Origin of the sequence: aff. Roholtiella sp. LEGE 12411 (assembly GCF_015206995.1) — a bacterium.
GTDB lineage: Bacteria > Cyanobacteriota > Cyanobacteriia > Cyanobacteriales > Nostocaceae > Komarekiella.
Genome location: NZ_JADEXR010000036.1, coordinates 1 through 47,426 on the forward strand (window position 1 = coordinate 1; position 47,426 = coordinate 47,426).

46 protein-coding genes and 4 pseudogenes are annotated in these 47,426 nt (G+C 41.1%); 31 read left to right on the forward strand and 19 right to left on the reverse strand.

What is annotated here, in order from left to right:
* Positions 1-46 precede the first annotated feature (46 nt).
* Positions 47-2,935 carry an isoleucine--tRNA ligase gene (gene ileS / locus IQ246_RS10760; protein ID WP_339379244.1) on the reverse strand — a complete coding sequence of 963 codons (2,889 nt, stop codon included), beginning with the start codon at positions 2,933-2,935 and terminating at the stop codon, positions 47-49.
* Between the two features lie 111 nt (positions 2,936-3,046).
* On the opposite strand from ileS, the pseudogene IQ246_RS10765 reads away from it, so the two are divergent.
* Together IQ246_RS10765 and dusB are read left to right on the forward strand one after the other, a co-directional pair.
* Positions 3,047-3,169: pseudogene (locus IQ246_RS10765) on the forward strand (DUF2887 domain-containing protein); the annotation flags it as partial.
* A gap of 89 nt (positions 3,170-3,258) precedes the next feature.
* Positions 3,259-4,314: a tRNA dihydrouridine synthase DusB gene (gene dusB / locus IQ246_RS10770; RefSeq protein ID WP_194002804.1), complete on the forward strand. Its 1,056-nt coding sequence runs from the start codon at positions 3,259-3,261 to the stop codon at positions 4,312-4,314.
* Here the strand turns inward: dusB and IQ246_RS30830 are convergent.
* From IQ246_RS30830 to IQ246_RS10780, 3 genes are all read right to left on the reverse strand, one after another.
* On the reverse strand, positions 4,300-4,428 hold the full coding sequence (locus IQ246_RS30830; protein WP_255515520.1) for a hypothetical protein: 129 nt from the start codon (positions 4,426-4,428) through the stop codon (positions 4,300-4,302). The genes dusB and IQ246_RS30830 overlap by 15 nt on opposite strands.
* 254 nt (positions 4,429-4,682) lie before the next feature.
* Entirely contained in the window at positions 4,683-5,462 is a 780-nt protein-coding gene (locus tag IQ246_RS10775) for a hypothetical protein (protein WP_194002806.1), read from the reverse strand.
* Positions 5,463-5,693: 231 nt separating this feature from the next.
* Positions 5,694-6,098: a hypothetical protein gene (locus IQ246_RS10780; RefSeq protein WP_194002866.1), complete on the reverse strand. Its 405-nt coding sequence runs from the start codon at positions 6,096-6,098 to the stop codon at positions 5,694-5,696.
* A 67-nt stretch (positions 6,099-6,165) separates the two neighbouring features.
* Here IQ246_RS10780 and IQ246_RS10785 point away from each other — a divergent pair, with 67 nt between their 5' ends.
* A complete protein-coding gene (locus tag IQ246_RS10785; protein ID WP_194002808.1) occupies positions 6,166-6,831 on the forward strand; it encodes a class I SAM-dependent methyltransferase in 666 nt (221 codons plus the stop codon).
* 267 nt (positions 6,832-7,098) lie between these two features.
* Here IQ246_RS10785 and IQ246_RS10790 read toward each other — a convergent pair whose 3' ends face one another.
* Positions 7,099-8,802 carry a fasciclin domain-containing protein gene (locus IQ246_RS10790; RefSeq protein WP_194002810.1) on the reverse strand — a complete coding sequence of 568 codons (1,704 nt, stop codon included), beginning with the start codon at positions 8,800-8,802 and terminating at the stop codon, positions 7,099-7,101.
* A gap of 1,290 nt (positions 8,803-10,092) precedes the next feature.
* On the opposite strand from IQ246_RS10790, the gene IQ246_RS10795 reads away from it, so the two are divergent.
* Complete coding sequence (locus tag IQ246_RS10795) at positions 10,093-10,803, forward strand: hypothetical protein (RefSeq protein ID WP_194002812.1); 711 nt, start codon at positions 10,093-10,095, stop codon at positions 10,801-10,803.
* A 136-nt stretch (positions 10,804-10,939) separates the two neighbouring features.
* Here the strand turns inward: IQ246_RS10795 and IQ246_RS10800 are convergent, their stop codons facing one another.
* The gene (locus IQ246_RS10800) at positions 10,940-11,878 is read right to left on the reverse strand and encodes a DMT family transporter (protein WP_194002814.1); all 939 of its coding nucleotides are present in this window, start codon (positions 11,876-11,878) and stop codon (positions 10,940-10,942) included.
* Positions 11,879-12,097: 219 nt separating this feature from the next.
* Here IQ246_RS10800 and IQ246_RS10805 point away from each other — a divergent pair, with 219 nt between their 5' ends.
* Positions 12,098-12,448, forward strand: coding sequence for a hypothetical protein (locus IQ246_RS10805; RefSeq protein ID WP_194002816.1), 351 nt, complete (start codon positions 12,098-12,100; stop codon positions 12,446-12,448).
* A 182-nt stretch (positions 12,449-12,630) separates the two neighbouring features.
* On the opposite strand, the gene IQ246_RS10810 is transcribed toward IQ246_RS10805, so the two are convergent.
* Both IQ246_RS10810 and IQ246_RS10815 read right to left on the reverse strand, forming a co-directional pair.
* Positions 12,631-13,635, reverse strand: a complete 1,005-nt coding sequence (locus tag IQ246_RS10810; protein ID WP_194002868.1) for a cyanophycin synthetase — start codon at positions 13,633-13,635, stop codon at positions 12,631-12,633.
* Positions 13,636-13,891: 256 nt separating this feature from the next.
* Positions 13,892-14,317: a hypothetical protein gene (locus IQ246_RS10815; protein WP_194002818.1), complete on the reverse strand. Its 426-nt coding sequence runs from the start codon at positions 14,315-14,317 to the stop codon at positions 13,892-13,894.
* Between IQ246_RS10815 and IQ246_RS31270 the strand changes: the two genes are divergently transcribed.
* From IQ246_RS31270 to IQ246_RS10865, 11 genes are all read left to right on the forward strand, one after another.
* Positions 14,204-14,572 (forward strand): type I restriction-modification system subunit M N-terminal domain-containing protein, encoded by a 369-nt coding sequence (locus IQ246_RS31270; RefSeq protein WP_339379245.1) that lies wholly within the window; start codon positions 14,204-14,206, stop codon positions 14,570-14,572. The two genes, IQ246_RS10815 and IQ246_RS31270, sit on opposite strands and share 114 nt — an antisense overlap.
* Before the next feature lie 5 nt (positions 14,573-14,577).
* Positions 14,578-15,336 carry a hypothetical protein gene (locus tag IQ246_RS10820; RefSeq protein ID WP_244141985.1) on the forward strand — a complete coding sequence of 253 codons (759 nt, stop codon included), beginning with the start codon at positions 14,578-14,580 and terminating at the stop codon, positions 15,334-15,336.
* Positions 15,337-15,373: 37 nt separating this feature from the next.
* Positions 15,374-15,622 carry a UPF0175 family protein gene (locus IQ246_RS10825; protein WP_194002819.1) on the forward strand — a complete coding sequence of 83 codons (249 nt, stop codon included), beginning with the start codon at positions 15,374-15,376 and terminating at the stop codon, positions 15,620-15,622.
* Positions 15,619-15,831, forward strand: a complete 213-nt coding sequence (locus IQ246_RS30300) for a hypothetical protein (protein WP_244141986.1) — start codon at positions 15,619-15,621, stop codon at positions 15,829-15,831. Before IQ246_RS10825 ends, IQ246_RS30300 begins: the two co-directional genes overlap by 4 nt.
* Positions 15,819-16,124: a DUF3368 domain-containing protein gene (locus IQ246_RS30305; RefSeq protein ID WP_339379242.1), complete on the forward strand. Its 306-nt coding sequence runs from the start codon at positions 15,819-15,821 to the stop codon at positions 16,122-16,124. Before IQ246_RS30300 ends, IQ246_RS30305 begins: the two co-directional genes overlap by 13 nt.
* Positions 16,114-17,472, forward strand: a complete 1,359-nt coding sequence (locus tag IQ246_RS10835) for a restriction endonuclease subunit S (RefSeq protein ID WP_194002870.1) — start codon at positions 16,114-16,116, stop codon at positions 17,470-17,472. Before IQ246_RS30305 ends, IQ246_RS10835 begins: the two co-directional genes overlap by 11 nt.
* 161 nt (positions 17,473-17,633) lie before the next feature.
* A complete protein-coding gene (locus IQ246_RS10845) occupies positions 17,634-17,873 on the forward strand; it encodes an antitoxin (protein WP_194002821.1) in 240 nt (79 codons plus the stop codon).
* 1 nt (position 17,874) lies between these two features.
* Complete coding sequence (locus IQ246_RS10850; protein ID WP_194002823.1) at positions 17,875-18,285, forward strand: type II toxin-antitoxin system VapC family toxin; 411 nt, start codon at positions 17,875-17,877, stop codon at positions 18,283-18,285.
* Between the two features lie 2 nt (positions 18,286-18,287).
* Positions 18,288-19,247, forward strand: a complete 960-nt coding sequence (locus IQ246_RS10855) for a DUF4351 domain-containing protein (protein ID WP_194002825.1) — start codon at positions 18,288-18,290, stop codon at positions 19,245-19,247.
* 219 nt (positions 19,248-19,466) lie between these two features.
* Positions 19,467-22,283, forward strand: a complete 2,817-nt coding sequence (locus IQ246_RS10860; RefSeq protein ID WP_244141987.1) for a type I restriction endonuclease subunit R — start codon at positions 19,467-19,469, stop codon at positions 22,281-22,283.
* Positions 22,284-22,939: 656 nt separating this feature from the next.
* Positions 22,940-23,176, forward strand: coding sequence for a hypothetical protein (locus IQ246_RS10865; protein ID WP_194002827.1), 237 nt, complete (start codon positions 22,940-22,942; stop codon positions 23,174-23,176).
* 57 nt (positions 23,177-23,233) lie between these two features.
* Here IQ246_RS10865 and IQ246_RS10870 read toward each other — a convergent pair.
* Both IQ246_RS10870 and IQ246_RS10875 read right to left on the reverse strand, forming a co-directional pair.
* Positions 23,234-23,716, reverse strand: a pseudogene (locus IQ246_RS10870) (transposase); the annotation flags it as partial.
* Between the two features lie 210 nt (positions 23,717-23,926).
* Positions 23,927-24,382: pseudogene (locus tag IQ246_RS10875) on the reverse strand (transposase); the annotation flags it as partial.
* A gap of 81 nt (positions 24,383-24,463) precedes the next feature.
* Between IQ246_RS10875 and IQ246_RS10880 the strand changes: the two are divergent.
* From IQ246_RS10880 to IQ246_RS10910, 7 genes and pseudogenes are all read left to right on the forward strand, one after another.
* On the forward strand, positions 24,464-24,625 hold the full coding sequence (locus IQ246_RS10880) for a hypothetical protein (RefSeq protein ID WP_194002880.1): 162 nt from the start codon (positions 24,464-24,466) through the stop codon (positions 24,623-24,625).
* Between the two features lie 381 nt (positions 24,626-25,006).
* Entirely contained in the window at positions 25,007-25,234 is a 228-nt protein-coding gene (locus IQ246_RS10885; protein ID WP_194002829.1) for a hypothetical protein, read from the forward strand.
* Between the two features lie 184 nt (positions 25,235-25,418).
* Positions 25,419-26,699 (forward strand): acetyltransferase, encoded by a 1,281-nt coding sequence (locus IQ246_RS10890; RefSeq protein WP_194002831.1) that lies wholly within the window; start codon positions 25,419-25,421, stop codon positions 26,697-26,699.
* A gap of 18 nt (positions 26,700-26,717) precedes the next feature.
* Complete coding sequence (locus IQ246_RS10895) at positions 26,718-27,299, forward strand: hypothetical protein (RefSeq protein ID WP_244141988.1); 582 nt, start codon at positions 26,718-26,720, stop codon at positions 27,297-27,299.
* A gap of 675 nt (positions 27,300-27,974) precedes the next feature.
* Positions 27,975-28,193, forward strand: a pseudogene (locus IQ246_RS10900) (ISAzo13 family transposase); the annotation flags it as partial.
* Between the two features lie 1,024 nt (positions 28,194-29,217).
* Positions 29,218-29,457 carry a DUF6737 family protein gene (locus IQ246_RS10905; protein WP_194002833.1) on the forward strand — a complete coding sequence of 80 codons (240 nt, stop codon included), beginning with the start codon at positions 29,218-29,220 and terminating at the stop codon, positions 29,455-29,457.
* A gap of 721 nt (positions 29,458-30,178) precedes the next feature.
* Positions 30,179-31,969, forward strand: a complete 1,791-nt coding sequence (locus IQ246_RS10910) for a ShlB/FhaC/HecB family hemolysin secretion/activation protein (RefSeq protein WP_194002834.1) — start codon at positions 30,179-30,181, stop codon at positions 31,967-31,969.
* A 245-nt stretch (positions 31,970-32,214) separates the two neighbouring features.
* Here IQ246_RS10910 and IQ246_RS10915 read toward each other — a convergent pair whose 3' ends face one another.
* Positions 32,215-32,403: a hypothetical protein gene (locus IQ246_RS10915; protein WP_194002836.1), complete on the reverse strand. Its 189-nt coding sequence runs from the start codon at positions 32,401-32,403 to the stop codon at positions 32,215-32,217.
* 43 nt (positions 32,404-32,446) lie between these two features.
* Here IQ246_RS10915 and IQ246_RS10920 point away from each other — a divergent pair, with 43 nt between their 5' ends.
* Together IQ246_RS10920 and IQ246_RS10925 are read left to right on the forward strand one after the other, a co-directional pair.
* Entirely contained in the window at positions 32,447-33,145 is a 699-nt protein-coding gene (locus tag IQ246_RS10920) for a response regulator transcription factor (protein ID WP_194002838.1), read from the forward strand.
* A gap of 554 nt (positions 33,146-33,699) precedes the next feature.
* Positions 33,700-35,661 carry a cytochrome c peroxidase gene (locus IQ246_RS10925; protein ID WP_339379243.1) on the forward strand — a complete coding sequence of 654 codons (1,962 nt, stop codon included), beginning with the start codon at positions 33,700-33,702 and terminating at the stop codon, positions 35,659-35,661.
* A gap of 58 nt (positions 35,662-35,719) precedes the next feature.
* Here IQ246_RS10925 and IQ246_RS10930 read toward each other — a convergent pair whose 3' ends face one another.
* The 4 genes from IQ246_RS10930 to apcB form a co-directional block, all read right to left on the reverse strand.
* Positions 35,720-35,872: a hypothetical protein gene (locus tag IQ246_RS10930; protein ID WP_194002840.1), complete on the reverse strand. Its 153-nt coding sequence runs from the start codon at positions 35,870-35,872 to the stop codon at positions 35,720-35,722.
* A gap of 178 nt (positions 35,873-36,050) precedes the next feature.
* The gene (locus IQ246_RS10935) at positions 36,051-36,386 is read right to left on the reverse strand and encodes a XisI protein (protein WP_194002842.1); all 336 of its coding nucleotides are present in this window, start codon (positions 36,384-36,386) and stop codon (positions 36,051-36,053) included.
* Positions 36,374-36,793: a XisH family protein gene (locus tag IQ246_RS10940; protein ID WP_194002844.1), complete on the reverse strand. Its 420-nt coding sequence runs from the start codon at positions 36,791-36,793 to the stop codon at positions 36,374-36,376. Before IQ246_RS10940 ends, IQ246_RS10935 begins: the two co-directional genes overlap by 13 nt.
* Positions 36,794-36,991: 198 nt before the next feature.
* Positions 36,992-37,501, reverse strand: a complete 510-nt coding sequence (gene apcB / locus IQ246_RS10945) for an allophycocyanin subunit beta (protein ID WP_194002845.1) — start codon at positions 37,499-37,501, stop codon at positions 36,992-36,994.
* Between the two features lie 373 nt (positions 37,502-37,874).
* Between apcB and glnA the strand changes: the two genes are divergently transcribed.
* Complete coding sequence (gene glnA, locus IQ246_RS10950; protein ID WP_194002847.1) at positions 37,875-39,290, forward strand: type I glutamate--ammonia ligase; 1,416 nt, start codon at positions 37,875-37,877, stop codon at positions 39,288-39,290.
* 157 nt (positions 39,291-39,447) lie between these two features.
* Here glnA and IQ246_RS10955 read toward each other — a convergent pair whose 3' ends face one another.
* The gene (locus tag IQ246_RS10955; RefSeq protein WP_194002849.1) at positions 39,448-39,648 is read right to left on the reverse strand and encodes a hypothetical protein; all 201 of its coding nucleotides are present in this window, start codon (positions 39,646-39,648) and stop codon (positions 39,448-39,450) included.
* Between the two features lie 309 nt (positions 39,649-39,957).
* Here IQ246_RS10955 and IQ246_RS10960 point away from each other — a divergent pair, with 309 nt between their 5' ends.
* Entirely contained in the window at positions 39,958-41,016 is a 1,059-nt protein-coding gene (locus tag IQ246_RS10960) for a class I SAM-dependent methyltransferase (protein WP_194002851.1), read from the forward strand.
* Positions 41,017-41,628: 612 nt separating this feature from the next.
* Here the strand turns inward: IQ246_RS10960 and IQ246_RS10965 are convergent.
* The 3 genes from IQ246_RS10965 to IQ246_RS10975 form a co-directional block, all read right to left on the reverse strand.
* Positions 41,629-41,769, reverse strand: a complete 141-nt coding sequence (locus tag IQ246_RS10965) for a hypothetical protein (protein WP_194002853.1) — start codon at positions 41,767-41,769, stop codon at positions 41,629-41,631.
* A 63-nt stretch (positions 41,770-41,832) separates the two neighbouring features.
* Positions 41,833-42,054: a heterocyst-inhibiting protein PatX gene (patX, locus tag IQ246_RS10970; RefSeq protein ID WP_194002855.1), complete on the reverse strand. Its 222-nt coding sequence runs from the start codon at positions 42,052-42,054 to the stop codon at positions 41,833-41,835.
* Between the two features lie 107 nt (positions 42,055-42,161).
* A complete protein-coding gene (locus IQ246_RS10975; RefSeq protein WP_194002857.1) occupies positions 42,162-43,976 on the reverse strand; it encodes an FAD-dependent oxidoreductase in 1,815 nt (604 codons plus the stop codon).
* A gap of 182 nt (positions 43,977-44,158) precedes the next feature.
* On the opposite strand from IQ246_RS10975, the gene IQ246_RS10980 reads away from it, so the two are divergent.
* The 4 genes from IQ246_RS10980 to IQ246_RS10995 form a co-directional block, all read left to right on the forward strand.
* Positions 44,159-44,629 carry a helix-turn-helix domain-containing protein gene (locus IQ246_RS10980; protein WP_370588483.1) on the forward strand — a complete coding sequence of 157 codons (471 nt, stop codon included), beginning with the start codon at positions 44,159-44,161 and terminating at the stop codon, positions 44,627-44,629.
* A gap of 1 nt (position 44,630) precedes the next feature.
* Positions 44,631-45,467, forward strand: a complete 837-nt coding sequence (locus IQ246_RS10985) for a PIN domain-containing protein (RefSeq protein ID WP_194002859.1) — start codon at positions 44,631-44,633, stop codon at positions 45,465-45,467.
* 56 nt (positions 45,468-45,523) lie between these two features.
* The gene (locus IQ246_RS10990) at positions 45,524-46,573 is read left to right on the forward strand and encodes a zinc-dependent dehydrogenase (RefSeq protein ID WP_194002878.1); all 1,050 of its coding nucleotides are present in this window, start codon (positions 45,524-45,526) and stop codon (positions 46,571-46,573) included.
* 84 nt (positions 46,574-46,657) lie between these two features.
* Positions 46,658-47,426 (forward strand): inorganic phosphate transporter (locus IQ246_RS10995; RefSeq protein ID WP_194002861.1); only part of this gene is annotated, 769 nt, incomplete at its 3' end.

Sequence of the window (47,426 nt, forward strand, 5' to 3'; positions counted from 1 at the left end):
ATGCCCCATGCCCCATGCCCCATACCCAATGCCCCATACCCAATACCTAAAACTCTCCAGCCAAGGCTGCAACACAACGTTCGCAAATTAGGGGATGCTCTTCTGATTCTCCCACATGGGTGGAGTAGTTCCAGCAGCGATCGCATTTTTCCCCCTCTGCATTCACTACCCCAATTCCCCAGGTATCTGACTGCAAGTTGTATTTTACCCCTTGCAGTTTGTCAGGAGAATCTAATATTTCCACTTGGGAGGTGAGGAATAAATAACGGAGTTCATCGATACCGTCACCATTAGTTGGGTTTAGTGCTTTTACGGAGGAGCGTAACTGCTCGTCACCTATATAAAGCAATGCTTTTGCTTCTAGAGAAGAACCAATCAGTTTTTCTATCCTTGCTTGTTCTAGTACCTTGTTTACCTCAGTACGAATTTGCCGGATTTGTTGCCAAAATCCTGCAATTTCTGGATTACGCCATTTTTCTTCTAACTGTACCCAACCGGCTTCAAACACCGATTTGTAGGGGGTTTTGTAAGGGAGATATTGCCAGATATCTTCGGCGGTGTGGCATAGCACTGGGGCGATCGCTCGTGCTAAATTTTCTAAAGCTATCTTCAGCACTGTTTGACAACTGCGACGGCGAAAAGCGTTAGGAGCGCTGATGTACAGCCTATCCTTGGCAACATCTAAATAAAAGTTGGATAAATCCACCACGCAGAAATTCTGCACTGTTTGGAAGAAGCGGAAGAATTGGAAATTATCAAAAGCATCCGTTACTTCTTCAAACACCTCAGTGATGCGGTGCAGCATATAGCGGTCAAGTTCTGGCAATTCCTCGAAGGGGACTGCATCCTTTTCGGGGTCAAAATCGTGCAAGCTACCCAACAGAAACCGCGCTGTATTGCGAATCTTACCTCTGACATCGTTCAGCTGCTTGATGATGTTTTTACCAATGCGGACATCAGAGGAATAATCTACTGACGACACCCACAACCTCAATACATCTGCACCATAAGGTGGTTCTGCTTTTTGATTTTTCCCGCCTTCAATGATTGTATTTGGGTCAACCACATTTCCTTCTGACTTGCTCATCTTACGCCCTTGTTCATCTAAAACAAAGCCGTGAGTTATCACAGTTTTGTAAGGCGCAATACCATTAACCGCTACACTGGTAAGCAAACTTGACTGGAACCAACCGCGATGTTGGTCGGAACCTTCCAAATACAAATCAGCCGGGTAGCGTAACTCTGGACGCTGTTTAGTTACTGCTGCCCAAGATGAACCCGAATCAAACCACACATCCATTGTGTCAGTACCTCTGCGGTAAGACTTGCCATTTTGGCGATAGGATTCGGGTAATAACTCTGCTACCGACATTTCCCACCAAGCGTCAGAACCTTTTTCTGCGATAATTGCTTGGACGTAGTTTATGGTTTCGGCATTCAGCAGTGGTTCCCCAGTTTGCTCATCGTAGAAAACAGGAATGGGTACACCCCAAGCACGCTGACGGGAGATACACCAATCAGAACGTTCCGCCACCATTGGCGTAATGCGATTTTCACCTTGGGCTGGAATCCATTTTACCGTTGCGATCGCCTTTAATGCTTCCTCTCTAAATCCCTCTACCGAAGCAAACCATTGTTCGGTTGCTCGGAAAATCGTCGGCTTTTTCGTCCGCCAGTCGTAAGGATATTTGTGAGCATAAGCCTCCTCCTTCAACAACGAACCCGCAGCAGTTAACGCATCAATCACCGCCTGATTACCATCACCTAGCACATTCAACCCAGCAAATTCTCCCGCTTCCTGGGTAAAATTACCATTGTCATCAACTGGCGCGAGGATAGGCAAACCATAACGCTGACCAACGATATAATCTTCTTGACCATGACCAGGTGCAGTATGTACCAACCCAGTACCAGACTCGGTAGTGATGTAATCACCACCCACAACCACCGGACTTTCGCGGTCAAAAAGAGGATGACGGTAAGTAGTATGTTCTAAATCTTTCCCCTTAAACGTGGCTTTTACAGTTAACTCAACTCCCAACGTCGAAGATAAACTCTCCACCAAATCAGCAGCAACAATGAGATACTTAAATCCTCCATTACTCTGTGCCTCCACGTCTGTGCGTGACACCTCCACCACTGCGTAGTTTAAATCCGCATTCACAGCCACCGCCAAATTCCCTGGAATTGTCCAAGGCGTAGTTGTCCAGATAGCCACACCTAATTCCGACAAATATTCTCCCAACAGCGGTTTAACCGCCTCCGCTAAACCTGTAATTGGAAAAGCCGCATAGATACTGCGGGAAGTGTGACCCTCTGGGTATTCCAACTCAGCTTCAGCCAAAGCCGTTTTAGAACTAGGACTCCAGTGAACCGGCTTCAAACCACGATAGATGTATCCTTTTAAAAACATCTGACCGAAAACGCCAATTTGCGCCGCTTCGTATTCTGGCTGGAGAGTGAGATAAGGGTGTTCAAAATCACCCCACATTCCGAAACGCTTACAGGTTTTACTTTGATCTTCCACTGCTTCTAGAGCAAATGCTTTCGCTTTTTGCCGCAGTTGTAAAGGTGTTAAGTTTTGCCGCTCTGCTGGCTTCATATTCTGCAAAACTTTCAGCTCAATTGGCAAACCGTGACAGTCCCAACCGGGGACATAGCGAATCTTACGCCCTTTTAGCAGTTGGTAGCGATTAATAATATCTTTGAGAATTTGACCTAAAGCATGACCACTATGCAGAGAACCATTAGCATAAGGAGGCCCATCATGCAGTATAAATAATTCGCCTGGGTTTTCTTTGGAGAGGCGATCGTAAATTTTATTTTCTTCCCAAAATTGCTGAATTTCAGGCTCACGCTTGATGGCGTTTGCCCGCATATCAAAATTAGTCTTGGGTAAGTTTACAGTATCTTTGTAACTTCCAGTTTCGGTCACAGTCTCATGCCTAGGATTAGGTGTGCTGATTTGATCAATTATAGAATATGGCATGAAAACCCCCCAAGTCTGGGGGATTCTTTTAAAGTCGTCCTGTATTATTAGAGTGAACAACAACGGCAGTTATTAGAATTAATAGAGACAATTTTAGTTTACAATTTCCCAACTATGAGTCGAGAGGAGATTGCAGGTATGTTTGGGTTAAGCGATTTGAAGCAAACACGAGTTTTTGAACCTCACGCGACTTCAAGTCGTGTGAGGTTCAAAGAAAAGTATCTTGCTTAAGAAGAACCTTATCGTCATTAAAATTAATCATTGTTTATATGGTTTCCCTATCTCCTGATCTAAAAAATAAACTATCCCAACCCTTAAAGATTGGCTCATTTGAAGTAAAAAGCCGAGTTCTCCAGTCGCCTCTATCTGGGGTGACGGATATGGTGTTTCGTCGCCTTGTGCGTCGCTATGCACCAGATTCGATGATGTATACGGAAATGGTGAATGCTACGGGGTTGCATTATGTCAAGCAGTTACCCAAAATCATGGAGGTAGACCCCAACGAACGACCAATTAGTATTCAACTGTTTGATTGTCGTCCCGATTTTCTGGCTGAAGCAGCGATTAAAGCAGTTGCGGAAGGCGCTGATACTGTTGATATCAACATGGGATGTCCGGTAAATAAAATTACCAAAAATGGTGGTGGTTCTTCGTTGTTGCGACAACCACAAGTCGCTGAAGCAATTGTGCGGGAAGTGGTGAGAGCTGTTGATGTCCCAGTGACAGTGAAAACCCGTATTGGCTGGAACGATCAGGAAATCACGATTCTTGATTTTGCCAAGCGGATGGAAGATGCAGGAGCAAAAATGATCACGGTGCATGGACGCACCCGCGCCCAAGGGTACAATGGCAATGCTCGTTGGGAATGGATTGCTCGTGTGAAGGAAGTACTTGTTATCCCAGTGATTGGTAATGGAGATATATTCTCTGTTGAGGCGGCGGTGAAATGTTTAGAACAAACTGGCGCTGATGGCGTAATGTGTTCCCGTGGAACTTTGGGTTATCCGTTTTTGGTGGGAGAAATCGATCACTTCCTCAAAACTGGGGAAATGTTACCACCACCAACCCCAATACAGCGGTTGGAATGTGCTAGAGAACATTTGCAAGCTTTATGGGAATATAAAGGCGATCGCGGTGTACGTCAAGCCCGCAAGCACATGACATGGTATGCTAAAGGATTCGTTGGTGCTGCTGATTTGCGCGGGCAGCTAAGTTTAGTTGAAACGGTAGATCAGGGTTTACAGTTAATTGATCGGGCGATCGCACAACTGGCGAATGGTTATGAACCAGAGGAAGAGGTAGAATCTAATTTAGCTTTGGTGTAACAAGGATTTTAAAGTTTTCCGCATACGGCTGCCTGATTCATATTTTGATTCAGCAACGCCCTTAAAACTAGCGATCGCCACAAATAAACAAACTAATGTAGAGACGCTTGCCATAGCACATCTCTACATAGGGCTTGCTGAATAGAATTGTAATATAGACTAGATAAGGATTTTAAGCCTTTTTCCAACAAACAAGTGCAAGGTCATAACATCTAAAGTCTCAAAACCCTTGCACAATCGTTAGCGATCGCTGGGTAAATTCTGAAACTGAGCGATGAAACAAGTATTTTGTAAGCTGTGTGGCTTCTACATTTGCTTGAGAGACTTATTCAGCAAGCCCTACATAATTACGAATTACGAATTATGAATTAATCTGAGGCTGTTTTAAAAAATCGGATAATTTCGCGGACATGATCGAGAAATTGACCATCAGTTGAAAGTTGCGCGATCGCATTTCTAGCTTCTCTTGTCAAACGTTCATGCTCAGTTTGATTTGTCGCGCGTAATTCTTCTAAATTAGCAGCAATTCGCGCTAAGTCTCTGCGAGTTTCGTCGGCAAATCGTTGTTGAGTTGCTGGCAATGAATAGGGTTGTTCTGGGTTAAGTTGATCTTCTATCTGCCGAACTTTCTCTTCTAGAGAATTAAAGCGATCGCGTAGTTCAAAAATATCTTCGCGGGGATACTTCCATTCTTGGCGAATCATCGCTAACCGCGCATATAAATATTCGTAAGCGCGAATCGCTGGACGCAGAATGGTTAATAATAAAGCTGCACCAGAACTTATGTACCCCACCGTACTAATACCAGTGGCAGCGAGAGTATAAAGACCAACAGTTGAGAATAAGTGTAAAGCAATGGCAACCCAGAGCGATCGCTTTGCCAACAGTTTGACGTATTTTTCTTGTTTCTCATCGACTGGAATTCCTTTCTCAGCTGACTGTGCTGCTTCTGCTAAAACTTCTTTGGCTTGAAAATGCACATTCCACGGTACGGTAACAATTACTAACAACCACCAAAAACTTGCACCACCAATCACCCAATCAAGAAAGTTACCAGCTGGGATGTGCAACCATTGCAGTAGTCCAAAAGCCGCTAGCACCACAACCACAATTCCTGCAATGGAACTGATGAAAAAGTTAATATACATCTTGCTCTGTCTCCGGTGAAACTATCACCTCGATCATCACTGTACCCCAGCAGTTATACGTAAATCATTGTGATGGTTTTTTTAATAGCACATATCCCACTGTGCAGAATTCAAACTTCAAAAATTTTTGTGCTCAGAATCCTTGTGATAGTTTTTCTATTAGCACATATTCCAATGTACGTAATTCAAAATTTAAAAACCTTTAACCCTGTTCTGTCACTCTTGGAAAATTTACTCAACTAAATAACTACGCCAAAGTTGAGTATTTTTACTACCTTTTTCTGGAATCAGCAATCGCCAGGTTTTACCTTCTTGCTGAATTTGCAGGTAAACGTCAAAGGTTTTTTTTGGTTGCGTTAAGCGCCGTTTTGGTAGCTTAACAATCAAGTCGTAGCTTCCTTTAACGTGGAAAGCTGGTAAATTTTCAATCGTCAGGGGTTGTTCTTCGCTAATTGATAGCCGCTTGATTTCAAATCCTTGAAAATCTAGATCCAACTGTTGGCTAAGTTTTTGTTGAGTTTGCTCTAGCCCAAGTGCGATCGCTCTTTGTACTAAATCGCTAGTTGGTAGCAGTCCAATACTGCCACAAGCTGTGACTACCACTAACAATATTGCTGTCAAAACTAACCGCACCATGTTATATCTGAGATTCCACTTATCAGCGATAGTATAACTGTAGATTCTCTTAATTTTCTGAGCTACCATGCCAAAACAGTCTATAGGTCTTGATAACCAACTCTACAATTATCTTTTATCCGTTTCGCTGCGGGAACCAGAAATTCTTTGGAAGTTGCGCCAAGAAACCGCCAGCCATCCCCAGAGTGGAATGCAGATTTCACCAGAACAAGGGCAGTTTATGAGACTTCTGGTACAGTTAATTGGAGCAAAGAAAACCCTGGAAGTTGGAGTTTTTACAGGTTATAGCTCACTTTCTGTCGCTTTGGCACTACCGGCTGATGGGAAAATTATTGCTTGTGATGTGAGTGAAGAATTTACTGCGATCGCTCGGCGGTATTGGCAAGAAGCTGGGGTTGCTGATAAAATCGATCTACGATTAGCACCAGCTTTGAAAACTTTAGATCAGCTACTGGCAACTGGGCAAGCCGAGACATTTGATTTTGCCTTTATTGATGCCGATAAAGAAAATTATGATGGATATTATGAGCGATCTCTGCAATTGGTGCGTCCGGGTGGATTGATTGCTATTGATAATGTTTTATGGTCTGGACAAGTCGCTAACCCGCAAATTCAAGATGAAAGCACCCAATCTATCCGCGCCCTTAATGATAAGTTACACCATGACGAACGAGTAACTGTTTCGCTTGTCCCCATCGCAGATGGACTAACACTAGCACTCAAGCGACGTTAGTGCAGTGTAAAAATGTAAATCGCAAAAATTCCTTCATTATTATGGCTGTAGAACTCCCAACTGAAAAAGACTTTCCTACGACAAGCACTAGCATAAAGATAAGTCAAGAAGCAGAAATTGAAAAAATTTTATGTTCCCATTGTCAGCGCACCGCTATGAACGGTATTAAATGTAAAGGGATTTGTGTGACTGATAATGACTATTAAGGATAAAGATATCTCCTGTAGAGACGCGATTCATCGCGTCTCTACTCCTAACTACAGATGCTTAAAAGTTGAAACCAACTCCTAGTAGTAGGCCGACATCAGTTTCATCCAGAAAAGCTGCATTCACAGAACCAGTTGCCGTAAACCGTGAACCTAAAGGAATATCTACACCACCACTTAGCAGTAAACCAAACTCAGTGTCACCAGCAATTTCAACAGCTACACCAGCACCTATGTAAGGAGATATAGGGAAGGCTGGTACAGCCCCAGTATCTGCTGTCCGTGGAGCAAGATCTAAGGTCAGGGGAACAAGAAACAGTGTATCATCCCCAAACAACGCCGATGGTCGCACCGATATATTGCGTGTCAGACCGATTTTGCTGATTGCTGCAAAGTTACTTTCGCCCAAAGCTGAGCCACCGCTTAAACCAATATTGCCAGCAACCCCGACATAGCTAGGGCCACCAAGCGTAGTTCTACCTGGGGTAACTTCACCAGTGGTGGTTCCTCCTGGCTGCTGATTTAACTGACTGAGGTTAATATCAGGTGGTATAAGGACTTGGTTAATCGCATGGATTACACCATTGCTGGCTTGGATGTCCGGCTGGATAACTCTCGCATTGTTCACCGCAACTTGATTGCTAGCGCGATCAATTTGAATATTTACAGGTTTATCTTCAAAGGTTTTCAATTCCCCAGCCGAGAGTTGATTAGCCGTTACTGCACCAGGAACGACATGATATCTCAAAATCTTAATCAATGTTTCTCTGTTCTCTGGTCGCTGTAACTGCTCTAGTGTTGCAGCAGGTATAGCAGCAAATGCTTCATCAGTGGGAGCAAAAACTGTATAAGGGCCAGGTTGTTGTAGAATCTCCGCTAGACCTGCTGATTTTATTAAAGCAGTCAGGTTTGTAAAAGAACTACTGGATGCAGCAAGAGAAACAATGTCGCTACCGCTCTGAGTGCCGCCAGCAGTTCCTCCTACAATATACTGAGTAGCTGGAACGTTGCTAGCAATGGGTTGCACCCGTCCCTGCCTAACTAAAGCTTGATATAAAAATGCTGCTGCTTCGGCACGAGTCAGCGGCACTTGCGGATTGAGTTGTTTTACATCAGGATAGTTGACGACAATATTGGCTTGTGTTGCTGCCGCTACATTATTAACAGCGTAGTTCGGGATAGCTGAGGCATCGGTATAATAAGTATTTAGAACACCTGATGCATCGTTGCTACTGCTTAAACCTAAGCCATTTGTCAAAGCGACGATCGCTTGCACTTTAGGAATTTCTTGATTTGGCAAAAATAAGTTATTGGGATAGCCTGCCATAAATCCGGTTTCGTAGGCATTCTGAATTGCAGAAGCAGCCCAGTAGTTGGCAGGAACGTCTCTAAAACCACCTGCGCCCAATTGCCGAATTCGGTTTTGGCTACTGAAAGCTTTTTGAATCATGGCCGCGAATTCAGCGCGAGTCACAGATTGATTGGGCTTAAATGTACCATCAGGAAAGCCACTAATTACATTATTTGCAGCTAGAACTTGAATGAATGGAGTCGCCCAGTAATCTGGGGCCACATCAGACAAGTTAACCGTTGGAGTTGACGATGGTGCAACCGGAGTTGGAGTAGTGGGAGTAGTGGGAGTAGTTGGAACAGTCTCTTGAGACGAAGCTGGGGCAGAAATCAGGATGGGAGTTAGTGTAGCAGCTATTACTCCTAGAGTTAGCAAAGGGGCGCTTGCTGATGACCAACGAAAGAAACTAGACATGAAAATCTCCTCCAGAAAAAAGTAGTTCTCAAATTTATTGATTGACTATGGAAAAACACCACACGCAAGGTTAGGGAGGGGCACAAATATCAAGATGATTGTTTGGCTTGCCTCATCATCAAAATCAAGAATCCGAACTGTAACTATTGAAACTCCCAATGTTTGACATTCTAGTCATCTGCTCTTGCGTCTAATAACATCTCTCCAACTATTTACTACATATAGATATAGTAGTCCTAATTGAGTTGTGATAGTTTGGTTTTTTAAAGAACCCTAGGAAAATTAGTATAAGTGCATAACTTTACGAATTTTGGGTACTGGTCTGGTAGTAGGTCAATTAGGATTTTATTGCCGTCTCTCTGTAGTTGCTGATAAATGTTAATGCCCTCAAGCTTGATCTACATAAGATTTAGTAATATTGTCAGAGAGGAATATGTGTAATTCCAACACAGATAGTATTTTGAATCGCTTACTCCAATTACACAACTGGCTAATGACTATAGTTTTAGGAAAGTTTTTCACTCTTTAGATAGTTGACTGCAATGGTAAATTTAGAATTTATAAAGTGGAAATCAGCGATCGCACTTGAAAATTTAGAGCATGATTAATCAAATATTTTAGAAGTTATGCGCTGTCCGAATCAACATAACGTGAATTCTAAAATTTAGTTGTTTTAAGCTGGGAACATTTCATCCTTTCTTCAGTAAAATCACGCGAATGTCAGTTCTATGTGCGAACAACTCCGGTACGCTCATGACGGGCTAATAGTTTGACTGTGCTACCCAAGGGCGCACGTACCACCCATTCTACTTTTGTCCGATCCTTGGTGGAATCCCCTTGCCGTCTGACAGGAGCCGAGGGCTTATAGGCACGTCCTTCTAATTGACCTAACTTTTCAAGAAGCTTACTGTTGGCAAACTGGAAAATTCCGGTTCAAATCTAACCCTTCCTTAGAGGATGTTTGAAAAGTCTAATTTATTACTCGCCGGGCGACTAGAAGTCGCGGCTATACAAACAAAACCCACCTCCGTGGGTTAAAAACTTTGATTTTGTATTAGTCCACGCAGGTGGACTTAGTTTGTGTAGTAGCGAATTCTATTCGCCCAATACTTTTCAAACAACCTCTAAAGGACGTTGCATATTTGCGGCATAATTTCTCAACTCACACAACAACGTTGATGGATTCTGCGGTTTTCACTTATGATAAAATTTATCATTTAGTAGTATCGATTAGTAGAGAAGCGAATCATAAATAAAACAAGGGTAACGCCTCAAAGTAAATCAACTCCTATGGCGCTCGTACAAGGGTTCTCCAAAGCTTTGGCACAAAGTTTCAGTATTCTCTTTATCGTCACACTTGTCGGTCTTTGTTTCCCTATAATTGTTGCGTCAGAAGAAAAATCTAATCCTAACAATGAACCTCAACCCCTTCAAACTGAGATTACGCAGCAAGATATCAGAGTTATTGAGCGATTAGTAGCCATTGCTGAACGCAACTCAGCCCAAGTGCTAGAAGCAAAATCTGCAATGGGATTGAATACCTTTAGAGATATCGTAGCTCTTGAATTATCACCGTCTTTTGCCACTACCTCAACATCACCAGATTCCTCATCTGAGCGTGAAAACAGTTTTTCGTTCACCATCACAATTGATCCAATTAAACTCATTAGTACTTTTGAGCAACTACCTGTCTTGCAGGCTCGTTGGAATGAAGCCAAGCAGCAAAGACGAGTCGCTGTCGTACAATACTATGTTGCTTATGTTCAATCCCGTCAAGCCGCGAAAGTTGCTGCTTATCGGATGCAAAAGTTTACTGGGAGTTCCCACATTGCGAGCCTTCGTTCATCTGGGAACGTCAGTCATCTCGCTAATCCTGATTATGTTGTTGCTGCAACGGAAATGCTAAATACAAACACGCGTGAACGATTGGCACTGGAAGAATTAGCAGCTTGTGTAGGTTTGTCTTTGCAAGCAATGACTAACGTCATTAATGGGCAATAGATGTTTTTAAATTGGTGTAGCGGCTACCAGCGATAATTATTCTACATTTCGTACTTGTGATCAAATTGGATCATGATTTTAAGGAATGAAAAAAGTATAAGGAGGAAGCGCCAATGTTTCCCAGTTTGAATTAGCTTTACTTCAGGTAAAACAATAATCCAATTCCGGCGATCGCAATTATCACACCGATGATCGCTCTCCAACTCACTTTTTCACCCATACAGATAGCGATAGGGATGACAAATAGTGGACTAGTCTGCATTAAGGTTGAGGCAATTCCCGCAGCTGTGAATTTGATTGCTGTTTGTTGCAACCATATTCCTAAGAAGGTTCCACAAAAGGCAGCAAAGAAACTTGCGAAAATTACTCGCTGCGATCGCCAGTAGGGATACGATAATCTAACATCTCTGCGGTTAGGAATCCATGTCCATATTAAGATAACCAAGACACCTGCACTCAATCGTAACAAGGCAGCCCACAACGGGTTAATGCTTGCCGTTGCATACGCAACACGGGAAATCACAGTTCCGGTGGCATTTGTCATTGCTGCTAACAAACCAAAGCCGATTCCTTGCCATACTTGCGTTGAGGAAACATCACTTGTACCAGGAACTCGTTCAGTCACTACCCAAGCAACCCCTAAAATGGTGAGCAAAATACCGCACCAAGCATTGATATTTAACTGTTCCTGGAGAAGAATTGTAGCAGCGATCGCTGTCATTGGTGGGGAAAGGGTTCCCAAGAGTAAAACCCGACGCGCCCCCAAGTAATTTATAGCAGCCAGGAAAGCTGTATCGCCTAAGCCAATACCTATAGCGCCACTCAGAAACAGTAGAAATACAGGCAAAGGGGCCAGAGTTGGCAAAAAATCCCCAGTAAGCAAAATAGTCAACACAAGTAGAGCGATCGCAATTATCCCTTTAATCAAATTCAGTTGCAGTGGCGGAATACGTTGCCCCAAAAGTCCATACACCACTGATGCTATAGCCCAAAAACAGGCAGCAAATAAAGCTGCCACTTCGCCTTTCCAAGCTGCGAGCGAAGTAATTAAAGAATTATTAAAAATAATATCCACACCTGAATTAATGCCTGAAACTCTTTAATACTACATTAAACAATTGAATAAAAATTAGCACTCACCGCTAGCAAGTGCTAATTCGTGACTGAACTTTAATACTTTCGATATAGGTGAAAGTTATACTTTTTTCAGATGTCAGTTGGTTAATTTTCGAGGGATAATTTTTTGTAAAAAATAAGGGTTTTTGGCAACCAATTAACAAAGGTTAAGGCTAGAATGAAATATACTTTTGATATTGTCGGCGTATCTCAAGTTTTGTACTTTTTTAATCACCAACAGCAAAGTTGGCAAAAATCACCACAACAAGGCGTGGAATACCTGGGAACGCATACGTGTACTTTAGATGCGTTTCTAGAATCTGTGGAATCAGTTCCGGCAAAGTGGGGTTGGAATTTTGATCAAGTAATAGATACGGTGATTCAATTTTGGTTGAACAACTCAGAGAGTGTTAATTATTGGAAAACACGTTTAAGTGATGCTGGTAGAGATAATTTGCTAGTCGCTAGGGTTGCAGATATTACAGCTTTACAAGCTGAATTTGAATCTTTATTAGATAAAAATTTGTGATGTATTGCACCAGTCAAGGCAACTGCTAGAGGTTATAAATATATGCTTCATATATAGGATTCCTATTTGATTTTTGAAAAAACTGCGTACACCTCTAACTCCCTTTTTTCCTATTCCCCATTCCCTATCTCTACGAGTCAGTTCACGAATCAAATCGGATTACTATAGTGGTTGCTATCTTTTCACAATAGTTTGTTATTTTGCTCGTTTTCAAGTGCTTTCAAAACTTTGAGATATAAACTTTCTACTCTCTTGGTTTGAACCTCACCAGTGGAGGCATAGTGAGTTAAGCCAGGAGAAGCATTTACCTCGATAGTTGTATAATTTAACATTGGCAGTGTTATATCATTAGTAATAATATCCACACCTGCTAATCTCAAACCCATATCTTTGGTAATATTTACTGCTAATTTTTGAAAATTTGGGTGGATACTTTCGGTTAAATCTACTGCTTCACCTCCACTCGATAAATTTGCATTATCTAAGAGGTAGACAATACTATCTTTAGATATAACACTATCAAAATTTAGCTTTTGTCTTTGTAACTTTAGTTTAATTCTGTAATCTTCAAAATCTATAATTTTTTTTCTACCAAATTTAAGAAAGTTTTCTTGTTTTTGACGCATAAGTTCCAAAACACTCGATTTACCATCTCCCTTGATAAATAAGGGAATTCTTTGATACGCCGAAAGAACTTCGTCATCTAATACTACAATTCTATAGTCATTACCACTATAGAACCGCTCGACGATTAATCCTGAGCTATTTTTCAAAATTTTATTGGCTACTTGATAGTATTCTTGCTTGGTGTAAACCTTTGTCACGAATATTCCTTGGCTAAGGTTAATTGGTTTGACAATTACAGGAAATCCAATTTTTTTAGCATAATCAAATCCTGCATCAATATTTTTAGCATTAGATAATTTTTCACATGTTTTATAACTAAAAAATCTTTGGCCTTCAGTAACCTGATATCCAAATTGCTTGAGAAAAAAGTTGGAGACACCTTTATCTTTTGCTATTGCTGCTGAGCCAAAATAATTAATATCAAACGTAGCCGTATGAAAAAATGTTTTATTCCCATTTTTAAACGTAATATGTCCCACAAAGCCATATTCTGGATCAGTTACAATTACTGCCCCTATTTCTTCTGCTAGTTTTTTAATGATTGAGGTTGTAAATGGTATTCTCATTATCAAAAGTATAATTTGTACGAAAAAATTTTAACTAATTTACAGTAATTGGTCAATATATAGCAGTTTTATTTGATTTTGGAAAAAAGTCTTTAGTGAATAAACCGTCCTAGACGCAGCAAAAAGCCAAAGTAGAGTAAACTTATACCCAAATTTTTATAAAAAATAGCACGCAGAGTAGTAGAAGTCAGACTTTCATAATTGGATTATTATTGCTGTGGTAAAAGTTGCTAAATATAGTAATAAGCTATTATAAAAATATATTGAACCTATAGAAGAATTTGATTTTTAAAACTTCCAATAGCTGTAAATAAAGACTCTTGCAGCAGATTTTCATGAATAACTTTTTGTAGCTGACAAAACCGTTACTCTTAATCTCCGATACCAGGCGAAAGCAGATCAAGAACGCGACAAGATTGATGACAAAACCAAGAGAGCGATCGCAGATAATGACAATCATCATTTGACTGACTAGCGCCTCATCAGTGACTTCATCGAAGCGCTCAATAATCATGAGGATGACTGGCTGTGGAAGATTATCGACAATCAGAAGCCCGTTTGGATATTTGGAGAGGATTCTGAGGGACTTGCGGATAATCTCAGAGCTTATATTAACGCTTTTTCGCCTCTGGCACGGGATATTTTTGAGAAATTTGAGTTTGAGAATGAAATTCAAAAGTTAGATGAAGCTAACCGACTTTTTGAAGTCATGAAGGCGATCAATAGTCCTGAAATTAATTTATCTCCGGCGAAACTCTCTAATTTGCAAATGGGCTATCTGTTCGAGGAACTGGTGAGAAAGTTTAACGAGCAGGCGAACGAAGAGGCGGGAGATCACTTTACACCCCGTGAAGTAATTCGACTCATGGTGAATCTGAGCAGATTGCAGAATTGGTGCGATTGTATGGGGATTTTGAGCAGAATGGTTTAAGTGAGGTGAAATCAGACGGACAGATAGAAAAGCAGATTTGCTCAAAGATTTTTGATAATCGGGAGTTTGGATTTCTTAAAATTACAGTGGAGCGATCGCTAAGATTAAATTTTCAGGTGAGTGAGGATCGTTTGGCTCGGTTATCGGAGCAAAAGGCATTTCAAGATTTAGCAACGAGTAAGAAGCGTAAAGATGCTCAGGTGCAACAGTTAGAAATGGAGATGGGTGAAAGTCTGCAAAATCAGATTTTAGATGCTTTGCGGTGTCTGGATGGCGATCGCCTGTATATGTCACGTGCTGAGTTTATGCGGGATTTGGATAAAGTGCTAAAGGATGCGGGGCTAAAGTTAAAAGAGCCAGTGATCAAGGCGATTTTAGCGGCGTTGGGTGAGGCTGATCCAGAAGCGGAAATCTGTCGGGATAAGAAGGGGAATCCTGAACCGGATAGTAATTTGCGAGATACGGAAATTGTACCTTTACCGGATGATATTACATTGCCGATACCGTTGGGATATGACAAGGATGCGAGTGTAGATGAGTTAATTAAGTTAGTAAAGAAGCATTGTGAGGTATATTTTGAGGCGGAAGTATTACCCCATGTACCTGATGCTTGGATTGATTTTTCTAAAACCAAAGTGGGGTATGAGATTCCGTTAAATCGCCATTTTTATGTATATCAGCCGCCTCGTTCTTTGGATGAAATTGAAAATGATATTAAGACTTTGGAAGCGGACATTATGGCGATGTTAGGAGAAGTGGTTTAACGATAAAATAAAAATGTAGAGTTAGGAGATTTTAGCAATGGCTTTAACAATTTCAGATGAATTTTTAGACGCTTCGCAGTTAACACCAACAGAATTTTTGCAGGAGATTGCATTACATTTGTTTCAGTCGGGACGATTAACTTTAGGTTATGCAGCTAAAATGGCGGAAATGGATTGTGATGCGTTTCAAGATTTACTTAAAGCCCGTAAAATTCCTTTATATCATTATAATTTGGAGGATTTTGAGGTTGACTTAAAAAATTTGCGGGAGTTAGGGAGATTGTGATTATCAGTGATACTTCTGTTATTACTAATTTGATTAGTATTGAACATATTTGTTTGCTAAAAAAACTTTATAAAAGGGTGATTATTCCTCAAGCAGTTTATCGAGAGTTATTAAAGTTTCATCCTACAATATTAAGTCAATTACTAGCAGAAATGTCTCCTTTGTTGGAGGTTAAAACTGTGATTGATAAAATAGAGTGGCTCAGTTGAAACAACAAGCTAAATTAGATAATGGAGAGTCAGAGGCTATTATTTTAGCATTGGAATCAAAGACTGATTTATTATTAATTGATGAGCGTCGTGGAAGGGCTGAGGTACAACGTTTAGGAATTAGAATTACGGGATTATTAGGGGTTTTATTGGAAGGGAAGACAAGGGGCTTTGTTGTTGCTGTTAAACCTTTGATGGATAAGCTGATTGAAGACTCTACTTTTTGGATTTCTCCTCCTTTATATGACAGGATTTTAATTTTAGCAGGAGAAATAAAGGGGAATAATGGGTAAGTATCAAGGTTATGAAAAATACAATGATTCTGGGGTTGAGTGGTTGGGGAAGATTCCTGAATATTGGAAAGCTGTTCGACTAAAACATATAACCAATCAAATTATTGATGGCGCACATTTTACTCCAACTTATGTTAATGAAGGAATACCATTTTTAAGAGTTACTGATATTGTTGGGGCGAAAAATAATTCTATTAACATGAACAATATTAAATTTATTCCCGAAGGGGAACACAATATATTATCTATAAGATGCAAACCAGAGAAAGGAGATTTACTTTACTCTAAAAATGGAACAATAGGAGTTCCTAGAATTGTTGACTGGGCTTTTGATTTTAGTATTTTTGTTAGTCTATGTCTAATTAAGGTTAGAAAACAAAAACTAAACGTTGAATTTTTACAATATTATTTGTTAGGGAAACTTACAGAAACACAAATTAATATTGGTGCTAAATCGAATACTGTTAGTAATTTACACTTAGACAAAATTAAAGAGTTTTGGACTACTCTTCCGCCACTGGATGAGCAGGAGGCGATCGCCCGCTTTCTCGACTATAAAACCAAACAAATAGACGGCCTCATTAAAAAGAAAGAAACCCTCATTCAAAAACTCGACGAAAAACGCACCGCTCTCATCAGTCACGCTGTCACCAAAGGACTAGATCCAAACGTCCCGATGAAAGATTCTAGTATTGAGTGGTTAGGCGAAATTCCGAAGCATTGGGAAGTTATGCACCTTAAAAGAAAAGCTCAAGTAAGAGGTGGTGTAGCCAAAGGAAGGAAATTAGATAAGGAAAAAACTTTAGAGCTTCCTTATCTTAGAGTAGCTAATGTTCAAGATGGATACATTGATATATCACATATTTCTTACATTGAAGTTTTACATAATGAAATAGAACGTTACTCATTGCATGATGGTGATATTTTAATGAATGAGGGTGGAGATAATGACAAGTTAGGGCGTGGTGCTGTTTGGAAGGCTGAAATTAATCCTTGTTTACACCAAAATCATGTTTTTTCAGTCAGACCAAATGACAAAAGAATGTCTTCATGGATTGCTTTATTAACATCATCGTCTTATGCGAAATTTTATTTCTTTAGTAGGGCAAAGCAATCAACAAATTTAGCATCAATATCATCAACAAATATAAAACTTTTTCCTGCTATTTTTCCACCAAAATCAGAAAGACAAGAAATTATAAACCATATATCAAATATTACAGCCCAAATTGACCATCAAAAAACCAATATCAAAGAAGCCATAGAACTATTAAAAGAATATCGCATCGCCCTCATCACCAACGCCGTCACAGGTAAAATAGATGTGCGCCAAGTCCCCATCCCCTAACCCCAGAAACCACGTATGACACAAATTACCCTTGCAGAACTCCCCGAAACCGTTCAAAACCTAATTAACCAAGCACAAAAAACAGGTGAACCCCTCACCATCATGCAAAATAGTATTGCGATCGCCAAATGAACTGATAAATTACATTTAGGATAATTATAATGACTACCGAATATCGCGTTAAACTCATTCAACAAGGCAATATTCAAACCTTATCTATTCCCGAAGAGTTAACACTATCAACCTCAGAAGTTATCATCCGACAAGAAGACGGAAAACTTATCATAGAACCCTACAAGAAAAAATCACTCCTCGAAGTATTCGCCAACCTTGATGATATTGACGAAGATTTTCCCGACGTTGACGAAGGACTATTACCATTAGATGACATAGAACTTTAAAATGTATCACTCTTACTTACTCCATACCAATATACTATCGGACTTTATTAGGCATCCAAGAGGTAAAATTTTTTCTAAAATTCAAGAAGTTGGAGAAGAAAAAATTTGCACAAGTATCATTGTTGCTTGTGAACTCCAATTTGGCGCAGAAAAAAAGAACTCACTTAAATTGAAAGAGCGCATTTCTCTCACTTTCGATATGATTACTATATTATCATTAACACCCAATGTAGATTATCATTACGCAAAAATTCGTACTTATTTAGAAAGTCAAGGAACGCCCATAAGTAGTAATGATTTATTAATTGCCGCCCATGCACTAAATCTGAATTTAACTGTAGTTACAAATAATGTTCGTGAATTTTCTCGTATACCAAATTTAAAATTAGAAAACTGGCTCAAACTTGATTAAAAATGATAGATCACGATAGACTCTTTAAAGAATTAATCCAAACCTTCTTTTGGGAATTTATAGAGCTATTTTTACCAGAAGTATTAGACTATATAACAAAAGACAGCCTCATCTTTTTACCAGAGGAAATATTTACTGATGTCACATCTGGAGACAAAAGAAAAATAGATTTATTAGCCCAAGTAAAATGGAGAGGAGAAGACAGTTATTTTCTGATTCATCTAGAAAATCAGGCATATAATCAAAAAGAATTTGAACGGCGGATGTTTCATTACTTCGCTCGTTTAGATGCTAAATATTTAATGCCAATCTTTCCTATAGTTATCTTCTCCTACGACGAACCAAAAAGACCTGAAAAAAGCCAATATACCGTTAACTTTCCTAAAAGAAAAATTCTCGAATTTAATTACTTTGCTATTCAACTAAATAACCTCAACTGGCGCAACTTTTTAAATCAACCAAATCCCCTAGCAGCCGCATTAATGGCAAAAATGGACTTTCAACCAGAAGAAAGAGTCCGAGTGAAACTAGAATGCTTAAGAATGCTAGTCACCCTAAAATTAAATCCTGCTAAAATAGAATTAATTTCCGGTTTCATTGACATCTATCTCAGATTAAACGCCACGGAAGAACAAGAACTTGATACCGAACTAAAACAAGCCAACTTAGTTGAAGAGGAACAAATCATGGAAATTGTCACCAGTTTGATGGAAAAAGGAATTGAGCAAGGAATTGAGCAAGGAATTGAACAAGGAATTGAGCAAGGAATTGAACAAGGAATTGAACAAGGAGAACAAAAAATTATTAAAAGACAACTAAAACGGCGTTTCAATAATATTGATTCTGCCTGGGAAAATCGTGTTAATGGTTTATCTTCAGAACAATTAGAAAACCTAGCGGATGCGATTTTTGATTTTCAATCTTTAGAAGACTTCATCAAGTGGCTAGACCAACAAAACTGATCTAGATATTTAATATTGGTCAAGGTGAAATCGATGTCTAATAAGCTTCCATTCCCTAACTCAAATGAACTGATAAATTACATTTAGGATAATTACAATGACTACCGAATATCACGTTAAACTCATTCAACAAGGCAATATTCAAACGTTATCTATTCCCGAAGAATTAACACAGATTAATTAAGTTTTGTATTTAATCATGTTTATACTTAACACGTCATGCACACGGAAGACAAATTTGAGGTCATCATCGAACGGGAACTCCTGCAACTCAGTGGCTATCACCAAGGGAACGCAGCCCACTACGACTTAGATACAGCCCTTTTCCCCACGGAAATCATCAAATTTATCCAAACCACCCAACCCCAACAATGGCAACGCCTAGCCAACACCAGCGATGCCCAGAAAATCATTATAGATAGTCTCACCAAAGAACTCAAAAGCCGAGGAATGCTCGATGTCCTCCGCAATGGCTTCAAATGCTATGGTAAAACCCTGCGAGTCGCCTACTTCCAGCCGAATACAGGTATGAACCCTGAAACTTTGGCACTCTACGAGAAAAATCGCCTCACTATCACCCGCCAAGTCAGCATCAAAACTGGACGTATTCCCGATATTCTCCTCAGCATCAACGGTTTACCCATCGCTACTATCGAACTCAAAAACCCCCTCACCGGGCAAACATACCAAAACGCCATCCACCAATACAGACACGATAGAGATCCCAAAGATCCGCTATTTGCCTTTAAACAACGGTGCTTAGTACATTTCGCCGTAGACACCGAAGAAGTTTGGATGACTACCAAACTCGCTGGAGAAAATACCCATTTCCTACCCTTCAATAAAGGCAATCATCATGGTGCAGGCAACCCAGTGGGAGAAAATGAAGAATATCGCACCAGTTACTTTTGGCTAGAAGTATTACAAAAAGATAGCCTTTTGGATATCTTGACCCGTTTTCTCCACATCGAAATTAAAGAAAGCAAAATTCCCACCGCCACTGGCGTTAATTACCAGAAAAAAGAAACCCTGATTTTCCCCCGCTACCATCAACTTGATGTGATTCGTAAACTCATCGCCCACACCAAACAACACAAAGCCGGACATAATTATCTCATTCAACATTCGGCAGGATCGGGAAAATCAAACTCGATCGCCTGGTTAGCCCATCGCCTGGCTAACCTCCACGACAACCAAGACGAAAAAATTTTTCATACCGTTGTCGTCATCACCGATCGCACCGTACTAGATCAACAACTGCAAAACACCATCTATCAATTTGACCATAAAGCTGGAGTTGTTCAGAAAATTGACGAAAACACCCAACAACTGGTTACAGCCCTCAGCGACGGTGTACCGATCATCATTTCTACAATTCAGAAATTCCCCTTCATTACTAAAGCCATCGAGACTTTAGCCAAAAAAGGCAAAGCCATAGACATTATCACCAAAGATAAACGCTTTGCCGTCATCGTTGATGAAGCCCACGGCTCCCAAACCGGAGAAACCGCCGCCGAACTCCGCAAAATCCTGAATAAAGATGGTATTGAATCTGCGATCGCCGCCCAACTCCTGGAAGATGAACTAGAGGAAGATAACCTCAGTGACGAAGCCAAAAAACAACTACTAAAAGAACAACTCACCCGCACCAAACAACCAAACCTCAGCTATTTCGCCTTTACCGCCACCCCAAAACACAAAACCCAACTGGTATTCGATGAACCTGGAGAGAACGGCGAAGCCCCCTTTCATCTATACACCATGCGTCAAGCCATCGAAGAAGGCTACATTAAAGACGTTTTAGCCAATTACACCTGCTACGATCGCTATTACGAACTCGTCCGCACATCTGAAAATAATCCCGACTTACCCCGTCGCCAAGCAGCCAAGGCGATCGCTCAATTTCTCGAACTTCATCCCCACAACATCGCCCAAAAAGTAGAAATCATCGTCGAACATTTCCGCAATCATACCCGTCACAAAATTGGGGGTCAAGCCAAAGCAATGATTGTTACCTCTTCCCGTGAACACGCCATTAAATACAAACTCGCCTTCGATAAATATATTAAAGAAAAAAACTATAGCAATATTAAATCTCTTGTTGCTTTCTCCAGTTCTATTAACCTTGATGAGTTCCCCGAAGAAACATTTACTGAAGTCAACATGAATGGCGGGATCAAAACTTCAGAAATTCCTGATAAATTTGCCAGCGATGCCTATCAAGTATTGCTTGTCGCCAACAAATTTCAAACCGGATTTGATCAACCATTGCTCCATACTATGTTTGTTGATAAACGACTTGATGGAGTTCAAGCCGTTCAGACCCTATCCCGCCTCAACCGTACCACCATAGGTAAAGAAGATACTTTCGTTTTAGATTTTGTCAATAAACCCGAAGACATCTACCAAGCCTTTAAAACCTACTACGAAGAAACCCCCATTGGAGAAACCGCAGATCCGCAACAATTAAATGATCTGTCTTACCAGCTTTATAAATGGCAACTTTTTAGCCAAGACGATGTAAACCAGTGGTGTGAAATTTGGTTTCGTCCGAAAACTTCTCTAACTGGAGGCGAACACAAAAAATTAAATATATTACTAGACCTCGTTATTGAAAATTATAGAGCCTTGCAAGACACAGATAAAGAACTATTTAGAAGCCAAATTACCAGCTTTCGCAACCTTTACCTATTCCTTGCCCAGATTATTCCTTATCAAGATTCTGAACTCGAAAAACTTTATGCTTATGGACGTTTCTTACTAAAGAAATTACCCCGTAGTACCCAAGCTCCAAAAATTGATTTATCTGGGGATATAGAACTAAAATTTTATCGCCTGGAAAAAATTAGTGAAGGGAAAATTGATTTAACCGCAGGTAAAGCAGAACCATTAAAAGGTGCGATCGCAGTCGGAACACGCCAGTTAGATAAAGAAGTCCCCTTATCCCAGCTGATTGACTCCCTTAATGAACGTTTTGGTACTAGCTTCACTCCAGCCGACCAACTCTTTTTCGAGCAAATCACCGAAACTGCGTAGGCGCAGCCCGTCGTAGACATCGCTAATGACTCCATCAAACAAGCGGCTCAAGTTAATACGAAAGAAAACTTTGCTCCGGTTCTAGAAAAGCATCTGGAAAACCTATTTATCGAACGCATGGATGGTAATGAAAAAATCTTTATGCAAGTGATGAATAGTGAAGAATTTAAAGCAGTTGTGTTTGAAAAATTACTATCGAGTATTTATGAGAGTATCAACAGTAAAGAGTCAGATTAGCACTTGACACATTGGCAACGATCGCCGATATTTCCTTTAATCTCCCGCAGTGCTAAATTCATCTTGCACTGCTTCCAAGTTACTGTGAGAGATACGTATATTATTTGAGACTTAGTTGATTTTCTTCTCACGGAGACTAACTTTAATGATGTTTATTTATCCAAATGGCACAGACGAAATATTTGTCATCCCTCCAGATGTGTGCTTTTTTTCATTGTACCAGTTGCCAATTAAGGCTTTCAGGTTGATAGCTGACTGAGATTTCTAACTTAGTTAGTCTAAGAATTAGCCCTAAGTGTTGACAATTTATAAATAATCGAATAACAAGGTGGCAGCATCATTAAATAAAAAGCGTTAGTGCATTCCTACCTAGAAACTAATTAACGCCCTCTACTAAACTTCATACGGATAATATAATCATGCCAGAAAATACGGATAACAAAGCTTCCCAATCAGAAACTCAGGCGATCGCTTACAAAGAGCGTCTTAATTCTTGGGCGATCGCTCGTTTACTTCCTGACACACAACGGGAGATTGTCGCCCGGTTCCGCAGTCGTTCTGATGCAGATGGTTATATGCAGCACCTACGCCAAGAAAAACCAAATACTTCTTTCATGGTTGTTTTTGATTGTAAACGCGAAGAAGTTGTAGTTTAAATTTCAGGGAGAGGCGAGTCATGAGACATCGCCTCTGCGTATCTACACAGTTGGAGCGACAATATTTGGCATTTCTGACTTAATGTTAGCTAAAATATCTTTCCTTTTATGGAAACTAGCATTATCGAGAATAATTTGGATCTCATCCTCAATGCTACTTTTACACAAGTACTTCTGCGGTATGTTATGGTAGTCAACTTTATCACCGTATTTACGACGAGAACGACAACTGGGGTCAGGGGTTTGATAAGGTATATATAATGCCGAATCATGGCGGAGTTTGGAAATTATGTGCAAGTTTACTTGCCGAGCCATCTGTAAAGCATTCTTGTTTCCAAAGTGACTATCTAGTACTAAGTAGGTAAGGGGAATAAAATTACCTAGTAACTGGAAAAGCGAATTAATCATTTTCTGAATCCGAAGTAATTCAGATGTTAATGTTACCTCCGTTTTATTCTTGTTTTTACTTCCTTTTGGTCGTCCACGCTGACGTTTTTCTTGAGGTTTTATTTCTCGGTTTGGTGACGGGCTACCTTTTTCTACATCAGGGCAAACGCATCTAAAGTACTCTTGATCACGACCGATATTAAGAACCAACGAAAAAATCTTTCCTTTCGCGTTTGATTATTTTTAAAGCCCCAAAGCGATGTCTACGACGGGCTACGCCTACGCCTAAATTTTTCGCAATAAGCAAGAGCTAATGATATTATTTTTAAGTCTATTGAGAATAGACTTTGTTTATTGACATGATGCGGCCGCCCTGTTTTCTACATCGCTCTTGATTACCTGTTCTACCTGGATTGGAAACGAGTGCCTTTGTTCAACACTTACTAATGATAATGTAAAGAAAGATAGTCCTAATATAGGTCTACTTACTAGGCTGGAAAAGAATCTATCCAATCCATAAGTTTTTTTACCTGATTTACTCACTACAACTTCATCTCCTGCCAGCAAATACACCTCATTCGCACCGAACAAATGCTTGCGGAAAAATAGCCAAAACAACGTTGCCCAAGGTATTACTGTCTGGAAGAATCTCAATATCGTCCGATAACTACCACCAACCCCTGCCCATCGCGAGATTCCCAACATCGTGACTCGCCCGCTCATCGCTAACATCGCCAGGATTATTTGGTTAAATTGTCGCATCGTTGTCGCGTTGATCTGCGGTAGCAGGCATTGCAGGAGTGATAAGATATCAGGCATGGGCTGCTTGTAGTGTTTGAGTTGTCGTTGTGAGAGACAATAACTCTACTACGAAACGCTCTACCTCTTGATGCTCTTATTTTGGCAACGGTATTGATTCTTGTTAAGGGAATAGTTTATTTTCTGGAAGTCCCTTATATGTGCGATCGCATTTCTCATCTGGGAAATATTCCATCTTTGGGGTCTATTATTCGCGAAAAATCTGTTCTCAATCCTTTTGGTTGCTCATGGGTGACTGAATAACTTTTTTCCCGAAATATTGAGGAGATACCTTAATTTTTTACCTATACTGATTATCTTTTAGTAGCAGCAATTAATCTAATCTTATTCCTTAAGATAGATGAATTTTCTTAGTAAATTATTATCCTTTGAATACAGCTTTCCATTATAAATTTAATATCATTTGTATGATTTACATAAATTTTATCAATATCTAAAACTCTAGTATTAAGCAGTAAATAGGGTTACAATAAACTGTTAGTTGCTGGATGCAGCAATTAACAGTTCATGAAATTAAACTTGAAAGTTATTAGGTCAGGTAAACCGAAAAGTTTAAGCGTGTCCTGTAACTTTTTGGTTTACATTACCCAATAAACTTGGCCAACTATTAGGTAACAAGGAATAATGTTGAAACGTCGCGTAATACTAGCTGGTTTAAGTGTACTTAGCTTAACGTTAGCTGTGAGTACTAAAGTATATGGACAGTCCACAACTGGGCCAGATGCTTGGGAGACTGTCTACAATGATGCGGTTGCTGGAGCAACAACGACAATTTCAGTGCCGCTTTTAGGCTTTTTGTTATCAGTTGTCTTACAAATATTCTTCAAGTTGGCAGGTTTTTGGGGCGGTTAATTCTTGGTCTCATACCTAAAAGGAGTCTCAATAGAGGCTGTTACAGTGTAATTTTTGGTAATTTCTCAGCCTGCGTAGACGCTCTGCGTCTTGTTGCTAGACATCGCCTGAATAAATCTCTCATTCATTAACGCAGATTATCCCATAGTCAAATATTCCATAACCCGTGAGGACTTTTTTTCCTATGTTCAAACCTCGCACAATTTTTAGTGCTTTAACTGCAATTATCCTAGCGTTTGCCATCAGCACACAGATATATATACAACCCGCAGTAGCTGCTGGAGGAATCTGTAATCCAACTGTGGGAAACCTACCTGTATGCCCAAGTACCGCACCTTCCGAGTCAGCTAGTTTTATTGACCCAAAAGCAACAATCATCAATCCCACAAATATTACCTTGGGCAAAAAAGTCTACGTCGCTCCATTTGCTAAGTTAGATGCTACTAATGCTCCTATTAGTATTGCAGCAGATTCTAATGCTCAAGACCAAGTGAAAATCACAGCTTCAGGAACGGGAGTGCAGATTGGCGAGCGTGTCATTATGGCACACATGGCCGTTGTCAAAGGTGCAGCTAAAATTGGTACTCAAGGTTCCACAGGGCCTTTTACCGACACAGTTACCAATACTCAGTTTAGCAACACTGTTCCAGAGACTTTTCTCGCCTTCAATTGTGAAATAGACGGTGCAATTATACAAAGAAACACAGTAGTCAACTTTCTGGCGCGAGTTGGCCCTGGTGTTACCTTACCCGCTGGTAAAGTTGTCTTGCCTGGTAAAAACGTCACAACTAATCAACAAGCTACTAGCGGCAGTTTGGGGAAGGTGGCAAACTTGACACAAGCAGACGTTGCATTAATGGGAGGCATTATTGAAGTCAATGAAGCATTTGCCAAAGGTTACACAGATTTAGCCAGAGCAGACTTGACCAACGTAACAGGAATTAATTATGCTCCTGTCACCTTCTTTAACTCTGGAGGTCTGCCGCAGATAGGTGGAAGTCCAACTCGTGATCCGAACTATCGTAACCGCATTATCGGTAATCTTACTTTCCAAGATTCTTTAGCAACGCTCAACAACAAACTAGCTAATAGAATTTCGCTGCGTGCTGATGAGGGTGAACCTTTTAATGTTGGACGAATTGGCGGTATGGCAAACGATGTTGTGTTTCACGCATTAGAAACCACTAGTTTGACTCTTGGTAATGGTATTGGTTATGGGCCTCGCGCTCTAGTTCATGGCGGTAGGCAGGTTGTCAATGGTGTTGCTAATGGCCCTGAAACTAGCGTAGGTGATGCAGTAGGGTTAGGGCCGAACTCTGTTATATTCCGCGCCAGCATTGGCAACAGATCAGCAATTGGGCAAAGAAGCGCAGTCTTCAACTCTACAGTAGCTCCCAGAACGCATATCCGTTCTCGAACAATCTATGCAGACAACGGCAACCTGATTTTACCTGTGGAGTGGTAAGCAACTGAATTTTGCATCATGATGAATCGGAAAATATTGTCGGTGCAATTACAATGCCTACGATTGATTGTGCTGTTCACTTTGATATTCGGATTGATACTAGGTGTTGATGACAGTTCATCTATAGCTGCTGAAATCACCTCAAATCAGCCTCAAGTTGTACAGCCTTCAGTCACCGGACTTGTCTCTACATTGTCGGATGAAGTCGAGGAATTACCATCAGACTTAATTCGCTGGTCAACTTACTGGCAACTTTGCTGGCAAGCATATCCTGAAGCTAAAGCATACGAACTGCAAACGGTGCTTACCGAAGGCAAGTCTCCCAAGTTGAAACGACAAGGCGATCGCTGCTTTCGTATACAAGCTGCATCTAATGAAAACCAAAAATCACAAGGATTACTCAACCGTGATTTAATCTTGTTAATGCATAAAATTCAGCTTGGTTATCGAGTGCGAGCCGTCTTAGATAACAACCGCGTCAGTGAATGGTCTCGAGTAATGGCAGTCGGTGCAACTACTACCTCTCAATTGAATGGTACTAATAACACCTGTAATAGCGCTTGTGGCACCAACGATAGCACCGAGAGTGAGTTTTTCTAATGTTTGTGGTGCAATCCCAGCGTGAGGATACCCTAGTAAAGGTGCTTGCCCTTCATAAAGGATGATATACGTAGAGGGAGATTTTCTCTGATGAGAATAGCTTGTGCCATTCCAAAGCGCAATGGATCAATGAGATTTGCGACACTTTGGCGATCCATTCGGTTGAATAGTGGGGTTTTAGCTTTTAAACTCATCATGAAAAACGAGAAGATTGACAAGAGTCCCCTGACTTAGTTCGTCACACATACTGGTGTCGTTAGTGCACCATGAATGCTTAACTCAATATACAAATCTGAGGCAGTAATAGTCATGCTTCTCCTTGAACCATTGTTTTGTCCTTGTTGTACTCCAGCCATATTGCATTTACTAACTCAATCCGAGCTGACTCAGCACATACTCCAATTAAGAACGGGGTCAGTTTCTGCGGCTATCAGAAGGAATCAAAAACAGCAGCAGCGATCTCTATCCGTAGAACAAGAACCAAACCTCACTAGTTAGTAACACCCCAAGTCAAATCACAGACAAAGAAAGGGAAAGATTAATGGAACTTCCAGAAAATAAACTATTCCCTTAACAATAATGATAATTATTTTAAATGGGGATGAAGGGGCAGCCCTTTCATCCCCATTTTGTAGTAATTTGAATAATGACGCTTGTTTTTGAGTGTGGTAACTGATGGCTATAGTATTAACTGATTCTCTCAACAAGTTGTTGATTGAAACTGCATCTCAATTATTTGGTGCAGCAAAGCGTAAATTTATGGCTTCGACATTTCAGGGCTTAGGTTTAGGAGGGCAAAGGCTTGCAGAATCAGAATTAGGATGGAATCGAGATCCTATTAGGAAAGGGATAAGAGAATTAGAAAGCGGTATTACTTGTGTTGATAAGTTTTCCCTAATTTAGGTAATTGGTTTATTGATATTTGTTGTAGTAAAACAAACGTGATTTGATTTTAATAACAGCATTTATTTAGCTACAAGACAAACTAATTTTACACTGTTTAACTTCAAAGTAGACGACAAGTGTATAGACCAGGGCAAACGCATCTAAATTACTCTTGATCACAATGAAAGTTAAGAACCAACGAAAAAATCTTTCCTTTCGCGTTTGATTATTTTTTAAGCCCCAAAGCGATATCTACGACGGGCTACGCCTACGCCTAAATTTTTCGCAATAAACAAGAATTAATGACATTATTTTAAACTCTATTGAGAATATGTATTGCTTATTGACATGATGCGGCCGCCCTGCGGTTAACTTACGCCAAGCTGTACTAGTTTGTGCAACTGCTTTGAATAAGGGTGGCGGGAATTACCGTTATAATTTAGCGATCGCCAATTGGATTGATTTGTCCAACAAATTTCAACAAATCCGCGAGTCGTCTACAGATATTAGCTCCTTTGTATACAGTACGTATTGAACTAGGGAACTATGAGCAGCGTAGCATGAAAGACTAAGCATTGATCGTATTCATCAAGTTACTATCAGTGAACCAACATGCTAGACAAATAGCTCAGTACTTCTGTTAATGAAATCTGTATGCTATGACTAAAGCGCTTATTAGTAGTCATTTACTCATAATAAATAGACTATAATATAGTAGATATTGCTATTGAGTATGAATGTAAAAATGCTAATATTTATTGTTATTCAGTTTGTTAGAGATAAGTTAATAATTAACAGAATAAAAGTAAAAAAATGTGATGGACACGAACAACTTTATTGTTCACTTAATGAACAGGTCAGAAGTGGATTTGGTGATGATTTGGGCAGTAGCAGAAGGCTAAAATCCAGGGAAATACATGGATTACAAAATTTTATATCAACATTCAACATTTCTGCGTCTATGCATTCTACTGTTTTGTATTTATGCTAAAACTTGTTCAACAAAAATTTACAGCTTTTCCAAATAAAACCAATGTCTAAACAAAAGTCGGTAAGTCCTTGGAACTATAAACCTTGGTGGTGTCAGCCCTGGTCTATAATTCTTACAGGCGTCACGCTGATTATTGGTAGCTGGTTACTATTTAAAGTAATCTGGCTAACAACTCTTATCTCCATTCCTGTATTGGCTTGGATGGTATTTTTTGTGTTAGTTTGGCCAAAACTGATTGTTCGCAGTGGGATTTTAGATTTGTATCACAGTGACAATCCATAACATTAAATAGTAAAAGAAGTTAGGAGTAATTAGGTTTTATATAAACTGTATTAGTTTGTAACTCTTACTCCCTTAACTTCTTCTCTATAACTATATAGTGTAGGGTCATGTCAAGTTGTTCTAATCCGTCGAAGGAACTCAATATTAAGAGTTAGCTTCTCTCGGTATGAGTATAACCAATAGTTGCCATCAATAAAATTACCAAAGCTTTGAAGCGGCTTTTTTCTCAGTTTCTGTGGCAAGGTTTACAGAATCATTGAAGTTGCTTGCACTTTGGACTCATGATTATTTTTATGAGACAATTGGGAAAATTAGCTCTGCAATTATTCAAGCTTACATCAATCACCCTCATTACAGTTGAAAGGCTCAAAGAGCATAGTAGTTAAAACTTATTGCGCCGCCTTTGCTCTTCGTTATGAAAACGCGAAGCTCCCAATTGACCGCCTTATTTCGGTGGATTAACATTATTGATAACTTTGCTACCAATATTATCCTAGTCACTTGGTGCAAAATATAAAGTAAAATAACTTTCACTATTTGGTATTGTTTATTTGATATAACAAAAATCAAATTCTCATTAATATATGGCGAAGGTAGTAATTCTCAAACTAATTGGTGATCTGAAACACCAGGCATATTTGAGGGTACTGAGAAAATGCAGCGGCACGGTTAGAGTCTTGATTAGCACAGATAATATCCCTGCAACACCTAACTCAATATCATGATCGATAAACACCTGAAAAAGCTTGCAGTGTCCTGGTTGCAGCTGAGTATATTTATGTTGTTTAGCGGCATGAATTCTAGACCTCTAGAAGCGCAGGTTATTGATAACGCGCAACTACCGAATGATTCCATACCATCTCAACAACTCCCACCGCCACAGGATATTCAACCGCCTTCGCCTTCTCCACTTCCCTCGCCTCAACTACCACAGCCACTTCCTCCACCAGCAGAACTACTTCCACCCTCTGCTCCAACTCTCACACCTGACGAATCACTTCCTAGTAAAATTCCTCTAACTATTACTGTTGATCGGTTTGAAGTTTTTGGTAGTACAGTCTTTAGTCCAGAAGACTTAGCTAAAGCTACTGCTGAATTTACCAAACGACCGATATCACTGGCCCAACTGTATCAAGCCCGTTCTAAAATTACTGAACTATACATTAACAACGGTTACATTACTTCTGGTGCTTATATACCACCTCAAACAATTCAGTCCGGTGTCATCAAAATTCAGGTGGTCGAAGGTAAATTGGACGAAATCCAGGTAACTGGTAATCGGCGGCTAAATTCCAATTATGTCCGTAGCCGTATAGCAATAGCTACAAAACCACCTTTGAATCGACAGCGACTCTTAGAAACACTGCAACTTTTGCAACTCAATCCTCTGATTCAAAACTTGTCTGCTGAACTATCAGCAGGGTCACGTGTTGGTACAAGTGTGCTAGAAGTGAAGATTAAGGAAGCAGAAACCTTCAGTACCCAAATAGTACTTGATAATGGGCGATCGCCAGCCGTAGGAAGCTTCCGGCGGCGAATCCAACTGGGTGAAGCCAACTTACTCGGACTGGGAGATGGTCTGAATCTAACCTACGCTAATACCGATGGTAGCAACTCATTTGAAACCAGCTATACATTGCCTCTCAATCCCAACAACGGGACACTCATTTTCAACTATGGCACTATATCGAGCGATGTCATTGAACGTCCTTTCAATAAGCTCAATATCGAATCAGCTTCCCGCTACTACGAATTGACATTCCGTCAGCCAGTCATTCAAACTCCCACACAAGAATTAGTACTTGGTTTAACAGCCTCCCGACGGGAAAGTGAAATATCTTCTTTGCGGTTTCAAGGTAAATCTTCCCTTAATGAACTCTCGCCAGGAGCGGATGAAAAGGGACGTACCAGGGTATCTGCGTTGCGATTTTTTCAAGAATGGACGAGTCGCAACAGCCGTGAAGTTATTGCCCTCCGCTCTCAATTCAACTTGGGCATCGGTGCGTTAGATGCCACAATTAATTCAGATCGTCCCGATAGCCGTTTTTTGGCTTGGCAAGGTCAAGCGCAGTGGGCACGTCTTTTAGCCCCTGAAACCTTACTGTTACTCCGTTTAAATACGCAACTAGCATCCACATCGCTTCTGCCTTTAGAGCAATTTGGCTTAAGTGGTCAGGATAATGTTCGTGGCTATCGTCAAGATTTCTTGCTGACAGATAATGGCACTTTTGCTTCTGCTGAAGTGCAAATCCCGGTACTCCGCTTACCCCAAATAGATAGCACATTACAAGTCATCCCTTTTGCTGATTTCGGTGTCGCCTGGAATAGTTCGAGTAGAGACAATCCCAGTCCTAATACTTTAGCTTCCGTTGGTCTGGGGTTGCGCTGGAGACAAGGCGATCGCCTCACTGCTCGTCTTGACTGGGGCATTCCTTTAATATCTGTTGACTCGAATGGAGGAACATGGAAAGAGAACGGGCTATATTTTTATTTACTCTATAATCCTTTTTAAAGTCTAAGAGGTTGTTTGAAAAGTCTAATTTATTACTCACCGGGCGACTGGAAGTCGCGGCTACACAATCAAAACCCTTGATTTTCATAGTCCACGGAGGTGGACTTCTCTGCGAACGCTGTTCGCGTTCGTTTGTGTAGTAGCGAATTCTATTCGCCTAATACTTTTCAAACATCCTCTAAACTCGCCTAAATGTGTGCGATCGCACTCCGGCTGCGATCGTCACTAATTCTTATTGTGCTTGTTTATAGAACTCCCAATCGTGAACCGTGAAATAATTCCATTCGGAATTCGGAATTGGTAATTTGTAATTTGTAATTGATATATATAGTAATCCCATTTGATTCGTGAACTGACTCGTAGAGACACCGAATGGAGAATAGGTAATAGGGAACAGGAAAAAAGGGAGTTAGAGGTGTACGCAGTTTTTTCAAAAATCAAATAGGAATCCTAACGAATTTATATGAGGTAGCCCCGATGAAAAATGATGAATCTTCTCCAATTCGCCTATTAATCGTTGACGACCAGAGCCTCATTCGTCAGGGACTTAAAGCAATATTAGAACAGGAGCCTGATTTGCACGTGGTCGGTGATGCCGAGAATGGCAAGGTTGCTTTAGAGCTTGTGGCCGCACTCCAGCCTGATGTGGTGCTAATGGATATTCGGATGCCCGAAATGGATGGAAGAACCGCGACAAAACTGATTGTGCAAAACTTTCCCAATGTTAAAGTTCTCGTCTTGAGCACATTTGATGATGACTCTTATCTTACAGGAGCAATGCGGGCAGGCGCAAAAGGATATTTGCTCAAGGATATGCCCTCACGTGAGCTAGCAGATGCGATCCGCTTTGGGCATTATGGCTATACTCAGTTTGGGCCTGGGTTATTTGATAAATTGTTGGCTACCAAAGCTACATCAGCTACGACTAGCCAAGACTCCGCCTCATCAAAGCCATCGGAAATCACCGCACGAGAACAAGAAGTTTTACGTTTGATAGGCGTTGGCGCAACTAACCGCGAAATCGCCCAACAACTTTACATTACCGAAGGAACCGTAAAAACTCATGTAACCAGTATTCTCAGCCGTCTCAATCTCAAAAATCGATCGCAACTGGCCATTTATGCAAATTCTGTTTTCAATGAAGAAAACAAACCATCCGGGAAGCTTGGAAATTGAAAACTCCCCACTGCTAGAAGCCGAGATCTGGAACAGGGCTGACGCAAAAATTGCTCCCAAGGCTCAATTGATCGAACTGCTTTCTCTACTGGAGGCTCCGCCAACGCCTTGGTCTGGTAGAGAAGAATTCGTAGAGTGTGCGTAAGTTCTGTTGGGTAGTCCATAAATGAACTTTCAATCGATACCCAGTACATTTGTTTTGCTAACGTAATATCTCACTACGTCTGGCATCCTATTAAACAGACCCAGCATCAAAGCACTAGTTACGAAACAGAATGCGTATCTCTGTCAATATTTGCGTATTCAAGATTAAAAGTAGCAATAATCTGATGCTAAGTCCTGCTTGATATTTCTTCTAGCAGAACTTAACCTAAATTTGAATATTTTTTTTAGTATAAAAATCGACTATACAGTGTAATATTGCTATGTATTATTTTATTCCGTAAATGAAAATAGCAAATTTTGTCCCAGCAATTGTACTGATTGCGTTTTTGACAACTTTTTTGTGCATCAGATTCGGGCTAAGGCCAGTTCCAAAAAGATCTTCACGCTTTGTGGCAGTTTTTGTGATCGTTGCTATGGCGATCGCTAGTGGAGGTTTAGTATCTGCACAAGTAACACTGTCCCCGGCTCCTAATCCGGCTCCTCTAAACAACATCACAAGCCTTCCCGCACCTACGCCTGGAGACCCAACCCCAGCGCAGCCGCCACTGCTAGCTGCGGTGGCTCAACCAAGCAATCTCACAGACTTTGTTCAAAATGAAACAGCCCTACTCAAGCTGGGAAAATCCTTATTCTGGGATATGCAACTTGGTAGTGATGGCGTTCAATCCTGCGCTAGTTGTCACTTTCATGCGGGAGCAGATAATAGATCTAAGAATCAAATCAGTCCTGGTCTTCTGGCATCGTTGAAAGATATAACTTTCCAAGTAGGTGACAAAAAAGTAGTTAGTGCTCCTAACTATCAACTGACGGCGGCAGATTTTCCATTTCACAAACTGGCAGATCCTAACGATCGAAACAGTACAGTTCTTTTTGACACTAACGATGTTGCCTCATCCCAAGGTGTATTTAACAGTGTTTTGAATAACGTTGTTCCAGGTCAAGCAGTGGATAATGTGACATCCATAGCAGATCCAAACGGCTTTCAAGTCAATGGAATTAATGTGCGTCAAGTTCAGCCGCGTAATACTCCAACGGTAATTAATGCAATCTTCAACAAACTCCAGTTTTGGGATGGTCGCGCTAAGGAAACCTTCAATGGAGTGAATGCTAAAGGTGTAGTAGATTCTAATGCTAGAGTTTTCATAGCTACAGGACGAAACCAACTAACTCCAGTTTCCGTTTCGTTGAACAATTCTTCTCTAGCTTCCTTAGTAACCGAACCACAATTGAGTCCATCTGAGGTATCTGCTAGTGGTCGTACTTTACCTGAAGTCGGTACTAAGTTTTTCCGAAGAAGAGGTCAGAGTATTAAAAGCCTTAGACCATTAGGTAAACAAGTCGTACATCAGCAAGACAGTGTTTTAGGAGCTGACAGTCGATTCCCTAGACCAGGTCTGGCGATCGCATCCTATGATAGACTGATTCGGCAAGCCTTTAAGCCGCAATGGTGGAGGTCAAGGGCAATCATTGAAGTTGACAGTAATGGAGCACCAACAGTCATTCCCAGAAATTCTAATGGTAATGACAGTGAGGAAGGACAGACTTTAGCTGCAAATCAGTTTTCCCTCAGGGATTGGAACTTCTCCTTATTCTCTGGGTTAGCAATGCAAAAGTATATCTCTACTCTTGTATCTGACCAGACACCTTTTGACAAATTCCAGGCGGGAGATGTCAATGCTCTCACCGAGCAGGAAAAAAGTGGTCTGACTGTGTTTGTCACTGCTTCAAACGGCACGCCCGCAATTCCTGCAACTAATGGTGGTGGTGGTTGTAACACTTGCCATACGATTCCAGAATTCACTAGAGCTTCGGTGAGAAGAACCGAAGGAGTAGCTTCAACTGATGCTACTAATCCGCTCATTAATGCAACTAACGGCTTCTTTGCTAACTACGGTGTTAGACCTGCCTCAGAAGACCCAGGTGCTGGAGACTTCACTACATCAAGATTCAAAGCACCTGCCCTCCGTAACATCGGCTTGACTGCTCCATACATGCATAATGGTGGAATGGCAACCCTGGAGCAAGTAGTAGACTTTTACAGTCGTGGTCGAGGTGACGACACTAGACCTAATGCACCAACTGGTGTAACACCATTGAACTTAAGCGATGCTAAAAAAGCTGATTTAGTGACTTTCTTAAGAACCGGACTCACTGATCAACGAGTCCTCCTTGATCAAGCACCCTTTGACCATCCGCAACTGTTTGTCCCCAATGGACATCCCGGCAATCAATTGTCAGTGACAGCCAGTGGCAATACTAATGGGACTCCTACTGCGACAGATGCGCTATTGGAAATACCAGCTGTTGGGCGGAATGGTCTGACTGTTCCCCGTCCAAATTTCTTAGAGTAGCAGACTACCGACATAGTTATCCCATAAACCTTAGTTGTTAGTTATAAAAATGCCTGCTCTAATGGGCATTGGGCATTTGTAGCTTCTTTCCTAGGCCCCATTCCCCATTACCAAAAACTCCATCTCCTTGTGGGTGGAGTTTTTCATTTTTTGCATCTCCCAAAGCTTGTTTCTTCTCACACTGCTCCAAGAGCCTGAGCAGATATTGCATTAGCTGCGGCTTCTATTCTTCACTACCCAGTAGCAGCAAACCTTATAATCCCATAATTCTAGATATTCTCGTAGATAATTTTGAGAAAGTATACACTGCGATTTGCGTTGGTGCAGCCCGCCGCAAATCGCCTAACTTCTTGCTTCTTTCTTCTTAGAGAATACACAACTAAAGATAATTAAGATACAGCAAAATCCGTGTATTGCCGTAGTTCAGCGGGATGGAAACCCAAGACAATATCTTCGCGCAAAATACCCGCTCCTAATAATGCCTCTGCTACTGGAACAGAAGTACCATCATATTGAATCCACACTTTATCATTAATAATATCTATATGTACCACCGAACCGTGTACACGGCGTACTCCATCCCAACCGATATGTAACACTTCGTAGTGGTCTCGCTCCGAGTCAATGACTGGTTCTGGCTCTATTTGACCGTTAGCTGGTTTGTGAGTAGCATATTCAAATATCAACTGACGAATAATTTCACGATACCGAGCTAGCTTATCCATTTGATAATCCTCTCTAGTTGCTCGTCAAAGACAATTAGGTTTATTCCTATGCTATTAAGAATTAGCTGACCAAAGCGTTCGGAAAATATACCTTCATAGACTCGCTTGGGAACTGCTAAATAAAGTTGGCGTTTTGGTTCTACTTCTTTAAGCACGCTGCGATAAATTTCATACTGTCCTACAGCTTCCTGGAGGTCACTCACGGGAGAAGGACTCAGAAAACTTTTGATTTCAACAGCTATTTTTTGATTATCCCTCTCAGCAGTAATGGTAACTCTTTTTGCTCCAATATCTACGTAAAGTTCTCTACCCCCATAAGCGAGGTATAAGGGATCGTTGGTTATTGTCCAACCATCTGCTGTAAGTGCTTTAATAACTGCCGCATGATAGATATCTCTGGCTGGCATTAGTCGAAAGATAGCTCCAAAAACACAGCTTTAATGTAGCAATATTATTATTTTGCAGAGGCGCGATTTTACCATCTGGCGGCGAAAACTTAAATAAAGCCCTTTTCAAAGCCTGGTAAGGTTCATAAAAAAGCGATCGCTCTTTTCCCAACACAGACAAAAATGCGATCGCTATATTTTATCCTTATCCTTGGATGACTAGATATCCTGTTCGCTCAACTCACGAGTTATGTGGTCAAATGGCTCATCTACAAAAGCTGCACTAGCCACACCTGCTGTTGCTACTTGTTCTTTAACTAAATCCTTCATAATCTGGATACCACGAACCGTCGGCCCAATAGGTACTCCTAAAGAATTGTAAGTTTCCCGTAACCCTTGCAGCACTCGCTCATCCAACACATTTGTGTTACCAGCAACCAGCGCATAAGTAGCATAGCGGAGGTAATAGTCCATATCCCGCAGACAAGCCGCATAACGACGAGTGGTGTAGGCATTTCCACCAGGGCGAATCAATTCTGGCAACTCTTCAAACAACTTCAAACCAGTCTGCTTAACAAGTCCCGCTGCATTAGAATTGATCGCTGCCGCCGCTTGTACTCGTGCTGTACCACTATCAAAATAAGATTTAAGGCTGTCGATCGCATTCCGGTCAAAATACCGTCCAGCTACGTCATAATTCTTAATTAAGCTTGTCACTGCATCGCGCATTCTCTTTTCTCCCAATCATTGCTATCTATGGTTTGATATTTATTTGTCTGCTTTTATGCATCAACAAAAATTTGTGCTATTTAAATATAGATTCGGCACAAAAACAATCCATCCGCTACTTAAGGATTCTATGCCAAAGTTGACCCCTATTGAGATGAACTTTACAGTTTTGTGCAGACAGTTAGGAAAGGTTAATCTAACCTGTAAACCAGATGATCTGTAACAAAAACTACAAAATCATGCAATCTCCTATCTCTAGGATATTTCAGGAGGATATTTCCAGATGTGTCATAACTTGGTTCAGCTCAACAGGGTTAGGATACTTTGAAGATTCTAGGTTTACTTTCAGTAATTGGCTAAAGAAGGAGTAACAATGACAACCCCACAAGAAGTATTAAAGTTGATCCAAGACCAGGAAATTCAACTGATTGATCTAAAATTCATTGATACGGTAGGGACTTGGCAGCACCTTACAGTGTACTACAACCAAATCGATGAAAGTTCATTCAGTGATGGTGTACCTTTCGATGGCTCCAGTATTCGGGGTTGGAAAGCGATCAACGAATCGGACATGACGATGGTACTCGATCCGAATACCGCCTGGATCGATCCGTTCATGGAAGTACCAACGCTAAGTATAACTTGTAGCATCAAGGAACCCCGTACGGGGGAATGGTACAACCGCTGCCCACGCGTTATTGCCCAAAAAGCAATAGATTACCTAGTCTCAACTGGTATTGGTGACACAGCTTTCTTTGGCCCTGAAGCTGAGTTCTTTATCTTTGACAGTGCCCGATTTGCACAAACAGCCAACGAAGGCTACTACTTCTTAGATTCTGTAGAAGGTGCTTGGAACTCTGGTAAAGAAGAAAGCCCCAACCTAGCTTACAAACCACGTTTCAAAGAAGGTTACTTCCCAGTTGCGCCGACGGATTCTTTCCAAGATATCCGTACAGAAATGCTGTTGACAATGGCAAAATGCGGCGTACCTATTGAAAAGCATCACCACGAAGTTGCTACTGGTGGTCAGTGCGAACTCGGTTTCCGCTTTGGGAAGTTAATTGAAGCAGCTGACTGGTTGATGATTTATAAATATGTCATCAAGAACGTTGCTAAAAAATACGGCAAAACCGTCACTTTCATGCCAAAACCGATTTTTGGTGATAACGGTTCTGGTATGCACTGTCACCAGTCCATCTGGAAAGATGGCAAACCTCTGTTTGCAGGTGATAAGTATGCTGATTTGAGCGACATGGCGTTGTACTACATTGGTGGTCTTCTCAAACACGCACCAGCGCTGTTGGCAATTACCAACCCCAGCACCAACTCATACAAGCGCCTAGTACCTGGTTATGAAGCTCCTGTTAACTTAGCTTACTCCCAAGGGAACCGTTCTGCTTCTATCCGTATTCCTCTATCTGGCAGTAACCCCAAAGCCAAACGTTTGGAATTCCGTTGTCCAGATGCTACTTCTAACCCCTACTTAGCATTTGCTGCCATGCTTTGTGCTGGTATCGATGGCATCAAGAACAAAATCCACCCTGGTGAACCCTTAGATAAAAATATCTATGAACTTTCACCAGAAGAACTGGCGAAAGTTCCTTCAACTCCAGGTTCTCTGGAACTGGCATTGGAAGCACTGGAAAATGATCACACTTTCTTGACAGAATCCGGCGTGTTTACGGAAGACTTCATTGAAAATTGGATTGACTACAAGCTGGCTAACGAAGTTAAGCAGTTGCAACTACGTCCTCATCCCTATGAGTTTAACCTCTATTACGATGCTTAATTAACAGCCGTATCTAAATCTAAGAACATAAGTTTAGCCACCCTCTATCTAGGGTGGCTTTCTTTACTGAGTTGTTGTTGGTTTGATCGGTTTATAGTTAGCGCTAAAGCGCTAACTATAAACAATTCTCGCCCTTCAATTATTTTTTGACAGACTACTAGCTCATGGTGGCGTTGCTACGCCCATAAATCATCCGCATAGTAGGTTCTATCTTCCCTTGAGTGGGGTTCCAGTAGTGGGCTAGTTCTTCGTGTAGACCAAGTTCTTGTGCAGCACGCATTAGCATTGATTGCTGACGGTTCTTGACTTGCTGATGTTGACGCACCATTAACGCACGAGATTTTTCGGCGATAGACATAACTATAGTCCTCCGGGTTACTGTAGTGAATGTATTATTATTTTCTGTTCGTTCATCTATTAGTATAGCTAAATTCTGTATCATAAGCTACGGAATTGTCTATTTTTACAAAAATTTATATTTTTGGTAATATCGTGTATTTTTCTGCCAAAAACCTCAGAAAATCAATCCCTAACTAGCTTTGACGATTCACATCTTGCTTGCGTTGGGTTTTACCTTGGGGCATGTACCTTTCCAACAGTAGATATTTTATTCGTTACAATTGTTTACATAGAATAAATATAAGTACTCAAAATTCGAGATATTTCTATGTCTGACACTTTTACTAAACTGACTTATCAGACTCTCCAACAGGGCAAAAATTATTTCAGTCTAGCCCACAAAATCCTCAGTTCACAAGTAAGGAATCTAGCCTATCCCACACTTGAACAGAAGATCAAACCTATCTCCAACGAGACTTTACTCAAATTTCAACAAAGATTGAATCACCTGCTAGAAGCAGACTGGCAAGATGCCCAAAATGGTGTATATCCAGAGAGCCTGCTGTTTGATCACTCCTGGGAAGACTTTTTCCGTTACTATCCATTGGTGTTGGTAGATTTACCTCAAATCTGGGAACGGGCTAAACAAAATAAATATCAGGACTTTGCGCCGGAAATAGAGATAGATGGTTATCCCAGCTATTATGTGCAGAACTTCCATCACCAAAGTAATGGCTACTTGAGCGATCTATCAGCAAATTTATATGACTTACAAGTAGAACTTCTCTTTGGTGGCACAGCCGATGCGATGCGGCGGCGTATTCTTGCTCCTCTCAAGCAAGGGTTGAAAGCTTTTGAATCTGTTCTACCACGACAAGTGCGTATTTTAGATGTAGCTTGTGGAACTGGGCGTACTCTGAAGTTGATTCGAGCAGTGCTACCTCAAGCGTCTTTATTTGGTACAGATTTATCACCAGCTTATTTGCGTAAGGCAAATGAATTACTGTCCCAAATTCCAGGAGAATTGCCGCAACTTGTCCAAGCAAATGCTGAAGAATTGCCCTATTTAGATGACTATTTTCATGCTGTAACTTCTGTTTTCCTCTTCCATGAGTTACCAGCGGCGGTGCGTCAAACCGTCATTGAGCAATGCTTCCGGGTGACAAAACCAGGAGGAGTCTTTATTATCTGTGACTCAATTCAATTGAGTGATTCACCTGAAATGGTGTCTCTAATGGACTCTTTCCCTGAAACTTTCCATGAACCCTACTACAGACATTACACCACTGATGACTTGGTAGCACGTTTAGAGAAAGCAGGCTTTGAGAATATTGAGATGCAAGTCCACTTTGCAAGCAAGTATTTCATTGCTCATAAGCCAGCTTGAGACGACACCAAATTGCGGCGGGTTGCCTAACTGAATATTTGTCCGTACTTTAAATCAATCGAGTGTAGTTTTTTACTTAAAAGACCCTAAAAAGACCAAATGCAAAATTTCGCATCTGGTCTTAGGGATAAAATGACTAACGATGATCTAGCAGATCCTTCTTAATATTTATTTGGTCAACAGCTGGCTGTGAGGAAAAAAACTAGGATGCAAGATTAGGTTAACAAGAGTACTATTTGCTGTTAAATGCAACAAAGCTATACTAATTCTGTGGATTCATGCCCTAGACAAGCTCAAACGAGGCGATACGAATTTCATGCTTCGGTAAAAAATGCCGAATAGTTGCCAGAGCGAAAATTAATTATTTCCTAATACAAATAACTAGCTACTTGACGCATGAGAAAATCTGTTTGGAAGTAAAACAAAGTTGCTTCAAGCCTGTTTTACAACAAGCGAAATACGCGAATTAGATGTACTTGAGATTAACTGATACCCTAAATTACATCCATTTCTAGATTGGTTGAAGATGGAAACGCAGAGCTTATCCGAAATACGAGCACAATTGTATGGCTTTTGAGAAGTTGGTGATGCGTTTGATAAAGACAGTCAATTTTATGGGCGTTTTGATTGCAAGGGTTTGCGCCAATTATATATACAGAGTTTACAGTTGAAAGACTTGGCGATCGCTCTTGGTTTTTTCTGTGTCAGCTGTTGTATTTCTGCTAGAGAGGTCATGTAAAAGATGTTAAGCATCACAACACCTTATTTTCTGGTAATTTGATTCTCTTGCTAGAAGAGGCCATTACCCTACATTACTTAAACAGCAGGATGGATATTTGCGAAATTTCCTGTTAAGTCTCTGCGTCCACTACCCCGATGCGAAGGATCTTGTGAATTAGTTTTCTTCGCCGAGAGCAACTGTTGCGAACCAGGCGTGGAAAGGAGTTGATCAGATAATTCATTGACCATTGCTTGGCAGTTAGAAGCTAAGGGGCCGAACGCCAGACTCGATACTAAAAGTGAAATGGCAGCACGCATAGCAGATGTCTATTTTGGAACTCTCCAATTCACTGATACTTAGCTTTTTGATGAATATCCGGACAATTTGCAAAAAAGTATTGTTCTTTACTGAAAATAAACTACTTTTATACTCCGTCTAGATATTCGACTAATAACCAATTACCGACGTGATTTTGACGACCCCATACTGTGATTAATTGATCGTGGGGACAAATTAGCAATTGCTCATTAATATGCGATCGCAAAGTCACAAGCTGCCAACTTTGACCTTGATTTGCGGCTGGTGTGATGATAGTAAATCTGTAGTTTTGCTGATCCAAGCGGTGTAAAATACCTTGGAAACAGTCATTTTCTCGTATTAATATCTTGTCAAAAGCAGAGTCATAGGATTTATCCCACGATGGACAAGGGCAATAGCCACTGGCTGGATAGGCTTGTGGGTTATCTAAGTAATACAGTTGCCAGTGCAGCCAATCCGAATGATTGGGTGGAAGATTAAAGAAAGGAAAAATTGCCGCTCTTGCACGATGATCTTTTAATAAAGCGGCTTGCAGCACCCTAACAGATAAATCTCTTGGTTGACAGCTTAACTCAATGCACATCGCCGCTGCCATCCCCGCTGCTTGACCAATGCCCATAACCACAGGTTGTAATCTAGTAGCCCCATTGGCAATGTGAGAGACAGAAATATTCTTTTCACAGACCAACAAACCATCTGTTGCAGCTGGAATTAAGCAACTGTAAGGAATTGTGAAGGGAGTCCCAGTCCAACGCCCCCCCCAGCGGATAGATTTAGGTTGTAGTGGGAACTGAACTCCAGGATAGTGGTGGTCATTGGCGTAGTTCCCAAAAGCGATCGCTTCTCGTAGAGAGGCTTCGCCAACGCAAACGCCAAGGGCGAACGCATCATTAAATATAGATGCAACACTACCTTCTACCACTGGTAAGATATCCTGTTCTCGGATAGTAGTTAATCCTACTAAGCGGCGGCTTTCCCGGTAGTAGGGATGCAGTGCAAAAGCAGTAGAGGTGCAAGGAAAAAGCTGTTCTGCTAAACCATAGCGACGACCAAGCTGATTTTGGATAAAACGGGCAAAATTTTGGCTGTGCCAGCGAGATTCTTGGAGAAATTCCCTTTTGGTTAGCTCTGAATCTATCAGACGCTCTACTCCTTCGCCGTAGTCATTGCCACAGATTGGCCAATTAATCATGAATCGGCCACCAGGTAAACGTCCATAATTCAAAAATGTCTCTGCTCCGTAGTTATCCCAAGCACCAGTAAAAAGTGATGGATTTTCGTTAGGAGCCGCCGGAATTTCTGGGGCCACAGCTTCACCAAAGTCTTGCATAATCACTACCCAAGTGGGCGCTTGCACTGGATATTTTTTGGTGAAAGCGTTAAAAGTCACTGGTGCGCTGGGTTCTCCCCACTCAGATTGCAACTCCCAGCCCCAGCGGTAAGGTATCTCAGCTAAAGCTAATAAATCTCCTAATTCTGTAGCATCGAGAATAATCTTGGCTGTGACTATAAAATCAGTAAAGCGGACGCCAGTAATAGAATCACCTTGGCGGAAAACTTCTACCGGCACTTGCCCAGAAATCCATTGCAGATTGGGCAACTCCTGCACCCAATCTGCAAAAATTTCTGCCCCAATCCGGGGATCGTAACTAAAAAAGCTTACCCAACTGTTATCTAATCCTCCGGGCTGTCGTTGTCGCAATTCTTGTAAAAACGCCCCCCATAAGCCCGTTTGAAAGGCTTCTAATTCATTTCCATCGGGTGCAGACACTCCAGCCGAAGTTAGCATTCCCCCTAACCAAGGAAATTCACTCACCAAAATGGTTTTGGCTCCCCGTCGAGCCGCTTGGATAGCCGCAGCAGTACCTCCGGTTCCCCCACCGACAACTAAGACATCAGTTGTGTATGTCTGATTCAACATCGCTTAACCTCACTAGAGTTCCGACATATTCTCTCCAGTAAGCTTGGCATCAGACAAGATACTTTATTTTATTTTTCGGATATTTCGTTTATGTAGTGTGTAAGATAAACTGTAAATAGGATTGACAGTGTGTAAATAGGATTGATAATGACAAGCCCCACGACAAAGTAGGAGACAGATTTATGATGTTAAGACATAACGTGTCTTTAGATTCTGTAATATCTCCAAACCTAGAAGCCCAACCTATCAAGGAACTAGAGCGCATACTTAGCGTTAAAGGTTCCCAGGCGAAACTGGTAGGAGCTAACGGAGAGCAAATTACCATTCCTGATTCGGTGTACCAGGTGTTGCATCAAGCTGTTCATGCAATGGCATCAGGTAAAGTGGTGTCCGTAGTTATTCAAGATCGAGAACTGACGACTCAAAAAGCAGCAGATTTTCTTAAAGTTTCACGTCCCCATCTGATTAAGTTATTAGAACAGAAAGAAATCCCCCACATTATGGTGGGAACACATCGGCGTGTTCGTTTTGAGGATTTAGTGAAATATAAAAGACAGCGCGATAGTAAGCGTCAGGAAGGACTTAAGCAATTTACTCAGTTTTTGGAAGATGAGGGATTCTATGATGACGAGACTAGCGAATTAGATCAGTAAAATGGTACTCTCGGTTATTTTGGATTCCTGTGTCATCTACCCTATGCCTTTGTGTGATACTCTCATGCGTGCTGCGGAGGCAGAGTTATACGAACTTCATTTTTCACAAGAAATTCTGGATGGCGCTACTCGCAACCTTGTAAATAATGGGAGGATGACAAATGCCAAGGAAAGATACTTTCAAGAACAAATCAAGACAAACTTTCCTGACGCGATAGTGGAAGTACCAGAGTATCTAGTTGCAGCAATGACAAATGATATAGGCGATCGCCATGTTGTTGCTGCTGCTATAGTTGCCAAAGCAGAAGTCATAGTTACTGCTAACCTCAAACATTTTACTGTAGAAGCTCTAGCTCCTTATCAGATTGAGGCTTGGCATCCAGATGATTTTTTGGTTTACCTTGATGAGCAACATCCAGGAATAATGATTAAAATTATTTGCCAGCAGTCTAATGAGCTTAAACGTCCAGTGACCGTTACTGAGTCGCTTGACAAGTTAGAAAAAAATAATAGAGTACTAAAATTTGCTCGTAGTATTCGCTGCCAACTTTATTCTGACGAAATTGTGCAAACTGCCAAAAAGGCTTTGAACAGTCAGTTTGCAAATAAAGCACCTGAAGGTGGTCGATGCTTTGAGGGTGAACGGTATCGACTCTGGCAAAAAGGGGAAATTTTAACAATTACGGCTAAGGACAATCGGAGTGAGATTCTTAGGCTTGAAAATGGGGGAATTGGCGGTAATCTCTCATCAGCAGATGTTGAGGCATTTCAAATCTTTGAAAAAAGCTTAGAGCAACAATTACAAGAAGCTCAAACAGAGAAATCTCAAAATTCATAGCTTAACGTTGACTGCTAATGTTACATCTAAATATCATTGAGCGGAGAAAAACCAACGTGAAAGCACAGGTATTTAGAGGCGTCAATCAACTGTCTTACGAAGATATCCCAGTCCCAACGCTGGAACCAGATGAAGTGCTGGTACAAGTGCAGGTAGTGGGGTTGTGTCAGTCAGATATTAAAAAAATTCGTTATCCCCTATATGAACCGCCACGCATTTTTGGACATGAAACTGCTGGTACCATCGCAGCAGTAGGAAATAACGTCACAGGTTGGCAAATAGGACAACGGGTGGCGGTGATGCACCACATCCCTTGTATGCATTGCGCTTACTGCTTAAACGATAACTTTTCTATGTGTGATGTTTACAAAAACATTTCCACAACCGCAGGCTTTAACGCCAGTGGTGGCGGCTTTGCCGATTATGTCAAAGTGCCAGGACATATTGTGCAAAACGGCGGGCTAATTCCCATCCCTGATCATATCAGTTTTGAAGAAGCGAGTTTTGTAGAACCAACTAACTGCTGCTTAAAAGCAGTGAAAAAAGCCCAAATTGCCCCTGGACAAACTGTTTTAGTGACTGGTGCTGGGCCAATTGGGTTAATGTTTATCATGTTGGTGAAGTATTTCGGAGCAAAAGCGATCGCCACCGATTTACTACCATCTAGAATTGACAAAGCATTAAATGTTGGTGCAGAGGCGGCTTTTGATGCTCGTGACGCCGATTTACCAGCAAAAATTCATGCGCTCACTGGTGGATTAGGTGTTGATGTCGCCCTATTGGCTGTTCCCAGTGAGAAGGCTTTCTTTCAAGCAATTGACTGTACCCGCAAAGGCGGTAAAATTCTGTTTTTTGCAGAATTCCCCGATGAGGTGGAAATTCCTGTCAACCCCAATATCCTGTATCGCCGGGAAATTGACTTGATGGGTAGTTACAGTTCATCCTACCGCCTGCAAAATCTGTCTGCTGATATCGTATTTAATCGCCGGATCGATGTAGAGGCATTGATTAGCGATCGCTATCCATTAAAAGATTTATCAGCAGCAGTTGCACAGGCGATCGCACCCACAGCGGAAACTTACAAAATCTTAATTTATCCCCAGTGAAGGGATTAAGAAGAGGGAGACAAGAGGAGGGAGGGATAATAATAATTGTTCACTTACCTGCTCCACTCCCCCACTCAGCACCAAATGCTTATAACCCTAATTGCAGTCGCCCTCCTAGCCTTCTACGTTGCTTTCAACCTTGGAGCTAACGATGTTGCTAACGCAATGGGAACTTCTGTTGGTTCCAAAGCTGTCACTTTAAAACAAGCGCTAATTATTGCTGGGATATTAGAGTTTACGGGCGCTACGTTATTTGGACATGAGGTAACAGAAACCCTAGCGACGAAAATTACCAATCCTGTTTTATTCGCCGCTACGCCTCAAATATTAGTGACTGGGATGGTAACGGTGCTACTGGCGAGTGGGGTATGGTTGCAAATTGCCACCTCACGCGGTTTACCTGTATCCTCGTCTCATGCAGTTGTTGGTGCGATCGCTGGATTTAGTTGGGTAGCTTTGGGAGTGGGTGCAATTGATTGGTCATCAATTGGCTCAATTACTATTGGCTGGATTTTAACACCGATTATCAGTGGCATAATTGCAGCTTTATTTTACAGTCAAATTAAGCGCTGGATTTTGGATCAACCAAATCAATTAGTGCAGTTACAAGAGTGGATTCCCTGGTTAAGTGCAATGCTTCTGGGTGCGTTTGGCGTGATTGTGCTTCCCTCACTGACTCAACCACTAACCAATTTTTTGGTTGAGCTTGGTTTCAACATACCAGCTCACGACATCCCCCTACTAACGGGTTCGGTAGCAGCAGTTGGACTTACCATCATCAGTTGGCGACAATTGGGACAAAAGGAGACAACAGCGCAAAAAGAAGAGTCTACCCCATGCCCCATGCCCCCTG

Coding starts and splice junctions, on each gene's coding strand:
- dusB (WP_194002804.1), top strand. CDS start 3,259: ATGGTTTCCCTATCTCCTGATCTAAAAAATAAACTATCCCAACCCTTA.
- IQ246_RS30830 (WP_255515520.1), bottom strand. CDS start 4,428: ATGGCAAGCGTCTCTACATTAGTTTGTTTATTTGTGGCGATCGCTAGT.
- IQ246_RS10775 (WP_194002806.1), bottom strand. CDS start 5,462: ATGTATATTAACTTTTTCATCAGTTCCATTGCAGGAATTGTGGTTGTG.
- IQ246_RS10780 (WP_194002866.1), bottom strand. CDS start 6,098: ATGGTGCGGTTAGTTTTGACAGCAATATTGTTAGTGGTAGTCACAGCT.
- IQ246_RS10785 (WP_194002808.1), top strand. CDS start 6,166: ATGCCAAAACAGTCTATAGGTCTTGATAACCAACTCTACAATTATCTT.
- IQ246_RS10790 (WP_194002810.1), bottom strand. CDS start 8,802: ATGTCTAGTTTCTTTCGTTGGTCATCAGCAAGCGCCCCTTTGCTAACT.
- IQ246_RS10795 (WP_194002812.1), top strand. CDS start 10,093: ATGGCGCTCGTACAAGGGTTCTCCAAAGCTTTGGCACAAAGTTTCAGT.
- IQ246_RS10805 (WP_194002816.1), top strand. CDS start 12,098: ATGAAATATACTTTTGATATTGTCGGCGTATCTCAAGTTTTGTACTTT.
- IQ246_RS10825 (WP_194002819.1), top strand. CDS start 15,374: ATGGCTTTAACAATTTCAGATGAATTTTTAGACGCTTCGCAGTTAACA.
- IQ246_RS10845 (WP_194002821.1), top strand. CDS start 17,634: ATGACTACCGAATATCGCGTTAAACTCATTCAACAAGGCAATATTCAA.
- IQ246_RS10850 (WP_194002823.1), top strand. CDS start 17,875: ATGTATCACTCTTACTTACTCCATACCAATATACTATCGGACTTTATT.
- IQ246_RS10855 (WP_194002825.1), top strand. CDS start 18,288: ATGATAGATCACGATAGACTCTTTAAAGAATTAATCCAAACCTTCTTT.
- IQ246_RS10860 (WP_244141987.1), top strand. CDS start 19,467: ATGCACACGGAAGACAAATTTGAGGTCATCATCGAACGGGAACTCCTG.
- IQ246_RS10865 (WP_194002827.1), top strand. CDS start 22,940: ATGCCAGAAAATACGGATAACAAAGCTTCCCAATCAGAAACTCAGGCG.
- IQ246_RS10885 (WP_194002829.1), top strand. CDS start 25,007: ATGTTGAAACGTCGCGTAATACTAGCTGGTTTAAGTGTACTTAGCTTA.
- IQ246_RS10890 (WP_194002831.1), top strand. CDS start 25,419: ATGTTCAAACCTCGCACAATTTTTAGTGCTTTAACTGCAATTATCCTA.
- IQ246_RS10895 (WP_244141988.1), top strand. CDS start 26,718: ATGATGAATCGGAAAATATTGTCGGTGCAATTACAATGCCTACGATTG.
- IQ246_RS10905 (WP_194002833.1), top strand. CDS start 29,218: ATGTCTAAACAAAAGTCGGTAAGTCCTTGGAACTATAAACCTTGGTGG.
- IQ246_RS10910 (WP_194002834.1), top strand. CDS start 30,179: ATGATCGATAAACACCTGAAAAAGCTTGCAGTGTCCTGGTTGCAGCTG.
- IQ246_RS10920 (WP_194002838.1), top strand. CDS start 32,447: ATGAAAAATGATGAATCTTCTCCAATTCGCCTATTAATCGTTGACGAC.
- IQ246_RS10930 (WP_194002840.1), bottom strand. CDS start 35,872: ATGCAATATCTGCTCAGGCTCTTGGAGCAGTGTGAGAAGAAACAAGCT.
- IQ246_RS10935 (WP_194002842.1), bottom strand. CDS start 36,386: ATGGATAAGCTAGCTCGGTATCGTGAAATTATTCGTCAGTTGATATTT.
- IQ246_RS10940 (WP_194002844.1), bottom strand. CDS start 36,793: ATGCCAGCCAGAGATATCTATCATGCGGCAGTTATTAAAGCACTTACA.
- apcB (WP_194002845.1), bottom strand. CDS start 37,501: ATGCGCGATGCAGTGACAAGCTTAATTAAGAATTATGACGTAGCTGGA.
- glnA (WP_194002847.1), top strand. CDS start 37,875: ATGACAACCCCACAAGAAGTATTAAAGTTGATCCAAGACCAGGAAATT.
- IQ246_RS10955 (WP_194002849.1), bottom strand. CDS start 39,648: ATGTCTATCGCCGAAAAATCTCGTGCGTTAATGGTGCGTCAACATCAG.
- IQ246_RS10960 (WP_194002851.1), top strand. CDS start 39,958: ATGTCTGACACTTTTACTAAACTGACTTATCAGACTCTCCAACAGGGC.
- IQ246_RS10965 (WP_194002853.1), bottom strand. CDS start 41,769: ATGCTTAACATCTTTTACATGACCTCTCTAGCAGAAATACAACAGCTG.
- patX (WP_194002855.1), bottom strand. CDS start 42,054: ATGCGTGCTGCCATTTCACTTTTAGTATCGAGTCTGGCGTTCGGCCCC.
- IQ246_RS10975 (WP_194002857.1), bottom strand. CDS start 43,976: ATGTTGAATCAGACATACACAACTGATGTCTTAGTTGTCGGTGGGGGA.
- IQ246_RS10980 (WP_370588483.1), top strand. CDS start 44,159: ATGATGTTAAGACATAACGTGTCTTTAGATTCTGTAATATCTCCAAAC.
- IQ246_RS10985 (WP_194002859.1), top strand. CDS start 44,631: ATGGTACTCTCGGTTATTTTGGATTCCTGTGTCATCTACCCTATGCCT.